Origin of the sequence: Actinoplanes siamensis (assembly GCF_016862395.1) — a bacterium.
Taxonomy (GTDB): Bacteria; Actinomycetota; Actinomycetes; order Mycobacteriales; family Micromonosporaceae; genus Actinoplanes; species Actinoplanes siamensis.
In genome coordinates, this window is the sequence record NZ_BOMW01000053.1 from 57,243 (window position 1) to 98,567 (window position 41,325).

40 protein-coding genes (1 of these 40 cut by a window edge) are annotated in these 41,325 nt (G+C 70.8%); 27 read left to right on the top strand and 13 right to left on the bottom strand.

What is annotated here, in order from left to right:
• From dacB to folE, 6 genes are all read left to right on the top strand, one after another.
• On the top strand, nt 1-155 hold the 3' end of the coding sequence (gene dacB / locus Asi03nite_RS26300; protein WP_203683135.1) for a D-alanyl-D-alanine carboxypeptidase/D-alanyl-D-alanine endopeptidase. Its footprint begins 1,711 nt before the window's first position; 155 of the gene's 1,866 nt are visible here — the last part of the coding sequence; the start codon falls outside the window, past its left edge; it ends in the stop codon at nt 153-155.
• 90 nt (nt 156-245) lie between these two features.
• Nucleotides 246-1,304 (top strand): Rv3626c family coenzyme F420 biosynthesis-associated protein, encoded by a 1,059-nt coding sequence (locus Asi03nite_RS26305; RefSeq protein ID WP_203683136.1) that lies wholly within the window; start codon nt 246-248, stop codon nt 1,302-1,304.
• 2 nt (nt 1,305-1,306) lie between these two features.
• Entirely contained in the window at nt 1,307-2,284 is a 978-nt protein-coding gene (gene tilS / locus Asi03nite_RS26310) for a tRNA lysidine(34) synthetase TilS (protein WP_203683137.1), read from the top strand.
• A 64-nt stretch (nt 2,285-2,348) separates the two neighbouring features.
• Nucleotides 2,349-2,924, top strand: coding sequence for a hypoxanthine phosphoribosyltransferase (gene hpt, locus Asi03nite_RS26315; protein ID WP_203683138.1), 576 nt, complete (start codon nt 2,349-2,351; stop codon nt 2,922-2,924).
• Nucleotides 2,925-3,220: 296 nt separating this feature from the next.
• Nucleotides 3,221-5,233 (top strand): ATP-dependent zinc metalloprotease FtsH, encoded by a 2,013-nt coding sequence (gene ftsH / locus Asi03nite_RS26320; RefSeq protein ID WP_203683139.1) that lies wholly within the window; start codon nt 3,221-3,223, stop codon nt 5,231-5,233.
• The gene (gene folE / locus Asi03nite_RS26325) at nt 5,230-5,877 is read left to right on the top strand and encodes a GTP cyclohydrolase I FolE (protein WP_203683177.1); all 648 of its coding nucleotides are present in this window, start codon (nt 5,230-5,232) and stop codon (nt 5,875-5,877) included. The genes ftsH and folE overlap by 4 nt, the downstream gene beginning before the upstream one ends.
• Nucleotides 5,878-6,192: 315 nt before the next feature.
• On the opposite strand, the gene Asi03nite_RS26330 is transcribed toward folE, so the two are convergent.
• The 3 genes from Asi03nite_RS26330 to Asi03nite_RS26340 are packed head-to-tail and all read right to left on the bottom strand — an operon-like array spanning nt 6,193 to nt 9,766.
• Complete coding sequence (locus tag Asi03nite_RS26330; RefSeq protein ID WP_239102928.1) at nt 6,193-6,444, bottom strand: hypothetical protein; 252 nt, start codon at nt 6,442-6,444, stop codon at nt 6,193-6,195.
• A 29-nt stretch (nt 6,445-6,473) separates the two neighbouring features.
• A complete protein-coding gene (locus tag Asi03nite_RS26335; RefSeq protein ID WP_203683141.1) occupies nt 6,474-7,175 on the bottom strand; it encodes a hypothetical protein in 702 nt (233 codons plus the stop codon).
• Nucleotides 7,172-9,766, bottom strand: a complete 2,595-nt coding sequence (locus tag Asi03nite_RS26340) for an FtsK/SpoIIIE domain-containing protein (RefSeq protein WP_203683142.1) — start codon at nt 9,764-9,766, stop codon at nt 7,172-7,174. Before Asi03nite_RS26340 ends, Asi03nite_RS26335 begins: the two co-directional genes overlap by 4 nt.
• Nucleotides 9,767-10,271: 505 nt before the next feature.
• Between Asi03nite_RS26340 and Asi03nite_RS26345 the strand changes: the two genes are divergently transcribed.
• On the top strand, nt 10,272-10,703 hold the full coding sequence (locus Asi03nite_RS26345; RefSeq protein WP_239102929.1) for a hypothetical protein: 432 nt from the start codon (nt 10,272-10,274) through the stop codon (nt 10,701-10,703).
• A 4-nt stretch (nt 10,704-10,707) separates the two neighbouring features.
• Here the strand turns inward: Asi03nite_RS26345 and Asi03nite_RS38050 are convergent, their stop codons facing one another.
• The 7 genes from Asi03nite_RS38050 to Asi03nite_RS26375 form a co-directional block, all read right to left on the bottom strand.
• Nucleotides 10,708-11,310, bottom strand: coding sequence for a hypothetical protein (locus Asi03nite_RS38050; protein WP_239102930.1), 603 nt, complete (start codon nt 11,308-11,310; stop codon nt 10,708-10,710).
• Complete coding sequence (locus tag Asi03nite_RS26350) at nt 11,310-12,431, bottom strand: M23 family metallopeptidase (RefSeq protein ID WP_203683143.1); 1,122 nt, start codon at nt 12,429-12,431, stop codon at nt 11,310-11,312. Before Asi03nite_RS26350 ends, Asi03nite_RS38050 begins: the two co-directional genes overlap by 1 nt.
• The gene (locus Asi03nite_RS26355) at nt 12,428-12,910 is read right to left on the bottom strand and encodes a hypothetical protein (protein WP_239102931.1); all 483 of its coding nucleotides are present in this window, start codon (nt 12,908-12,910) and stop codon (nt 12,428-12,430) included. Before Asi03nite_RS26355 ends, Asi03nite_RS26350 begins: the two co-directional genes overlap by 4 nt.
• 64 nt (nt 12,911-12,974) lie before the next feature.
• Entirely contained in the window at nt 12,975-14,984 is a 2,010-nt protein-coding gene (locus Asi03nite_RS26360) for an MFS transporter (RefSeq protein ID WP_203683145.1), read from the bottom strand.
• Nucleotide 14,985: 1 nt separating this feature from the next.
• Nucleotides 14,986-18,267: an ATP-binding protein gene (locus Asi03nite_RS26365; RefSeq protein WP_203683146.1), complete on the bottom strand. Its 3,282-nt coding sequence runs from the start codon at nt 18,265-18,267 to the stop codon at nt 14,986-14,988.
• A gap of 31 nt (nt 18,268-18,298) precedes the next feature.
• The gene (locus tag Asi03nite_RS26370; protein ID WP_203683147.1) at nt 18,299-18,661 is read right to left on the bottom strand and encodes a hypothetical protein; all 363 of its coding nucleotides are present in this window, start codon (nt 18,659-18,661) and stop codon (nt 18,299-18,301) included.
• A gap of 1 nt (nt 18,662) precedes the next feature.
• Complete coding sequence (locus Asi03nite_RS26375) at nt 18,663-18,959, bottom strand: hypothetical protein (protein WP_203683148.1); 297 nt, start codon at nt 18,957-18,959, stop codon at nt 18,663-18,665.
• A gap of 364 nt (nt 18,960-19,323) precedes the next feature.
• Between Asi03nite_RS26375 and folP the strand changes: the two genes are divergently transcribed.
• From folP to Asi03nite_RS26405, 6 genes are all read left to right on the top strand, one after another.
• The gene (gene folP / locus Asi03nite_RS26380) at nt 19,324-20,133 is read left to right on the top strand and encodes a dihydropteroate synthase (protein ID WP_203683179.1); all 810 of its coding nucleotides are present in this window, start codon (nt 19,324-19,326) and stop codon (nt 20,131-20,133) included.
• Nucleotides 20,134-20,200: 67 nt separating this feature from the next.
• The gene (gene folB / locus Asi03nite_RS26385; protein ID WP_203683149.1) at nt 20,201-20,566 is read left to right on the top strand and encodes a dihydroneopterin aldolase; all 366 of its coding nucleotides are present in this window, start codon (nt 20,201-20,203) and stop codon (nt 20,564-20,566) included.
• A gap of 76 nt (nt 20,567-20,642) precedes the next feature.
• Nucleotides 20,643-21,170, top strand: coding sequence for a 2-amino-4-hydroxy-6-hydroxymethyldihydropteridine diphosphokinase (folK, locus tag Asi03nite_RS26390; protein WP_203683150.1), 528 nt, complete (start codon nt 20,643-20,645; stop codon nt 21,168-21,170).
• Nucleotides 21,167-21,700 (top strand): DUF3180 domain-containing protein, encoded by a 534-nt coding sequence (locus tag Asi03nite_RS26395; protein ID WP_203683151.1) that lies wholly within the window; start codon nt 21,167-21,169, stop codon nt 21,698-21,700. Before folK ends, Asi03nite_RS26395 begins: the two co-directional genes overlap by 4 nt.
• A 126-nt stretch (nt 21,701-21,826) precedes the next feature.
• Nucleotides 21,827-23,056, top strand: coding sequence for an ABC transporter permease (locus tag Asi03nite_RS26400; protein WP_203683152.1), 1,230 nt, complete (start codon nt 21,827-21,829; stop codon nt 23,054-23,056).
• Between the two features lie 15 nt (nt 23,057-23,071).
• Nucleotides 23,072-23,350, top strand: coding sequence for a hypothetical protein (locus tag Asi03nite_RS26405; RefSeq protein WP_203683153.1), 279 nt, complete (start codon nt 23,072-23,074; stop codon nt 23,348-23,350).
• Between the two features lie 146 nt (nt 23,351-23,496).
• Here the strand turns inward: Asi03nite_RS26405 and Asi03nite_RS26410 are convergent, their stop codons facing one another.
• Nucleotides 23,497-24,498: an ABC transporter ATP-binding protein gene (locus tag Asi03nite_RS26410; RefSeq protein ID WP_203683154.1), complete on the bottom strand. Its 1,002-nt coding sequence runs from the start codon at nt 24,496-24,498 to the stop codon at nt 23,497-23,499.
• Here Asi03nite_RS26410 and Asi03nite_RS26415 point away from each other — a divergent pair.
• From Asi03nite_RS26415 to Asi03nite_RS26430, 4 genes are all read left to right on the top strand, one after another.
• Nucleotides 24,471-25,193, top strand: coding sequence for an ABC transporter permease (locus Asi03nite_RS26415; protein ID WP_203683155.1), 723 nt, complete (start codon nt 24,471-24,473; stop codon nt 25,191-25,193). The two genes, Asi03nite_RS26410 and Asi03nite_RS26415, sit on opposite strands and share 28 nt — an antisense overlap.
• A complete protein-coding gene (locus tag Asi03nite_RS26420; RefSeq protein ID WP_203683156.1) occupies nt 25,190-25,906 on the top strand; it encodes an ABC transporter permease in 717 nt (238 codons plus the stop codon). Before Asi03nite_RS26415 ends, Asi03nite_RS26420 begins: the two co-directional genes overlap by 4 nt.
• Before the next feature lie 141 nt (nt 25,907-26,047).
• Nucleotides 26,048-27,049, top strand: coding sequence for a glycine betaine ABC transporter substrate-binding protein (locus tag Asi03nite_RS26425; protein WP_203683157.1), 1,002 nt, complete (start codon nt 26,048-26,050; stop codon nt 27,047-27,049).
• Between the two features lie 108 nt (nt 27,050-27,157).
• A complete protein-coding gene (locus Asi03nite_RS26430; protein WP_203683158.1) occupies nt 27,158-29,353 on the top strand; it encodes a collagen-like domain-containing protein in 2,196 nt (731 codons plus the stop codon).
• A gap of 52 nt (nt 29,354-29,405) precedes the next feature.
• Here the strand turns inward: Asi03nite_RS26430 and Asi03nite_RS26435 are convergent, their stop codons facing one another.
• Nucleotides 29,406-30,530: an NADH-quinone oxidoreductase subunit D gene (locus Asi03nite_RS26435; RefSeq protein ID WP_373872168.1), complete on the bottom strand. Its 1,125-nt coding sequence runs from the start codon at nt 30,528-30,530 to the stop codon at nt 29,406-29,408.
• A 225-nt stretch (nt 30,531-30,755) separates the two neighbouring features.
• The gene (locus Asi03nite_RS26440) at nt 30,756-31,751 is read right to left on the bottom strand and encodes an SAM-dependent methyltransferase (RefSeq protein WP_239102936.1); all 996 of its coding nucleotides are present in this window, start codon (nt 31,749-31,751) and stop codon (nt 30,756-30,758) included.
• 310 nt (nt 31,752-32,061) lie between these two features.
• On the opposite strand from Asi03nite_RS26440, the gene Asi03nite_RS26445 reads away from it, so the two are divergent.
• The 10 genes from Asi03nite_RS26445 to Asi03nite_RS26490 all read left to right on the top strand — a co-directional run.
• Complete coding sequence (locus Asi03nite_RS26445) at nt 32,062-32,919, top strand: Rossmann-like and DUF2520 domain-containing protein (protein ID WP_203683160.1); 858 nt, start codon at nt 32,062-32,064, stop codon at nt 32,917-32,919.
• The gene (gene panC, locus Asi03nite_RS26450) at nt 32,916-33,749 is read left to right on the top strand and encodes a pantoate--beta-alanine ligase (protein WP_203683161.1); all 834 of its coding nucleotides are present in this window, start codon (nt 32,916-32,918) and stop codon (nt 33,747-33,749) included. The genes Asi03nite_RS26445 and panC overlap by 4 nt, the downstream gene beginning before the upstream one ends.
• A complete protein-coding gene (gene panD, locus Asi03nite_RS26455; RefSeq protein ID WP_203683162.1) occupies nt 33,749-34,174 on the top strand; it encodes an aspartate 1-decarboxylase in 426 nt (141 codons plus the stop codon). Before panC ends, panD begins: the two co-directional genes overlap by 1 nt.
• A 198-nt stretch (nt 34,175-34,372) precedes the next feature.
• Entirely contained in the window at nt 34,373-35,308 is a 936-nt protein-coding gene (locus Asi03nite_RS26460; protein ID WP_203683163.1) for a septum formation family protein, read from the top strand.
• Between the two features lie 61 nt (nt 35,309-35,369).
• The gene (locus Asi03nite_RS26465) at nt 35,370-37,016 is read left to right on the top strand and encodes an L-aspartate oxidase (RefSeq protein WP_203683164.1); all 1,647 of its coding nucleotides are present in this window, start codon (nt 35,370-35,372) and stop codon (nt 37,014-37,016) included.
• A 55-nt stretch (nt 37,017-37,071) separates the two neighbouring features.
• Nucleotides 37,072-37,929, top strand: a complete 858-nt coding sequence (nadC, locus tag Asi03nite_RS26470) for a carboxylating nicotinate-nucleotide diphosphorylase (protein ID WP_203683165.1) — start codon at nt 37,072-37,074, stop codon at nt 37,927-37,929.
• A 54-nt stretch (nt 37,930-37,983) separates the two neighbouring features.
• Nucleotides 37,984-38,742, top strand: coding sequence for a type III pantothenate kinase (locus Asi03nite_RS26475; RefSeq protein WP_203683166.1), 759 nt, complete (start codon nt 37,984-37,986; stop codon nt 38,740-38,742).
• Nucleotides 38,743-38,802: 60 nt separating this feature from the next.
• Nucleotides 38,803-40,311 (top strand): lysine--tRNA ligase, encoded by a 1,509-nt coding sequence (lysS, locus tag Asi03nite_RS26480; protein WP_203683167.1) that lies wholly within the window; start codon nt 38,803-38,805, stop codon nt 40,309-40,311.
• Between the two features lie 104 nt (nt 40,312-40,415).
• Nucleotides 40,416-40,772, top strand: a complete 357-nt coding sequence (locus tag Asi03nite_RS26485; protein WP_203683168.1) for a histone-like nucleoid-structuring protein Lsr2 — start codon at nt 40,416-40,418, stop codon at nt 40,770-40,772.
• A gap of 335 nt (nt 40,773-41,107) precedes the next feature.
• On the top strand, nt 41,108-41,325 hold a 218-nt coding region (locus Asi03nite_RS26490; protein WP_203683169.1), incomplete at its 3' end, for a Clp protease N-terminal domain-containing protein.

Consider the following 41,325-nt stretch of genomic DNA (forward strand, 5'->3'; position numbering starts at 1 on the left):
TGAGCGGCGTCAACACCCTGGCCGGGGTGCTGGTCACCAAGGACGGGCGGGTGCTGGCCTTCGCGATCATGGCGAGCGGCGGCTCGAACGCGACCACCGCGAAGGCGGCGCTCGACAAGGTCGCGGCCAAGCTGGTCGCCTGCGGCTGCTCGTGAGGAGCCGGGGGCGGGCTCGCCGGGACGCGGAGCGTGACCCAGGGGATTCACCGGAGTGCGCTCTGGAGCCGCGCGGGTACTGTCGGCTGCATGGCGCAGTTCGTTGACTGGGACCTGGCCGCCGCGACCGCGGGCGCGCTGTCCAAATCAGGCCCCGCGGTCTCCTACGACGAGGCCGCACAGGTGGTGTCCGAGCTGCGGGAGCTGACCGAGGAGGCGGCCGGTCACGTGGCGGCTTACACCGGGCTCAGCTCGCAGGTCGAGGTGCCGCCGGTGCGGGTGGTCGACCGCCGCGACTGGGCGAAGGTGAACATCGCCGGCCTGCGGGAGGTGATCAACCCGCTGGTCGCCAAGCTCTCCGGGGACAAGCAGCCGGGCGCGTTCGCCGAGGCGATCGGCACCCGGGTGACCGGCGTGCAGGCCGGCACGATCCTGGCCTACCTTTCCGGCCGCGTCCTCGGGCAGTACGAGGTCTTCTCCGGCGAGCCCGGCCAACTCCTGCTGAACGCGCCGAACATCGTCGAGGTGGAGCGCCGGATCGGCGCCGACCCGCGGGACTTCCGGCTCTGGGTCTGCCTGCACGAGGTGACCCACCGCACCCAGTTCACAGCGGTCCCCTGGATGCGTGGTTACTTCCTCGGCCAGGTGCAGGCGTTCGTCGACGCCTCCCAGGGCGGCGAGCACATGCTGGAGCGCCTGCGCCGCGGGGTGGCCACGCTCTCCGACGCGCTGCGCGACTCGGAGAGCCGGGTCTCGGTGCTCGACATCGTGCAGACCCCCGGGCAGAAGGCCGTGCTGGACCGGCTGACCGCGCTGATGACGCTGCTGGAGGGGCACGCCGAGTTCGTGATGGACGGCGTCGGCCCCGAGGTGATCCCGAGCGTCGAGTCGATCCGGGCCAAGTTCAACCGGCGCCGCGAGGGCGGCAACCCGCTGGACAAGGCGGTCCGCAGGCTGCTCGGCATCGACGTCAAGATGCGGCAGTACGCGGAGGGCCACAAGTTCGTGCACGGCGTCGTCGAGCGTGTCGGCATGGACGGCTTCAACAAGATCTTCGAGTCCCCGCTCACCCTGCCCTGGCTGGACGAGCTGGGCGATCCGGACGCGTGGGTGTCGCGGGTGCACGACGCGCGCCCGGCGCTCGACTGACCGTGGCCCGGATCCCGGCGCCGGTCGCCGCGGTCCGGACGGCGGTCCGTCGCGGCCTGGCCGACCTGCCGTCCGACTCGCTCGTGCTGGTCGCCTGCTCGGGCGGCGCGGACTCGCTGGCGCTGGCGGCCGCGACGCGCTTCGTCGCCGGCCGGCGGGTCGGCCTGGTGACCGTGGACCACGGCCTGCAGGAGGGCTCGGACCGGCGGGCCCGGTCGGTGGCGGCGTGGGCCCGGGATGCCGGCTTCGACCCGGTCCGGGTGTCCACGGTCACTGTCGCCGGCCTGTCCGGTGGCCCCGAGGCGGCCGCCCGGACGGCGCGGTACGCGGCACTCGAGGCCGCCGCCGGGGAGCTGGGAGCGACCGCGGTGCTGCTCGGGCACACCCGGGACGACCAGGCCGAGACCGTTCTGCTGGCGCTGGCCCGGGGCGCCGGGCCGCGCGGGCTGGCCGGGATGCCGCCGCGGCGCGGGGTGTTCCGCCGCCCGCTGCTGGACGTGGCCCGCTCGGACACCCGGAAGGCGTGTGCCGCCCTGGGGCTGGCGCCCTGGGAGGACCCGCACAACACCGATCCGGCGTACGCCCGGTCGCGTGTCCGGGGCGCCGCCCTGCCCGCCCTGGTGGCCGAGCTGGGCACGGCGGTGGTGGGCAACCTGGCCCGTACCGCGGCGCTGCTGGCGACGGACAACGAGGCGCTGGACGAGTTGGCCGCCGCCGCCCTGGAGCAGGCCCGCTCCGGCGCCGGGCTGTCGGTGCCGGCGCTGGCCGGGCTGTCCGCCGCGATCCGGGGCCGGGTGCTGCACCGGTGGGCGCGGGAGCTCGGCGCGCCCGGGGGCGCGCTGGCCTACGGGCACGTGACCGCTCTCGACGCCCTGGTGACCGACTGGCACGGTCAGGGCCCGGCCTTCCTGCCCGCCGGGATCGCCGTCGAGCGGCGGGATAGTGACCTCGTTCGGGTGGTTCCGGCCCTTACCAAGTGAACGATCCGGAGCGGAATCCGGCCCCGTTTCGCGGTCGGTAACCTCCATGCGTCAGGCTAGGCACATGGCTGATGGCTCTTGGTACGACTCTGACATCGACCACGTGATCATCTCGGAGGAGCAGATCCGCGAGAAGATCGACGAACTGGCGAAGCAGGTCTCCGCGGACCACGCCGAAGCCGCCGACGGCATCCTCCTGGTCTGCGTGCTGAAGGGCGCGGTCATGTTCATGGCCGATTTCGCCCGCTCGCTGGGACGGCACGGGCCGTCCACCGAGATGGAGTTCATGGCGGTCTCGTCGTACGGGCAGGGGACGACCTCGTCCGGCGTGGTGCGCATCCTGAAGGACCTGGACCGGGACATCGCCGGCCGGCACGTGCTGGTCGTCGAGGACATCGTGGATTCCGGGCTGACCCTGTCCTGGCTGATGAAGTACCTGGAGTCGCGGCAGCCGGCCAGCGTCGAGGTGGTCGCCCTGTTCCGCAAGCCGGACGCGGTGAAGGTGCAGGTTCCGGTCCGCTACGTGGGCTTCGACATCCCGAACGAGTTCGTGGTCGGTTACGGACTCGACTTCGCGGAGCGTTACCGGGAGCTGCCGTACGTGGGCGTGCTCAAGCCCGAGGTCTACGCCCGTAGCTGAACCGTTTTCTCAGCGTGTTCTCAGTAATGGTGGTTATGTGCTGTTTTATTGCTGAAACGCGCTGGATTGCGGGGGGTTACGTGGAGTTCGCCCTATGGCCTCACGGGTTCGCAATCGGTGCCTACGGTGTACGGTCGAGTGACCGATGGCGTGGTGTCACGAGCGCCGGAGGGGCCGGGAGTGATTCGCCGCCACCACGGAGGGGAATTGATCCCGGCGGCCGCCGGTGGGCGGCGACGTTGAGGTGACCAGGACGCCGATCAGGAGGGTCCGGGCGCTTGGCGCCCGACAACAGTATGGAACGTACGCGTTTCTTCCGCCGCCCGGTGGTCTGGATCATTCTGGTGATCATCGGCGTAGTCGCGCTGAGCTCGATCTTCACCAGTGGTCCCAGCTACCAGCGGGTAGATACTTCGGTCGCTCTTGAGCGTCTGAACCAGCCAGGCATCGAGAAGGTCGTCCAGAAGGACAAGGAGCAGACGCTCCAGATCGACCTGAAGAGCCCCGAGCAGTTCAACGGCAAGACCACGGACAAGATCGAAACCCAGTATCCGTACGAGGTCACCAGCGCGATCTGGGACGACGTCGAGCAGGCCAAGTCGGCCGGGCGGATCACCGGGACGATCAACACCACCGTCTCCGGCGACAACATTCTCCTCAGTCTGCTGATCAACCTGCTGCCGATCGCCATTCTGGTGGTCCTGCTGCTGCTGTTCATGTCGCAGATGCAGGGTGGCGGCTCCCGGGTGCTCAACTTCGGCAAGTCCAAGGCGAAGATGATCACCAAGGACACCCCGAAGACGACGTTCGCCGACGTGGCGGGCGCCGACGAGGCGGTCGAGGAGCTCCAGGAGATCAAGGACTTCCTGCAGAACCCGGCGAAGTACCAGGCGCTCGGCGCCAAGATCCCGAAGGGCGTGCTGCTCTTCGGCCAGCCGGGTACCGGTAAGACGCTGCTGGCCCGCGCGGTCGCCGGCGAGGCCGGGGTGCCGTTCTACTCCATCTCCGGCTCGGACTTCGTGGAGATGTTCGTCGGTGTCGGCGCGAGCCGGGTCCGCGACCTCTTCGAGCAGGCCAAGTCGAACGCGCCGGCGATCGTCTTCGTGGACGAGATCGACGCTGTCGGCCGGCACCGCGGCGCCGGCATGGGCGGCGGCCACGACGAGCGCGAGCAGACGCTCAACCAGCTGCTCGTCGAGATGGACGGCTTCGACACCAAGGGCGGCGTGATCCTGATCGCCGCCACCAACCGGCCGGACATCCTCGACCCGGCGCTGCTGCGCCCGGGCCGTTTCGACAGGCAGATCCCGGTGGACAACCCGGACATGGAGGGCCGCAAGGCGATCCTCCGGGTGCACGCCAAGGGCAAGCCGTTCACGCCGGACGTCGACCTCGACTCGGTGGCCCGCCGCACGCCCGGTTTCTCCGGCGCCGACCTGGCCAACGTGATCAACGAGGCCGCGCTGCTGACCGCGCGCAACGAGAAGCGCGCCATCTCGAACGAGTTCCTCGAGGAGGCGATCGACCGGGTCATCGCCGGCCCGGAGCGCCGCACCCGGGCGATGAGCGACAACGAGAAGAAGATCACGGCGTACCACGAGGGTGGGCACGCGCTGGTCGCCTACGCCCTGCCGCACTCCGCGCCGGTGCACAAGGTGACGATCCTGCCGCGTGGCCGCTCCCTGGGGCACACCCTGGTCCTGCCGACCGAGGACAAGTACACGCAGACCCGCGCCGAGATGATCGACACCCTGGCGTACGCGCTGGGTGGCCGGGCCGCCGAGGAGCTCGTCTTCCACGAGCCCACCACCGGCGCCGGCAACGACATCGAGAAGGCGACCGGCCTGGCCCGCGCCATGGTCACCCAGTACGGCATGAGCTCCAAGCTGGGCGCCGTGAAGTACGGCACCAGCAACGACGAGCCGTTCCTGGGCCGCAACATGGGCCACGAGCGGGACTACTCGGACTCGGTCGCCGCCGACATCGACGCCGAGGTGCGCGCGCTCATCGAGCTGGCGCACGACGAGGCCTGGGAGATCCTGGTGGAGTACCGGGACGTTCTCGACGACATGGTCCTCGAGCTGATCGAGAAGGAGACGATCACCCGCGAGGACATGGACCGGATCTGCGCCCGGGTGCAGAAGCGCCCGCCGATGTCGCCGTTCAACGGCTTCGGCAAGCGTCTGCCGTCCGAGGCCCCGCCGGTGCTCACCCCCGCCGAGCGGGAGAAGCTGAAGGCGCAGGCCGAGTCGGACGGTCAGCTGGCCGTCGGGCCGAACGCGAACGGCACCGTGGAAGGCAGCAACTGATCAGCGCGCACGACGAACTCGATTACCTCGCCGCCCGTCTGGTCGACGGCAAGCTCACCGGGGCCCCGGTCGAGCAGGCCGTCGACCTCGGGCGGATCGAGAAAGCGGTCCGGGAGATCCTCATCGCGATCGGTGAGGACCCGGACCGGGACGGCCTGGAGCGGACCCCCGCCCGGGTCGCCCGCGCGTATGCTGAGCTCTTCGCCGGCCTGCGGGTGGATCCGGCCAAGGTTCTCACCACCACCTTCGAGGCGGACCACGAGGAACTGGTCCTGGTCCGCGACATCGAGGTGCAGAGCATGTGCGAGCACCATCTGCTGCCGTTCAAAGGCCTCGCGCACATCGGCTACATCCCCGGCCCCGACGGCCGGATCACCGGCCTGTCGAAACTGGCCCGCCTGGTCGAGGTCTTCGCCCGCCGGCCGCAGGTCCAGGAGCGCCTCACCTCGCAGATAGCGGATCTGCTGATGCAGAGACTGGGCGCGCGCGGCGCGATAGTGGTCCTGGAGTGCGAGCACCTGTGCATGGAGATGCGCGGCATCCGCAAGGCCGGCGCCCGCACGGTCACGTCCGCGGTCCGCGGGGCCTTCCAGACCGACGGCAAGGTCCGCGCCGAGGCGATGGCGTTGATAAACGCCCGCTGACCCCGCCGCCCCGACCCATCCGAGGCGCCAGCCGATCGAATCGGCTGGCGCTTTTCGTCTGTCCGGGCCGCGACATGGTCCGCGAACCGCCCCGCTGGCGCTTTCGCCGCGACCTGGAGCCGTGGGCCGTCCCGCGCCGGCGTTCATCGGCCGGCGGGCGGGGGCCGATGACCCCGTGGTCCCCCGCGCCGGCGTTCGTCGACCCGCAGGCGGGCGCGGCAACGCGAACCGTGGACCACTGCGCGCACGCGCTCCTCGGCCGGAGCAGCGGCCCCGGCGTACGACCGGAAGCTCCTGAATTCGATCTCGAATGGTTCAGATCATGCTGCGGAACTGGTTCGCCGAGTCCATGGCGGCGCGGGTCAGCTGGACCGCCTCGTCAAGCCGGGTGCGGGCCTGCTCCAGGTGCGCGATGGCGGCCGCGGCAGCCGGATGGAACGAGCCGATCGAGGTCAGGCGGAGCAGCGCCAGCGACTGGTCGAGCTGATCGGTGACCACCTGGATGCCGACGATCGCGCGGTCCGCGCCGTCCACCGAGGCGGCGATGTTGACCTTCACTTCTTCCACGTTCGCCAATGCGGCGGTCCTCTCGTGAGTCAGCCCAGCAGCTGCTGCAGCCCGACACCCATGCAGGTGAGCAACACCGGGGTGAGGCAGGTGACGATGCCCAGCACCGGCGTGCGGTCTACAGGCGGGGCGCCCGGCTCGTTCTCAGCGCCCCAGACGAAGCCGATGGTGGCCCAACCCAGGCCGAAGGCCAGCAGCGGCATGCTGAGGCCGCACAGCAGGGTGTACGTGGGCAGCGAGCCGCTCGGGGCCACCAGGTAGAGGATGATCTGGACGAAGAGCACGGCGGCCGCGAACGGGCCGTACACCAGCAGGTTGCGCGCCCACGGACGGCCGGAACCGGCCGGAGCCGGACCGACGAACGCGTGGTCGGCGGCGTCCGCGGTCGCCCGCGCCTGCCGCAACGCGGAAAGAACGGCGGCCGGTCCGCCGGTCACCGCGGCCAGAGCGGCGGCCCGTTCGCCCTCCAGGGGCATCAGATCCACCTCCGGTACGCGGAAGTCGCGCACCAGCCTCGCCCGCTGCGGAGCGAGTCGCGCCCGCACCGAGGCCAGCTCCTGGCGGGCGGTGGTGATCGTCGCCGCCTGCTCGCCGGCCACCGTGCTGGCGGCCCGGCGCACCGCGTCCAGCTCACGCGCCGCGGCCAGATAGGCGGCCCACGGACCGTCGGGCGGCGGACCGGCCTGGGCCGGCACGAGACCGCTCTGCTGCGCCTGCTCCGGCCCGGTCATGAGTTGTCGCCCTCCGGCTGCACGAACGGGACCACGGTGACCGTGCGGTCGGTGTGCCTGTCGTGCAGCAGCGCCCGGTTCGGCCTCGGCTGCCAGTCCACCGGCCGGCCCAGCATCAGCGTGACCTCCGACTGCGGAACGTTCAGGAAGAGCAGGCCGGCCACGTCCTCCCGGCCCATGCTGCCGCCGGTCTCCTCGGTGAACCGGCGCACGCCGCGCCACCAGGACAGCAGATGCCCACCGCGGCCCGGCCCGGACCGCAGCAGCTGCCGCAGGCCGCTCAGGCCACCCGGCGGGGCGGCGTCCATCCCGAACACCACCCGGTACCCCGGCTGGTCGGAGGCGAGCTCGGCATCCAGCCCGGCGGCGTCCACCACGACCACCTCCTGCCGGTGGGCGATCTCCGCGGCCAGCGCCGCGGCCAGCGCGTCACCCTCGGCGACCAGCGAGGCGATGACGAAGCGGGCGGTGCGCGGCGCCAGGCAGGCCGCCACGCTGCGCGCCGCGGCGTCCAGCACCTCCGCCCCGGCCGCCTGCGAACCCAGGATGGCCAGGTGCCGGCCCGGCGACGAGTCCAGCGGGAACGCGGCGGTCGACAGGCTCACGTCGATCATCCGCCCGACCAGGGCGGTCGGTCGGCTGGCCCGGCCGGCCAGCGCCGCCCGGTACGTCGGGTCGTCGGCCAAGTGCTGGTGCGCGTAGCCGGCGAAGATCCGCGGCGGGATCGCCTCCGGATCCCGGGCGCCCCACAATTTGTGACGCAGATCGCTGAGCAGTCTCTGATCGGCATGCGGATCCGGGAAGCGAACCACCCGTTCGTGTCCACGCGTGGCGCCCCGGGGGCCGCCCAGACCACCCGCCGTGTTCACCACCGCGCTGCCCAGGGGCAGCCCGGCCGCCGAGTCGTTGGTCGGCTCCAACACGTCCCCGCCGCCCGGCAGCGCGATCCGCACCGGGAACTGGCCGAAGATCGAGTCCCGCTTGGCGTAGAGGGCTTCCACGCCGAGCACCGTCTGACTCGCCAGGACCAGATGGATCCCGTACGACCGGCCCTTGCGCGCCAGCGACTCGAGCAGGCCCACGGCCTCGGCCGCCGTCGGATCGTTGCCCGCCAGCAGCACCTGGAACTCGTCGACGACACAGAGGACCCGCGGCAGCGGGCGGCCACGGCCCTCCTCGGCCGCGACCGCGCGCAAGTCGGCGAAGCGCGACACGCCGGCCCGCTTGTACGCCATCGAGCGGCGGCCCATCTCGGCGTCCAGCTCGCGGAGAACGGCCAGGCCGTACTCCCGGTCGGACTCGACGCCGACCGCCCGGGCATGCGGCAGCCAGGTGCGGTCACGGCGGGTCGGGACGAACTCGGCGAAGGACACGCCCTCCTTGAAATCGAGCAGGTAGAGGGCCAGCTCATCGGGGGAGTAGCGGGCGCCCAGCCCGTACAGCACATTGATCAGGAAGGCGGTCTTGCCGGCGCCGGAGCGGCCGCCGACCATCCAGTGCGGGGTCAGGTCGTTGAACCTCAGCACCAGCGGCACGTCGCCGTGATGCCCCACCACGGTCTCCACCCCGCCGGACGCGTCCGCCGACCACAGCTCCTCGGCCGCCTCCGGCAGCAGGTCGGCCAGCGTCACCCGGGAGGTCGCCGCGGTGTGCGCGGCCAACTCCTGACACACCCCGTCCACCAGGTGCGGCGGCGGCTCCTCGTCCAGGAAGACCGGCGCGTTCAGCCAGGGCGCCTCCGGCGTCGACCCGAACGAGCCACCGGGCGGGTCGCCGACCACCGCGAACGGGTTCCGCACCGAGATCGCCGTGGTCCGCGGGAGCGGCGCCTGAGTCGTCTCCGCGGTGAGCGGCGGAGGCGGCCAGCCGGCCACGATCAGGTACAGCCCGGAATCCGGCCCCTGCTGCGCGAGCGCCGCGATCCGGCGCAGCTCCTCACCCTCGGTCATCTCCGGCAGGCTGGCGATCACCACCAGCAGCATGCGGTCCCGCCCGGGGCGCCGCTTCACCCCGCGGGCCGGGCGCAGCCACTTCTCCGCCTCGGCCAGCACATCCCGCAGCCCCCGCCGGTCGGTGGCCGGGGGTGACATCAGCCCGGCGTCGAAAAGCTCCTCGAACGGCTGGAACACCAGGCCGCCGCCCACCCCGTCCACGGTGCGCACCAGCAGCGACCCGGCCGGCGCGGCCGCGAGCATCCGCAGCAGCAGCGACCGGATCAGCCCGAACACCCGAGGATCGGTGGCACTCGCGTCCACCGTGAGGTGACCCACCCCGAGCAGCGGGACGATCGCCGGGAAGCGCACGTCGTCGAGCGGCTGCGCCACCCCGATCCGCACGAACTGCGGGGTCTGCCCGTCACCGAGCGGCGCCTGGCGGGTCAGGGCGTCCAGAGGCGCCCCGAGCCAGCCCGGCGCCACCTGCGCCGCGGCCACCCGCAGCCGCTCGGCCAGCCGGTGCTGCTCCCGGGAGTCGCCGGCGCCCGGGGCATAGGTTTCCAGCGCGGCGGAGGCCGCGTCCGCTGTCGCCACCGCCTGCCGGTGCAAAGCAGCGGCCTGCCGGACCCGCAGAGCCGAATCCGCCACTGCTGTCACCTCCTGTCGCGCGCATAAAACCTATCCCAGACCAGCGAGGGTCCACACAATGCGGTCCCGTTGGCCCGGTCCCGTGGTGCCCGCCGGTGTGTCCTATCAGGAGCGGGTGATCTTTGGTACGGGTGGAGGGCTTGCGGGGTTCGGGAGATTTGGTGCTCGCCCTGCCGTGATGGTCCGGGGAAGACGAATTAGTGTCGTATGTATGCAGCCGCGTGAGCCGGAGCCCGAAGTCGGATCAACGTCGTCGGGGATACCCATGGGGCCTGGCGAATCGGCGTGGCCGCAGGTGCCCTCCGCGGGCTCGGGTGCGCCTCAAGGGCCTCAGCCGGTCGGTAATCCGCAAGCGCCTCCGCTGGCTGGCGTGCCGGCGGGTTCGACGCTGGACTCTGATGTCTCAGGGGCGCCGACAGTTCACGGGCAAGGTGCGATCGCTTCCGGGCTGGCAGGTATGGGATCTGGTGTACCGCCACGGCGTGGTGGTCGTCTGCGGAGTCGGCGAGCTCGTTTGTGGCTGGCACTGGCAGGCGGGGTTCTGGCAGTCCTTTGCTTAGGCGGCGTCGGCGTGCTCGTCTCTCTTTACGACGACGCCACCGAAATAAAGCGAACTGACCCGAATATAGTGTTGGTGGAATTTCTGGGCGCCTATCTGACCGATCGCGATGATCAAGAAGCTGAACTGTATTCCTGTAAGGCTGGCGTTGAATTTAGCCAGTTAAGGGAATTTCGCGATGAGGTCAAGCGGGTCGAAGTGAATTATTCTGTCGGTATTGTGGTGGCATGGAAAAATCTTAGTATTCAGGTTCTTGGCAATCGCGCCACCGCCAGAGTGGACATTGTGCGGACGATATCTGGCGGCGGTGAAGAGACATTTGATCCATGGAAGTTTGAGATGTCCGATGAAGATGGATGGAGGGTCTGCTCCGCTGATCCGGCTTAATGGATCATTCCATCCATAGTAGAGCAGCGGCGACCTCCAGTGTTTGCGGGACTCTCCCGCTCCAAGCCCATCGGTACCAGTCGAGTTCGATGCAAACTCGGGCGCAAATGTCACCCTTCTCGCTGGTATATAGCTCAGTCGTTGCACGTAGGTCCCGCTGCTCGCCGCCGTCGTCAAGCAACCTGACCGCGCGTCGGCCTGTTATGGACCCTGCTTGTTCCGCTGGCCTTGCTGGCCGTCGAGGCGGTTCATCGAGCGAGACTAACTCAATTTCAGGTGAGACGGCTGATCCTCGTGGAACTGGGACGCCAAGGTCTTCCACCCAGACTCGATCGACTGGAACAAGGGCGGCAAAAACTTCAGTTTGCTCGGACTCCGCTCGATACCATTCTGATTCTGGCATCACTGGTACGTACGTCCGGCTTCCTTGGATAACTTTTTCGTCGGCGCGAAGGTCACCCCGCCAGCCGAGGCCGGGGAGTCCTATAAGGATGCGGCGGCCGCGTAGATTGCCGGTCATAGTAGCCGGAACGGGCAGGATTGGACGGGGCGGATCGAGCTTCCAATAATCCTGTCCTTTGAATGGATCATCGAAAGGTTCGCTCATCATCCTGCTTGGCCCAATGGTGCGCCTTGTTTTTGCATGAATGAGATTGGGTTCGTTGCACCGGCTTTTGACCGATCGTTGTTGTAATGAACTTCGAAGTGCAAGTGTGGGCCCGAGGAGTTACCGCTCGTGCCGACCCGGCCGATAACCTGACCGGCCGTCACCTTCTGGTTTACCTTGACGAAGGGGCGCTGCACCATGTGACAGTACCGGGTCATAACGTTCCCGGCGTGCTGGATCTCCACCATCCAGCCACATCCGCCCTTGCCCGGATACCCGTCGACATCGCAGGTCTTCCGGCCCCTGAAGTCCTCGTCGCACTTCACCACCGAGACGATGCCGCTCGCTGCCGCGACGATCGGCGCGTATCGCGCGACCATCAGGTCCACGCCCTGGTGGTTGGGTCGTTCCGGGCTGCGGAAACCGCTTCCGACTTCGGCCTTCACCGGGTTCGTCCAGCCGGATGCGGCGACCTGGCCAGCTCGGGCGCAGGTCATCGACACCGAGTTCCCGACCGCGTTCGCCGCTCCGTGAGCCAGCATGTTCACGATTTGCGTGGCTGCCGGCTCATGTTTGGCGTACGCGTCCGGATAGGCGCTGATCTGGACCGCCTGCGCCGCCCGGGTCAACGACATGTTCTCCCAGCCGCGGATCGTCTTGAGCTTCTTGTAGAACTTCGTGGCGGCGTACTCCGGATCCTGCACCTGTTTCGGCGTCCCCCAACCGGAGCTGGGCCGCTGCTGGAAGAGCCCGAGCGAGTCGTGGTCGTTGCGGGAACCAAGGTTGCCGAGATTGACGAGTCGGGACTCCTGCATCGAGGTGGCCACCGCGATGACCCAGGCGCGGGGCGGCATCTTCATCTTCGCGCCGACATTGATGATGATGGCCGCGTTCTGCATCTGCTGGGCGCCGTACTGCCGGACTTTGGGAAGTTTGGCATTTGCGGCGACCGGCCCGCGCTCGCCGCAGCCGTAGGCGGCGGCGTTCATATCGGTTCGATCCGCTTTGTTGCTGAGCTCACCGAAGAGGAGCACCGCGACGCTGCCGCCGCAGCAGATCAGGGCGAGTGTCGTGACCAGCGCGACCAGGAGAACAGCCTTGCGGGGCCGCCGGAGAGTCACGCCGCCTCCCAGTCGATGCCGTCGACCAGCCAGTGGCCGTCCGGCGCGATCAGCCGGAGGCTGAGTCTGCCGGTGTTCATCGTGACAATCGCGTTGACCTGGGTGTCATTGACGACATCAAGAGCAGGACGGCCGATCACCTGGTCGGCGGGGACACCGGCCGGGTCCACCCCGCGAAGCTGATCCGCGAGGTCGGTGGTGGCGTTCGGTAGCAGGCGATCGAGCCACTTCTTCGAGGTGACACCGGTGTGGCTCACCCAGGCGGAGGCGAACGCGTAGGCCACCTGCTCCGGCTCGGCCCGCCCAGGGCTGGTCTTCGGGCTCGGCGGCGGCTCCGAGGAGACGATGCTGTCGTCCTCCGACGGGTCGATGCTGATTGCCGGCGCGGGCGACCCCAACCCGACCGGCGATTCCGATCTGCCGTCCGACAGCAGCCGCCCGATACCGACGATGGCCAGCACGATGGCGACCAAGACCAAGGCAACGCCCCATCGCGTACGGAAGAGAGCGTTGAGCCCACGCGTGACTATCCCGGCCATGCGATCACCTCGCCTCGGAACGCACCCGAGGGGTGACCGGCTCCTGGGTGGTGGCACCCGTCTCCGGCCGGTAGATCGTGTACGACGTCGGCTGCTCGGCTACGTCCGGCTCGGTCCAGTCGGTACGCCGGGTCCGGGGTCGGGCCTGAGCCGGCCGTCCACCGCCGCCGCTGTTGCCACGGCCGCCGGTGTCGCCGGGCGAATCCGCCGCCGGCCTCTCGTCCCGGACCGACTCGTTGCCGTCCGGGCGGGTGGGCACCGGCAGCCTGGAATCCTTGTGGGAGGTTCCGGTGCCGTGAGTGGAGTCACCGCGAGAGGCGGCCGAGTGCGCCGGATCCTCCAGCCGGGCCTCGGGCCGCATGTTCCGCGGCTCGACGAAGACCGTCCGGCCGTCCTTGCCGAACGTCGGCTCACGAGTCCCACCGCCGTCGGCGATCTCCAGCTTCGCGGCCTCACGCATGTCGCGGAAGAACCGTCGGTGCCACGAGCCTCCGGAGGCGATCTCAGCAGCGCCATCCTTACCGCCCAGCTGAGTGATGCGGCGATACGGCCGAAGCAGCAACCAGCCAACCACACCACACAGCCAAACCAGAACCACCTGCAGCCACCCAGGAAGGGTCGCCGTGTTCATGATCAGATCGACAGCGAAAAGATAAATAGCTGCACCGGTGCCAAAGATGGCGATATTGAAGATCGCTGCAATGACAGCGTTTCCGAGACGGCGAATTCCTGCACTGGCCGGGCGTAGAAGGCCGACTGTTCCTAGAATCGGGACAGCGATTACGGCCCATCGAAATATTAGGAAACCTAGCAGCACCAGGAGGGAAGCAGTGAGGTCGAACATTGCAAACATAAGTGCAGCGAGCGCGGCAATGAATCCGGACCCGATTCGTTCCATGCCGTTGGTTCCTTGCAGGTACTGGTACGCCTCGGGATCCTCGGTGTTAATTTGTGCTGCAATAACTTTCCATTGATTCTTCTTGCGTTCGATCAGGGCTTCCCGGATGGCGGGATTTTTCCGGATTTCCTCGGCTTCGTCCCATCGAAGTGAATGGGCGCTGTAAAGGGCGAACCCGTACTTCTGTGCCGTTTCGCTGTCCGCCGATCCAAGAACGCCCCGAAGCCAGTTCCGGTAGAGCATCGTCTCGGTCGCCGTGTCACTGGCTCGTACCGCTGGGGGTCGCTTGTCTGTACACGCGTCTGCTTTGCCGAGTTTGCAATCAGTCCCCGAGTTTGCGCTCTGAGGTTGAGGGCCAATTGCGCCGTGTATCACGCTTAGGGATGTAACAAGACTCTGGTCCGCCAGGTTGGCTGAACGCACAGGCCAAGCCGCTATAGCTGTAACGCCGACCATAACGAGGACCGCCCAACCGGCAGTTGTTGTAGCTGCCCCCATGTCCGCTTGCCGGGAACGCCAGAGTAGGTACATGCCCACGACCGCGAGAGTGACCACCCCGAAGACTGTAAAAACCTTCTCATAAACAGCCTTGGTGGCCTGCTCTACAAGTGTGTCTGCCCATCCCCAGAGCGACTGCGGATCCCAGGCTCGTTCACGGAGTGCATTCGATGCGCCAATAATTGCAGTTGCAACCATGAACTCGCCATCAGCGATGGTTGATTCGGCTCGTGAGTCAGCCTCGGTGACAATAGCGGCGCATCCGCCATCCTGATCGTAGCTCGGGAAGCTGTATCCGGCGTATCCGTATAGTGTGTACATGCCCTTCGGGCCCGGTTCGCTCGATGCTGCTGGCCTCTCCGCGAACCAGCCTGCTAGGCCTGAATCAGGGGTACTGGGGGTGGGTGCCTTTTCGCATTTTGCCTTGTCGCCAACGGCCGTCGTGAGCCGGTTGACGCACTGATTGACATCCGCTTTCCACTCTTCCAAGCTGCAGGGTCCTGCTGGTGCTTTGGCAGGCGTTGCGTAGGCGCCTGTCGGTGCCGCCACTGCCCAGGCGATTGACGCCACCACCATCATGACCAGGGCCGAAAACAGTGCCACCCCCCGCCGCACCATCTCAAACCTCCAGGTCGGACGGAAGCGGCACCACCGAAGGCGCCGCAGCTCCAGGCGTAGTGTCCAGGTGCTCCAGCAACCCGTCGACATACGAGACGTCGACGCGGACCTTCTGGACCCGCCCGTCCACGTCCCGCATCACGAATTCCCGGAAGCCCAAGCGGTTCTGGGACGACGTGTCGACCTGGGACAGGGAGGCCAGCGTCGCCTCGTAGCCGTCGTGGACCGGGACCCGTAGCAGGCGCAGGGCCTCGGAGGCGATCTCCTGGTCCTCCGCGATCCGGCCGACGAACACCGTGGAGACCAGGTTCTGCACGTCGAGGCCGAGGATGTCGCGCGGGTTCTGGGAGGCGACCAGCGCCGCGAGGTTCCACTTCCGGGAGTCCCGGGCGAGCCGGACCAGGAACGAGCGGCCGGAGCGCCAGCCTTCCATGAAGTGTGCCTCGTCGAGGCCGACCATCTTGCGGGACGACATGGAGCCGCCGTAGCAGCGCCGCACCGCGAGCCGGTGCGCGGTGTGCAGCATCGGCAGGGCCAGGGACTCCTCGGCCGACCAGTATTCCCGCTCGATTTTGAGGTCGGGAAGGCGCAGACCGGCCATGGTGATCACGGTGAGGGCGGCGTCGGCGCCGAGCAGGTGCTGCGGCGGGCGGCCGAAGAAGAGCAGCGCGAGCGGCATTTCCGCGGTGTCCAGCAGGAGGTTGGCCAGTTCCCGGCCCTCGTCGTCGTCCAAGCCTTGCAGGGTGGCGACCACGTCGTCGAGCGTGGATGTCTCCTCGGCCGGCACCTGGCGCACCGCGTGGCGCAGCAGCGTCGCGGTGGACGCCTCCTTGGCCACCTGGGGTGGCACCAGCATCGAGCAGATGTCCTGGACCAGCATGCGGCGCTCGGCGCGGGCGTTGGAGACGGCGATCTCGAACTCCCGGTCGCCGCCGGGGCCGGTGGAGAACTCGGAGCGGACCGGGGTGGGGATCAGCGCGTAGGGGGCCAGGGTGCCCTGTTCGGAACCGGTCAGGTTCAGCACCCGGCTGTACGGCCGCAGCTCCGGCATCTGGCACAGCCGGGCGAGCGGCCCGGACGGGTCGAGCAGGGTGACCTGGACGCCGCGTCGGGCGTTCAGGTATCCGAGCGCGCCCATCAGCGTCGACTTGCCACCGCCCGGCTCGGCCACGAAGACGCCGAGCCCGGAGCGTTCCCGTACCTCCATCGGGAAGTGCAGGTCGAGGAAGACGGGCCGGCGGCAGGTGCCGGCGGTGCGCCCGATCAGGTCACCGCGCCGGTCGCCGACCGTGGAGGCGGCCTGCGGGAGGGCGGCGGCGAGCAGTTTGACCGGCATCCGGCGGACGTAGCCGGTGTTGGCGATCGGCTCGCCCGGGATGAACTCGCGGGCCAGCTGGTCCTGATTCTTCGGGTGCTGCAGGGAGATCCGCAGTTCCCGGGAGTAGAGCTGGATCAGCCGGCGGGCGCGCTCGAGGCACTCGTCCCGGTTAGCGCCGCTGACCGCGATCCGGTGCCAGCCGTGTGCCCGTGCCGAGTCGGTGGGCAGGCCGGTGGTCATCTCGTCGCCGATCACCAGCGCGCGCTTGGCCAGCCGCTCCAGTTCCGGCGGGGCGTCGATGCCGTGCTCGGCGTAATCCAGTTGCTGCGAGCGGATCATCCGGAGCCGGTGCTCGAGGTTCTTGAACGAGCTGTTCGAGCCGAGGATGTCGATCCGTGAGGAGAGCTCCATGGGCCACGGCAGCCGCTCGTGGAAGTGCATCCACGGCTCGTGCCGCTCGGGAATCTCCAGCGGCTCCATCCGGCCCACCGAGAGCACCGCGACGTGGCGTTCCTCGCCGGTCATCCGGTTGACCAGCTTGACCGTGGAACCGTACGGCGTCCGGTAGCGCTCCACCTGTTCGGTGAGGGCGAGCAGGTCACCGGTCTCCCAGTGGCCGTTGGAGACCGGGGAGAGCAGGCCGGGCGGCGCCATGCCGAGCGCCACCGAGCGGAACAACAGCCACTCCAGCTCCTGCGGGGTGACCCGCCGGCCGCGCATGCCGAACGCGTTGAGCACCTCGTCGAACTGCTCGACGGTGCGGCCCAGCTTGCGCCGCTCGTTCTCCGAGGTGCCGCGGCCGAACGCGCGCAGGATCCGCTCGGCGAACGTGTCGCCGAGCGAGCGCCGGGCGAACGTCACGCCGAGGTACGTCTGGCCCTCCGCGTGGTTCACCGAGAGCAGGTGCCGCTGCGCCGCGACCAGGTGGTCCGACCAGGACGTCGCGTTCTGCACGTCGGGCAGCGGCTTGGTGGTGAACGAGTCGACCGTGCGGGCCCATTCGTCGGCCGGGAACGGCCGGGTGGTGCGCCGCAGGTGCAGGCGGAACCCGGCCAGCCCGGCGTACTGCTCGGAGATCGCGCTGAGCAGCGCCTCGCGCTCCGCGTCGGGCCGGAACGCCCAGCGCACCTCGGGCAGGTAGTACCACGCCGTCACGGTGCTCTGGGTGAACGTCAGGTGCCCGGCGATCTCGCTGATCGCCAGCTCGATCGACGGGTCGCGATCGCTGAACTTGAGCTTCTGCGGACGCAGCGGCGCCGCCTTCGGAGCCTTCGGCTCCTTGCCGCGCCGCTTCGCGGGGGATTTCTCGGTACGCCGGGCCGGCGCCTTCTCCGGCACGGGCACCGGGAGCGGAGCCGGGGCCGGCGGCAGGCTGGGAGCCGGCGCCTGGCGCGGGGGCGCGACCGGGGCGGGTTGTGGCGGCAGGCCGGGGGCCGGCGCCTGGTGCGGCGGCGCGACCGGAGCGGGTTGCGGCGGCCACTCGTCGTACTGCGACCAGTCGTCCTCGTCCACGGCCCCAGCGGGGTGGAAATCAGTGCTTGTCCCGGCCGATTCCGGGTAGAAGTCAGCTTCCGGCCCGACCGGCGCCCGGGTGAATCCCGAGGGCGACGGGGCGGCGGGCAGCGGCGCCGGCCCGGAGCCGTTGGCACGACGGCCGTTGGCGGGCGCCGGTTCCGCCGGTGGATCACTCGGACGGGTGGCTGCCGGGCTGCCGGTGCCGCCGAACAGGTCGAGGAACGGGGAGTCGATGTCCAGTGTGGTGTCGACAGGCGTGCCGGTGTGCGACCGGGGCGTGTGGGGCGCCTGGAACACGCCGACGCCGCCGTGTCCGGGCGCGGCGACCAGCTCCTCGGCTTCGTCAAGGGATCCCGCCGAGGAGTAGCTGTCCGAACGCACACCGTTACTCTGCCTGCCCGGCATGGGCGCACCCGCGCGGGGATGCCCGGGCGGAGGGGTCGTGGTCATGCGTGAACACCGCCGAGGATGGCCGAACCGGTCATACCAACTCCTCCCGAACCCGGATGCGAGTGGCGACAAGTCTGGGGTCGCGGCGCTCCACGGCGGGCTCGCGGGTGCGGCGCCAGTCGGTCAGCGCGGTGCGGATGACGACCCGGGCCGGCCGGTCCGGGTCGACGTGGCGGAACACGTACGACGTCGTCACCATGGCCAGCGAGATCTCCCAGGCCGGGAACGGGTCGAAGTCGAGCGTGATCAGGTAGTGCAGGACCATGAACACTGGCACCAGCACGACGAACATGCCGTACTGCGCGTACGGCAGGTGGATGGGCAGCGTGTACCCGGGCGGGCCTAGGTAGACCAGGCGAGCCCGGTAGATGTCGTCGTCGGTCCGGAGCCGCATCTCAGTTGAAGATCAGCTTGATCAGGTAGTCGCCGACGAAGAAGAGCGTCGCCGCCCCCGCGATGAACGCCAGGCCGACGATGGCGATCGCCGAACTGGTGAGCACTTTGGAGACCTCGCCGCGGCTGGCCCGGCCGATGAAGATCACGCCGAGCACCGCGAGCAGGATCGGTGCGATGTTCTTCGCGAAGAAGGTGACGATGCCCGAGGTGTTGATGCCGGTGGGCTCCGCCGCGGCGGCGAGCACAGTGCTCTGGAGCGCCGTCGCGACCTGACCGGCGAGCTCAGTGGCGATCATCGGTAAACCTCCCCGTGTCCGGTATGGGGGGTACGGACACGCTGCAGTTGTGAAGCCGTTCGGCAACGCCCATATCGTGCTGCCTGTAGCTCACCACGTCGAGTGAGCCGTTCGGGCACTGCCATGCTCGTCTGCTCTCTTCGGTCACTTCATGATGCCCAGTTCCGAAGAGTACGGCTCGTACTTGCGGGCAACAAGCGTCCGTTTCGTTACCCAAGGTGAAGGAGTGGATGAATGAGAGTGATCACGCCATCGTACACCTGTTCGAACCACCCTGGCCCCGTACCCTCGACGGGTGCGCACTCCGCCGACAGAAGCCCAGGTCACCGCCGCTGACCTGCTGAACCGGGATCACCCGGTCGTGATGGGGGTCCTGAACGTCACCCCCGACTCCTTCTCCGACGGCGGCCGTCACACCGGGCTCGACGCCGCCGTCGAACATGGCATTTCTCTGTTCCGGCAGGGCGCGGACATCGTCGATGTCGGTGGCGAGTCGACCCGCCCCGGCGCGGAACGTGTCGACGCGGCCACGGAGACCGCCCGGGTCGTCCCGGTCATCGAGGGCCTGGCCGCCGCCGGCGTGCCGCTGAGCGTCGACACCACCCGGGCCGCGGTGGCCGAGGCCGCCCTGGCGGCCGGCGCCATGGTGGTCAACGACGTCTCCGGTGGCCTGGCCGATCCCGGCATGGCGGCGGTCGCCGCGGCCGCCGGCTGCCCGTGGATCCTGATGCACTGGCGCGGGCACTCCCGCGACATGCAGCGCCTGGCCACCTATCAGGACGTGGTCACCGAGGTCCGCGACGAGCTGCGGGGCCGGGCCGACGCCGCGATCGCGGCCGGCGTCGACCCCGGGCGGATCATCCTCGACCCGGGCCTCGGCTTCGCCAAGAACGCCGAGCACAACTGGGCCCTCAGCGCGCGCCTCGACGTCCTGATCGAGCTCGGCTTCCCGGTGCTCTTCGCCGCCAGCCGCAAGACCTACCTGGGCCGGCTGCTGGCCGGCCCGGACGGCACGCCGCGCCCGGTCGGCGGCCGCGAGGCGGCCACCCTGGCCACCTCCCTGCTGGCGGCCGCCGCCGGCGCCTGGGGCGTCCGGGTCCACGAGGTCCGGGAGACCGTCGACGCGCTGGCCGTCTGGCGCGCCACCGGCTCGCCCCGGCTCGCCCGGATGTGAAGATCGAAGACCGATCGGTGGTACGGCGGCGGAGCCGGCCCGGCTACGAACGGACAGGAGGATCCGGGTGACCGGACGGATCACGCTGACCGGGCTGCGCGCCCACGGCCGGCACGGCGTCTACGGCTTCGAACGCGAGCAGGGCCAGGACTTCGTCGTCGACGTCCGCCTCGACCTGGACCTGAGCCGTGCCGCCGGCAGCGACGACGTCGCCGACACGGTGCACTACGGCGAGCTGGCCACCGCGCTGGTCGGCGTGCTCACCGGCGAGCCGGTGAACCTGCTGGAGCGGCTCGCCGACCGGCTGCTCGACGTCTGCCTGGCCGATCCGCGGGTGTCCGCCGCCGAGGTCACCGTGCACAAGCCGCAGGCGCCGATCCCGCACGAGTTCGCCGACGTCGCGGTCACCCTGCGCCGGGAGCGGACGGCGTGACCCGACGGTGGCCACGGGTGGCGGACGGCGGCGACCCGGACTTGGCCCGGGCGAGCGTACGGAAGGCGGGCGCCGCATGAGCCGCGCGGTTCTTTCCATCGGCAGCAATCTGGGTGACCGGCTGGCCCACCTGCGGGCCGCGGTGACGCTGCTCGGCGGCAGCGCCCGGCAGGTCTCCGGCGTCTACGAGACGCCTCCGTGGGGCGATCCGGACCAACCGGCGTACCTCAATGCCGTGGTCATCGCCCAGGACCCCGCCGCCACCGCCCACGACTGGCTGGAGCGCGCCCGGGCCTGCGAGACGGCCGAAGGCCGCGAGCGGGACCCGGCGCGCCGGTTCGGCCCACGCACCCTGGACGTCGACGTGATCACCGTGTGGGACGCCGACGGTCGGCCGGTGTTCCGCGACGACCCCGAGCTGACCCTGCCGCATCCGCGCGCCCACCTGCGCGCCTTCGTGCTGCGCCCCTGGCTCGACCTGCGGCCGGACGGCGCCCTGCCGGGGCACGGCCCGCTGGCCGCGCTGCTCGCCGCGCCCGGACTCGCCGCGGATGTCGCAGCGATGACGTCGCGTCCCGATCTGTCGCTAGAGTCGATGGGGTGAGCGCCAACCCCGACGGTTCCCCGAACGGGCGCCGGACCGACCCGTCACTCCAGCCGACGAGCGTCTCGGCTCTGGTGCTCGCCGCGCTGGTCGGCGCCGCCCTGGGCTGGCTGCTGCTCGGCTACAACGAGCTGTTCTACCGGCTCACCCCGCTGCCCTGGACGGCGGCGGTCGTGCTGTTCGTGCTGGCCCTGGCCGAGGCCTTCCTGGCGCAGAACACCAGCGCCCGGATCCAGCGCAAGCCCGGCGCGCCGCCGGTCGAGCCGCTCGCGGTGGCCCGCTACGTGGCGCTCGCCAAGGCGTCCTCGCTGGTCGGCTCGCTGACCGCTGGCTTCTCCGCGGGGATCCTGATCTGGCTGGTGATGGAACCGACCGAGTCGGCCCGGTCGGACCTGCCGACGGTGGCGACCACGCTGGTCGCGGCGGTCGCGCTGATCGGCACGGCGCTCTGGCTCGAGCGGGCCTGCCGGGTGCCGGACCGGCCCGACCGGGAGGACGACGACGACCTCCGGCGACCCGGCCGGCGTTGACGTCCGTCAAAGCCATTCGCGCTCTGAACTGAGGCCATGTCGTATCCGTATCCTGGGCGGCGGGTGACCTGACCCGGAGTAGCGTGCGCCTCGAACCGCTGTTGGGGGCGTAAGGAGGCGCGGAGCATGGCGTACGACGACACGACGTTCCGCCGGCCCGGCGAGAGCAGCGGCGAGACCGATCCGGCAGCGTATCGTCGTCGCGTCCAGCTCGACGACACCGCCGGCGACAGCACCCTGGACCAGTCGCTGACCGCCCCGGTGGGCGCCGCGGCCGAGGAGGACGGGCCGGACCGGCTCGGCGTGCACCTGGGCTGGGAGGTCGTCCTGCTGGTCGGCGCCGCGGTGCTCGGCTTCCTGCTCTGGCGGGAGAGCCCGGCCGCCGTGCAGCGTCCCGCGCTCGACGGCCTGCTGGTCACCGGCGCCGCGATCGGCCTGATCACGCTCGGCGCCGGGCTGTCCCTGCGGGCCGGCGTGCCCAACCTGGCGATCGGCCCGATCGTGCTGGCCGCCGAGTTCCAGTTCGCCGAGAACGGGGACAAGGGCATCCTGCCGGCGCTGGTCCCGGCGCTGATCGTGGCGGCGGCCGGCGGCCTGGTGGTCGGCCTGCTGATCCTGGTGCTGCACGTGCCCGCCTGGGCGGCCACGCTGGCCGCCGCGCTCGGCGTGGTCACCTTCGACCAGCTGCGGGTCGACGCGGTAGCGGTGCAGGGCGACTGGGAGCCCACCGACCGCGCGTTCCTGCTCTTCGGCGGCTTCGCGGCGCTGGCCGTGCTCGGGGCCGTGCTCGGCGCGGTCGGCCCGGTGCGCCGCTTCTTCGGCCGGATGCGCCCGGTCGGCGACCCGGCTGGCCGGCGTGGCGCCGCGGTGGTGCTGCCGGTGCTGGTCGCCCTGATCGGCTCGTCGGTCTTCGCGGCCGGCGCCGGGGTGATCCTGGCCGCCCAGACGACCGACCCGATCCGCCCCGGCACCGGCCTGGAGTGGACCGGCATCGGCCTGGGTCTGGCGCTGCTCGGCGGCACCAGCGCCTACGGGCGCCGCGGCGGCATCTTCGGCACCCTCTTCGCGGTCATCGCGCTCACCCTGTTCCTGGACTACCAGGACCGCACGGATCTGCGGATCTCGCTGTTCGCGATCGCCGGGGCCATCTTCGCCGGCGGCCTGATCGCCACCCGGATCGTCGAGTCGTACGGCCGGCTGGCGAGCGCCGCTGGCCCGCAGGAGTGGAACGCCGCCCCCTCCGGCGGCCTGGACAGCGCCAATTGGTCGCCGACCCGCCCGGAGACCTGGAACGCACCGGCCCAGCCGGCCCGCAGCGACCGCTGGGACGACGGCCCGTGGGGGGCCACCCGCTGAACGTATGATTTCCGCATGACCACGCCCGGCTTCGCCGAACTGGACGCCCTGCCCACCGAAGCGCTGCGGGAACGCGCCTTCGCCAAGGCCCGGGAGAAGCGCGACGTCCGCTTCTTCTGGTCGGTGCTGCGGCACCTGCCGGACGCGGACGAGGCCGCCACGCTCGACGGCGCGCCCAACTCGATCGGCCCGACGGTGGACGAGGCGGTCGCGCTCTTCCGCGAGCTGGAGGGACGTGATCTCGGCGAGCACGAGCCGTTGCTGCGGGCGGCCTTCATCGACTACTTGATCTGATTGCCCTAGCTGATCGCCTCGCTTCGCTCGGCGGCATTTCGCCCCTCGGGGTCGGTGAGGAGAGCACCAAAAAAGACCACGCTTCGCTTGTCGTTCCGGCGCTGTCGTCACCGACGGGCGAAACGCGTGATGGCGCGGTCAAGGCATCAGATCCTCGTTTCGGGTACGGGGGTGTCGAAGACCGCCGTTCGGGTTACCTGGCCGATCGGGTGGCCGTCCTCTGTGACCAGGACCGTGGTGGCGTCCGAGGTGAGCATCACGGCGAGCGCGTCGTGCAGCGTCGCGACGGCGTCCACGGTTGGCAGACCGTCGGCCGGGCCGGTGTACGGGGACATCACGTCCCGCACCGGGGTCACCGCGAGCCGGCGGATCCCGCGGTCGGCGCCGATGAAGTCGCGCACCTCCGCGGACGCCGGCCGGCTCAGCAGTTCGGCGGGCGTCGCGTACTGCAGCAGGCGGCCGCCCTCGGCCAGCACCGCGATCCGGTCGCCCATCCGGACCGCCTCGTCGATGTCGTGCGTGACCAGCACGATGGTCTTGCGTACGGTGGCCTGCAGGCGCAGGAACTCCTCCTGCAGCCGGGCCCGCACGATCGGGTCGACCGCCGAGAACGGCTCGTCCATCAGCAGCACCAGCGGGTCCGCGGCAAGTGCCCGGGCCACCCCGACCCGCTGCCGTTGACCGCCGGAGAGCTCGTGCGGGTACCGCTTGCCGTACCGTGCCGGGTCCAGCCCGACGATGTCCAGCAGCTCGTCGGCGCGCTGGTTGATCCGTTTGCGGTCCCAGCCGAGCAGGCGGGCCACCGTGCCGACGTTCGCCCGGACCGTCTGGTGCGGGAACAGCCCGACGTTCTGGATCACGTAGCCGATCTGCCGGCGCAGCTGCACCGGGTCCTGCTTCAGGACGTCCCGCCCGTCGATGGTGATCGTCCCGCGGGTCGGCTCGATCAGCCGGTTGATCATGCGGAGGATGGTCGACTTGCCGGAGCCGGAGGCGCCGATCAGCACGGCCAGCTCGCCCGCGCGCACCTCGAGGCTGAAATCGTCCACGGCGACCGTGCCGTCCGGATACACCTTGCCGACGTCCGCCAGGGTGATCGATGCCGCGGTAGCGTCCACGTATGTCTCTCCTGTCCTGGGGACCGGCATCGCTGACGCCGGTGGCCGCACCCGCCGATGACGGCCCGGGGAATCCGTGGTTCTCCTGGCGGTACGTCCACGAGAACGCCGACGCCATCGGCCTGGCCCTGCGCTTCCACGCCGGGCTCACCGCGAAGACCGTGCTGCTCGCGCTGGTCGTCGCCGTGCCACTGGCGGTCGTCGCCTACTGGATCAAACCGCTGACCGCGCCGATTCTCGCACTCTCCGGCATTCTCTACACGATCCCTTCGCTGGCGCTGCTCTCCCTGCTGGCCCCGCTGGTCGGCACGACGAGCACCACCTCGGTGCTGATCGCCCTGGTGATGTACGCGCTGCTGGTGCTGGTGCGGAACTCGCTGGCCGGACTCACCCAGGTGCCACCCGAGGTCATCGACGCCGCCACCGGCATGGGGTACGGCCGTCTCGGGCGTCTCCTGCGGGTCGAGCTGCCCCTCGCCCTCCCCGGCATCCTGACCGGACTGCGCCTGGCCACCGTCTCCACTGTGGCGCTCGTCACGGTGGGCTCCCTGATCGGGCAAGGCGGCCTGGGTGATCTCATCCTGGGCGGTTTCCGGAACAACTTCTACAAAGCGGAGATCCTCACCGGTACGGTCCTCTGCGTCGGGCTCGCCCTGGTGCTCGATCTGCTGCTGGCCGGGCTGGGCCGGGTGCTCACCCCGTGGACCCGGGGGCGGGCGGCATGAGCTACTTCCAGGAGGGCATCACCTGGCTCAACGACCCGCTGAACTGGACGAATCCCGGCGGCCTGATGGACCGGCTGATCGAGCACCTGGTGATCAGCTTCTGGGCGGTGCTGCTCGGCTGCGCGGTCGGCTGGCCGATCGGCATCTGGCTGGGGCACCGCGGCCGGGGCGGCGGCGCGGTCGTCACCGTCGCCAACCTCACGCTGGCCATCCCGACCCTGGCGCTGCTCACCATCCTGCCGCTCACCCCGCTCGGTTTCGGCAAGCCGCCGGTGGTGGTCGCGCTCGCCGTATTCGCGGTGCCGCCACTGCTGGCCAACGCGTACACCGGGCTGCGCTCGGTGGACCCGGAGACCCGGGATGCGGCACGCGGCATGGGCCTGTCCGGCGGCCAGCTGCTGCGCCAGGTCGAGCTGCCGCTCGCGGTGCCGTACCTGGCGGCCGGCCTGCGCACCGCGGCGGTCCAGGTGGTCGCCACCGCGGCACTCGCCGCCCTGGTCAACGGCGGTGGACTGGGCCAGATCATCAGCGCCGGCTTCGGAATCGGGATGAGCAACGGCGGTGGAGGCCAGATCGTCGCCGGCGGATTCGCTGTGGCGCTGCTCGCACTGCTGGTCGAGGGCCTGCTGGCGCTTTTCCAGCGTCTGGTCACACCCCCTGCGCTGCGGGCTCGTAAGCGCCGGCGGAACGCTGTGACGGTGACCACCGGATAACGCTCCGGCATCAAAATGTGATCTTGTCATACCCGCACGGTAGGAAAGACGTGAGCATTGCACGGGCAATCGCACTTGGGCTGCCCGTCGGACACGCGGCACCGCCATCCGGGCGGCGCCGGGACACAGAAGGCGGCAGTAATGGCTCAGAGTCTTTTCCGTACGGCCGGAGTTCTCGCCGCGGCCGTCGTCGTCCTTGCCGGCTGTGGCGAAGCCGGCTCCTCGGGCACCGAGGCGCCCCCGTCGGCGGCTGCCGGCGCCGGCGCCGGCTGTGCCCCGGTCCCCGGTGACAAGCTGGTCGTCCTGACCGACGACAAGAAGCTGCAGAACACCGACAACGTCATACCGGCCATCAACAAGAAGGCGTCCAGCCCTGAGTTGATCGCCGCGCTCGACAAGGTGTCGGCGGCACTCGACACGGCCAAACTGATCGAGCTCAACAAGGCTGTCGACATCGACCGCAAGTCGTCCAAGGCGGCCGCGCAGGACTTCGCCACGGCGAACAACCTGACCGCCGGCCTGACCAAGGGCAAGGGCGGCAACGTCACGGTCGGCGCGGCGAACTTCAGCGAGAACGCCACGCTCGGCGAGCTGTACGGGATCGTGCTGACCGCTGCCGGCTACACCGTCAAGGTGCAGCAGATCGGCAACCGCGAGTTGTACGAGCCGGCCCTGGAGAAGGGCGAGATCACCGTCGTCCCGGAGTACGCCGCCACCCTCGCGACGTTCCTCTCCGGCAAGGTGGACAAGAACGCCAAGGACCCGTCCTCGTCCGACCTGGACACCACGGTGACCAACCTCAAGGCGCTCGGTGACGAGCGCGGCCTGACCTTCGGCCAGCCCAGCCAGGCGCAGGACCAGAACGCGTTCGCCGTCACCACCGCCTTCGCCCAGAAGTACGCGCTGACCACGCTCTCCGACCTGGCGTCGAAGTGCTCCGGCGCGGCCACCGTGCTGGGCGGCCCGGCCGAGTGCCCGCAGCGGCCCAAGTGCCAGCAGGGCCTGGTGGAGACGTACAGCTTCCAGGCCGGCCGGTTCGACACCCTGGACGCGGGCGGCCCGCTCACCAAGAACGCTCTGAAGCAGGGCACCATCTCGGTTGGCCTGGTCTTGAGCTCGGACGGCGCGCTCGCCGCGGGCTGAGACGGCGGGGGAGACCCTGTCGACTGACGGTCCGAATGCCGGGTCGGTATGTGCCACTCGGCATTCGGCCGTTTCGTCCCGGGCGCACTCTCGGTAACATCAGCGCCCATGCCGGAACGCGACTCCCAAGCGGGACACAGCGCACGCCTGCTCCGTGGTCTCCTCTGGGCGGGGGTGATCCTCGCCCCACTGGCAGCCGCGCTGGTGCTGATCGGCGGGAGCCCGGGCTCGGTGCGGTTCGCGGTGCTGCTGATCGCGGTCAGTGTCGTGCTGATCGGTGCGTCGGTGCTGATCCGTAGCGATCCGGTGCTGCTCCGGATGGATGTCGAGGACCGCGTCGCGGAGGAGATCGACCGCCTTCGCAACGACCTCACCGCCGAGATCTCGGCACAGTCGGCGGCCGCCATGGCCGCCGGCCCGGGTTCGCACCGTCCACCGTTGAACCCGCGCCAGCCCGGCGGCGGACGCGCCCGGGTCGCGGTCGGCGCGGCAGCGCCCGGCGGTTACGGTCCGCAGTCAGGGCGAGGCGCTGAGCAAGGCGCCGACTTCGGTGAGGCGGACGGCTTCGGCCCGGACAGCGGCTTCGTCCCGGAGGGTGATTTCGGCCCGGGTCCGAACGGCTTCGCCGTGGACAACGCTTTCGGCCCGGACAACGCTTTCGGCCCGGACGGCGACCCCAACGGCTTCGGTCCCGACGACGACCCTCAGGGGTTCGGTCCGGACGGTGGTCCGGACGGCTTCGCGCCGGACGATCCGAACGGCTTCGCTCCCGGCGCGGGGGCCGGCGACTTCGGCGCAGGCCCGGCAGGACGCCCGGGTGGAGGGCACGGCGCCACCTTCGGGCCGTCCGGACGGGTGCCGCGGGGCGGCTTCATCGAGCAGCCCGGCTACGATGACCAGCCGGCCTTCGACGACCCGCAGGGCTTCGACGGCCAGCCCGGCTACGACGGCGACCAGCCCTTCGGCGACCCGCCGTTCAACGGCCGGCGGGGGATGAACGGCCGGCCGGGCTTCCACGGACCCGCCGGGATGAACGGTCAGCCCGCTTTCGACGAGCCCACCACCTACGGCCCAGGCCCGGACGGCTTCGACGCCGACGGCTACGACGACCAGCACAGCGACTTCTTCGACGGCTACGCCGAGGAGAACGAGCAGAACACGCGGACCGCTCCGGCCCGCGCCAGCGGTGGACGCGCAGCCGTCGCCGGCAGCGCCCGCCCGATGTCACCCGGCGGTCCCGCCGGTCGCGCCGGCCAGGCGGGCGCCGGTCGCGCGTCAGCGGCGGTCCCGACCGGCCCCGCCTCGGTCGGCGCCGTCCCGGTCGGATCGGCTTCCGTCAACGCCGTCCCGGTGGGTTCTGCTCCGGCCGGCGGCCCGGTGGGCTCCGCTTCGGTCGGCACCGGCCCGGTGGGATCCGCTTCGGTCGGCGCTCCGGTTGGCGGCCCGGCGGTTCCTCCGCCACCGCCCCCCGGCACCGGCCCGGTGCCCCGCCAGCGGGGAGCTGCCCCGGCCCCGGTCGCCGGCCCGGCCCGCGCCTCGGTGACCCCGCCCGCTCCCGCCGGCATGCCCGCGCAACCCGGCATCCCCGGGCAAGGCGGTGTCTACGGATCCGGCGGCCAGCCCGTCCAGCGGCCCTCGCGAGCCGCCGGAGCCGCCCGTCCCGGTCCCGCGGCTGCCGGCCCCGGCAACGCCGCCGCTGCTCCCGGGAACACGGCTGCCGGTCCCGGGAACGGGGCTGCCACTGTCCCCGGCGGAGCCCGCTCCGGGCCCGGCGGTGCTCGCCCGGGGGCGGCGGCCGTTCGTCCGGGCGCCGGCACCGCTCGTCCGGGCTCGGGCGCTGCCCGTCCGGGAGCCGGCGCCGCCGGCACCGGAGGCGCCGCGCCGGTCCGTCCCGGGTCCGCGGCCGTCGCGTCCGTCCGCCCTGGATCCGCCGCGGCAGCGCGCCCCGTCCCCGATGCCGCTGTCCGCCCCGGCGCCGCCTACGGACGCCCGGAAGCCCCCGACGGCGACTTCGGCGCCTCCAACGGCTACGCGGGCGGGAACGAGCCGATCGACGACTACGCCGCCGACGACGGATACGGCCCCGGCAACGGCTACGGCCCCGACAACGGTGGCTACGCCCCGGACAACGGCTATCCCGGCCCGGACGGCGGCTACGACTCCGCGAACGGCAACGGCCAGGGTGACTCGGGCCAGTACAAGGCCCGCCGCCACCGCCCCTCGGCCAACGACACGAACGTCGGCTCCCTGGCCGATTTCGCCAACATGCCCGGCTACCGCGACGACGCCCAGGCCAACTGGTGACCGCACCGGCCGGCCGCTGACCGTGCCGGCCGGCCGTGTCAGGGGCGGCCGGCTACTTGTCGATGTCTCCGACCACGAAGAACATCGAGCCGAGGATGGCGATCAGATCCGGCACCAGGCATCCCGGAATGAGCGTCGCGAGCGCCTGCACGTTGGCGTAGGAGGCGGTCCGCAGCTTGAGCCGCCACGGCGTCTTCTCCCCCCGGGAGACCAGGTAGTACCCGTTCACCCCGAGCGGATTCTCGGTCCACGCGTACGTGTGTCCCTCCGGCGCCTTCACCACCTTGGGCAGCCGCACGTTCACCGGCCCGCCGATCCGGTCCACCCGGTCCAGGCACTGGTCGACCAGGTCGAGCGAGACGAACACCTGCTCCAGCAGCACCTGGAAGCGGGCGTGACAGTCACCGGCGGTGCGCGTCACCACGGGGACGGTGAGCTGGTCGTACGCCAAGTAGGGCTCGTCCCGCCGGATGTCGAAATCCAGACCGCTGGCCCGGCCCACCGGCCCGGACGCGCCGTAGGCGGCGGCGTCGGCCGCCGACAGGACGCCGACCCCGACCGTCCGGGCCAGGAAGATCTCGTTCTGGTGGATGATCTTGTCCAGATCCGGCATGCGCCGCCGGACCGCGCCGACCGCCTGCCGCGCGCGTTTCGTCCACCCGGCCGGAACCTCCTCCTTGAGGCCGCCGACCCGGTTGAACATGTAGTGGATCCGCCCGCCGGACACTTCCTCCATCACCGCCTGCAGCGTCTCCCGCTCGCGGAAGGCGTAGAACATCGGCGTGATCGCGCCGATCTCCAGCGGGTAGGAGCCGAGGAACATCAGGTGGTTAAGCACCCGGTTCAGCTCGGCGAGCGCCATCCGCAGCCAGACCGCCCGCTCCGGCACCTCGATGCCCATCAGCCGTTCGACCGCGAGCACCACGCCCAGCTCGTTGGAGAACGCGGAGAGCCAGTCGTGCCGGTTGGCCAGCATGATGATCTGCCGGTAGTCGCGCACCTCGAAGAGCTTCTCCGCGCCGCGATGCATGTATCCGACGATCGGCTCGCAGGCGAGCACACGTTCGCCGTCCAGCGTCAGCCTCAGCCGCAGCACGCCGTGCGTCGACGGGTGCTGCGGCCCGATGTTGAGGACCATGTCGGCCGTTTCCAGCCCGGCCCCGGTCCCGACTGTCATCTCCCGCAGCGCGTCCGTCACACCAGGCATCGTCGCACGGCCGCCGCTTTCCGGTCCGGGCCGCTTTCCCGCAAAACGCGATTCGGCGGTACGACCGGGGCAGCCCCCGGCCGGCGACCGCGGCCGCGCAGCCCGGCCGGGGGACAGTGACCGTCCGGGCCGCCGGTCCGGGGCGGCCCCGGCCGGTGGACGGTCATCGCCCAGGCAGCCCGGCCGCGGTGGAGGTCACGACGGGGAAGCGGCTCCCGGCTGGGCCAGTGACACGTCGACGCCGATCGGATGCCAGAGCCACCAGTGCCCACCGAGACCGGCCGGCGCGGTCAGCTCGGCGGCCTCCCCGGCACCGGCGAGCGCCCGCAGATAACCCGCCGGATCGCTACCGGCCAGCGCGAGCGGCGGCCGGGCCCCGCTGACCCCCAGCCGCCGCAGCGCCTCCCGCTGGCGGACCAGCTGGTACGGCCGGCCGGTGGCCCGGGCGGCGGAGTCCATCGCGACGTGCGCGGTGACGTCGCAGCTCCCGTCCGGCGCCGGCGGCACCTGGCGGCCGTCCCGGTACCCGGTCAGCGTCCCGAGCACCGGCCGCTCGTCCTTGCGATGGCCGTAGTCGACGCACAGCGCCGCCCCGCGCCGTACCCGCTCGACCGCATCGGCCCAGGCCGCGTCCCGGCTGGCGCCGATCTCGGCGCGGCCCGCCCCGGGCCACCACCGGGCGGTCCAGAAGATCTCGGCCGGGTCCGCCGCCGCACCCAGCGTCTCCGTCCCGGTCCGCCGGTCCACCAGGACCTTGCGCAGGCGGCCGGACCCGTCGCGCTCGACCACGTCCAGCGGCACGTTGTCCAGCCACTCGGTCGCGATCAGCAGCCCGGTCACGGATTCCGGCAGCTCCCGCGTCCACCGGATGCGCGGGTCGAGCCCGTCGGGCCGCCCGGCCAACTCCACGGCGACCGGCCGCACCCGGTCCGCGAGGTCCCCGGGCAGCAGCACGTGCAGCGCGGTGAGCAGCTCCCCGCGTCCGGCGCCGACGTCCACCAGGTCGAACCGGGCCGGCCGCCCGAGTGCCAGGTCGACCTGTTCGACGAGCCGGGCCAGCGCGCCGGCGAACAGCGGTGAGGCATGCACACTCGTCCGGAAGTGATCGGCGGGTCCGGTCCCCGTCCGGACGAAGAACCCGTCGTCGCCGTAGAGCGCGGCCCGCATGGCCAGCCGCCAGCCGATCCCCACCACGTGCCCACCCTAGGGCGGCATCGAGATGAGCCGGGAAACGGGCCTCGGAAACGAACCTCCGGCGGGGCCGAATATGGGTGATCGCCGGATGAAGGTCACGGAAGTGGCGAAAAGGCTGGGTACCGGGCTACGACGACGCCCGCCGGGAATCGGGTCCGGGGAATACGCGCGAGGGCGCTCAGTGGACCGTCGCGCCGGCCGAACGGGGAACGAGCGGCGGTGCGCTTCTTCACACGCGGTTGCTACGGGCGTGCCGGGACGGCGCATACTGGCGCTCGACCGGTACCCGATCACGAGGACTGGATCCATGAACGCATTGACCATCGGCGTCGTCGGCGCCGGGCGGGTCGGGGCGGTGCTGGGCGCGGCGCTGAACGCCGCCGGGCATCGCGTCGTCGCCGCGGCCGCCGTCTCCGGGGCTTCCCGGGAGCGGGCCGCGCGCCTGCTGCCCACGGCCGCCGTGCTGCCGGCCGACGAGGTCGCCCGCGCCGCCACCGATCTGCTGCTGATCGCCGTCCCCGACGATCACCTGGCGGGTGTGGTCGCCGGGCTGCACCGCACCGGGGCGCTCCGCCCGGATCAGATCGTCGCGCACACCTCCGGGGCGCACGGGCTGGACGTCTTCGGCGGGGTGCCCGGCCTGGCCCTGCACCCCGCGATGACGTTCACCGGGGCGGACTCCGACCTGGAACGGCTGGCCGGCATCGCCTGGGGGGTGACCACCCGGGACCGGGCGTTCGCCACCCGGCTGGTCGCCGACCTGGGCGGCGTGCCCGAGTGGATCGCCGAGGACGCCCGGCCGGTCTATCACGCGGCTCTCGCGCACGGGGCGAACCACCTGGTCACCCTGGTCAACGAGGCGGCCGACACGCTGCGCGCGGCGGGTGTGGGCGAGCCCGCGCGGGTGCTCACGCCGCTGCTGACCGCGGCGCTGGACAACGCGCTGCGGCTGGGCGACGCCGCGCTGACCGGGCCGGTCTCCCGTGGGGACGCCGGCACGGTGGCCAAGCATCTGGACCGGTTGCCCGCACCGGCCGTACCGGCTTATCTGGCTCTGGCCCGGCGCTCCGCGGACCGCGCCCTCGCGGCCGGACGCCTGCGCCCGCGGGACGCCGCCGCCCTTCTCGAGATCCTGTCGCCGGAGAAGGTGGGTAGCCCGGTATGACCCAGGTGGCGCACACCCGCGACGAGCTGGTCGCCGCGCTGGACGGGGCGGGCGGCGAGGTCGCGGTCGTGATGACGATGGGTGCGCTGCACGAGGGGCACGGGAGGCTGATCCGGACGGCCCGCCAGCGGTCCCCCTTCGTGGTCGTGACGATCTTCGTCAATCCGCTGCAGTTCGGGCCGGGCGAGGACTTCGAGAAGTATCCGCGGACGCTGGAGGCGGACCTCGGGGCGTGCCGCGCCGAGGGCGCCGCTGTGGTCTTCGCGCCGGGCCGGGACGACGTCTATCCGGGCGGGGCGCCGTCGATCACGATGAACCCCGGGCCGCTCGGCGCGATCCTGGAGGGCGCGAGCCGGCCGGGGCACTTCTCCGGCATGCTCACCGTCGTCGAGAAACTGCTGCGGCTGACCCGCGCCGACGTCGCCTACTTCGGCGAGAAGGACTTCCAGCAGCTGGCGCTGATCCGCCGGATGGTGCTCGACCTGGAACTCGGCGTGGAGATCGTGGGCGTCCCGACCGTACGGGAAAGTGATGGTCTGGCCCTCTCCAGCCGCAACCGCTATCTCTCGGAGCAGGAGCGGAAGTCCGCGCTGGCGCTCTCTCGCGCTCTGCGCGAGGGCGCCGGGCACAGCGATCCGGCCGCCGTGCTGGCCACCGCCGGCAAGATCCTGGCGGAGGAGCCGGGGGTACGCCTGGACTACCTCGAACTCACCGGCGCCGACCTGGGCGACGTGCCGGACGAGGGTCCGGCCCGCCTGCTGGTGGCCGCCCGGGTGGGCGCCACCCGCCTGATCGACAACGTTCCGATCGTTCTCCGGAAGGAAGCCTGATGCTCCGCACCATGCTGAAGTCGAAGATCCACCGGGCCACCGTGACGCAGGCCGACCTGCACTACGTCGGCTCGGTGACCGTGGACCTCGACCTGCTGGAGGCGGCCGACCTGCTGCCCGGCGAGCAGGTGGCGATCGTCGACGTGACGAACGGCGCGCGGCTGGAGACCTACGTGATCCCGGGTGAGCGGGGCAGCGGCGTGATCGGCATCAACGGCGCCGCCGCGCACCTGGTCCACCCCGGCGACCTGGTCATCCTGATCTCCTACGGGCAGATGGACGACGCCGAGGCGCGCGCCTACCAGCCGCGGGTGGTGCACGTGGACGCCGACAACAAGGTGATCGAGCTGGGCGCCGACCCGGCCGAGGCGGTCGCCGGGATGGCCGACGGGCTGATCCGCGGGGACCTGACGCTGACCCGGTAGCGATCGTCTTGTCCATGCGGGCCGCCGGGATCCCGGCGGCCCGCATGGTCGTGCGTCCCGCCCGCGGGTCCGCGGGGTGGTCCGTTCGGATACGCCCGGTGGCGCGGCGAACCAGCGATTATCCGGATCAGAGCCCGGCACCCCGTCAAAAATCCTATAGTGGGCGAATCGGATACGGGTGTGGGAGAGGCTTGTCTCATGCGACGCTGGCGTGCCCGATCAGGCCCCGGCCTCGGCTTCGATCTGGCCGCCACGCTGGGCGTGCTGCTGCTGGTCGCCGCCGGGTGCGGAAACCCCGGCAACGTCGACGGAGACCTCACCAACGACTGGGGCGCGATGGCCCCGGCTACCGGGTTCGAGCCGATGGCCGACACCTGCCACCTCGCCAACTTCGCGGCGACCGGGCCGCGGGCGACCTACGAAGAGGTCGACTGCTCGGTGCGGCACCGGACCGAGACGACCTTCGTGGGTACGTACACCGGGGAGGCCACGGACGCCGACCAGCCGCCGCCGGAGTCCTCGGCGGCGGCCCGCGCGGCTTACCGCACCTGCGACCAGAAGACGAGCACGTACGTGGGCGCGCCGTGGCGTACCGGCCGGCTCTGGATCGGCGTGACGCACCCGTCGCCGGCCGCCTGGAGCGGCGGCGCCCGCTGGTTCCGCTGCGACGTGGTGGAACTCGACTCGATCGAGGACGACGGCGCCCTGGTCGAACGGCAGGGCAGCCTGCGCGGCGCGCTGGACGACGGCTCCGGCCTGAAGCTCGGCTGCTACGCCGTCAAGCTGGGCAGCGGCGGCGCCATCGACAGCATGCCGGCGGCCCCGTGCACCGCCAGGCACAACGCCGAGTTCACCGGGGTCTGGGACGCTCCGGCTGACGCGGCGTACCCGAAGGGGAAGGCGGCCTGGGAGAAGTTCCACGACGGCTGCCGGACCGTGGTGGCCGCCTACACCGGTGTGCCCGACGACAAGGACCTGGAGTTCCGCACCGGGGTGATCTCGCTGCCCGGCAACGCGGACGTGTGGATCCAGGGCGACCGCGGGGTGCGTTGCTACCTGTGGCTGGACGGCGCCCAGCTGACCACCTCGCTGCGCGGCAAGGGGACCAAGGCGCTGCCGGTGCAGTACAAGTAACGGCGGCCACTGACGGCGCCCCCGCCGTGATGGGTGCCCGGGGGCGGAGTGTACTGACCACATGTCACCTCTCGCGGATCTACCGGCCCTGCCGCGGCGGCTCGCCGCCGCCGAGCCCGGCTGGAACGAGACCACGGACGTCGTCGTGGTCGGTTCCGGCATCGCCGGCCTGACCGCCGCGCTGCACCTGCGCGAGCGGGGCCTGCACGTCACGGTGGTCACGAAGGTCAACATCGACGACGGTTCCACGCGCTGGGCGCAGGGCGGGATCGCCGCCGTCCTGGACCCGCTGGACACCCCGCGGGCGCACGCCTACGACACCGAGATCGCCGGTGTCGGGCTGTGCGATCCGGAGGCCGTGCGGGTGCTGGTCGAGGAGGGGCCGGCGCGGATCCGGGAGCTGATCCGCCGGGGCGCCGAGTTCGACAGGCACCCGGACGGCTCGCTGATGCTGACCCGCGAGGGCGGTCACCGGGCGGACCGGATCGTGCACGCCGGCGGCGACGCGACAGGCGCCGAGGTGCAGCGCGCGCTGCACGCCGCGGTCCGCCGCGACCCGTGGATCCGGCTCGTCGAGCACGCTCTGGTGCTGGACCTGCTGCGGGCCGCGGACGGCCGGGCCTGTGGGATCACCCTGCACGTGCTGGGCGAGGGCTCGGAGGACGGCGTCGGCGCCATCCTGGCCCGCGCGGTGGTGCTGGCCACCGGCGGGATGGGACAGATCTACGCGTCCACCACGAACCCGTCGGTCTCCACCGGGGACGGCGTGGCGCTCGCGCTGCGGGCCGGCGCCGCGGTCACCGACGTGGAGTTCGTCCAGTTCCACCCGACCTCGTTCGTCACGTCCGGGCTGAACTCGGTGCAGCGGCCGCTGATCTCCGAGGCGCTGCGCGGCGAGGGCGCGCACCTGGTCGACGAGAACGGCACGCGGTTCATGGTGGGCCAGCACGAGCAGGCCGAGCTGGCCCCGCGCGACGTGGTCGCCAAGGGCATCTACCGGGTGCTCCGGGCCACCGGGGCGGACCACGTCTTCCTGGACGCGCGGCACCTCGGCAAGGAGTTCCTGGAGGGTCGCTTCCCGACGATCATGGGATCCACCCGGGCGGCCGGCGTGGACCCGGCGACCGAGCTGATCCCGGTCGCCCCGGCCGCGCACTACGCCTCCGGCGGGGTCCGCACCGACCTGCGCGGCCGGACCAGCATCCCCGGGCTGTACGCCTGCGGCGAGGTGGCCTGCACCGGCGTGCACGGCGCCAACCGGCTGGCCAGCAACTCACTGCTGGAGGGCCTGGTCTTCGCCAAGCGGATCGCCGACGACATCGGCGCGGACCTGCCCGCACAGGCCGAGCCGGCGCGGACCGATCCGGCCCCGGCCTGGGTGGCCGACCCGGCCGTCCGCACCGAGCTGCAGCGGGTGATGACCCGCGGCGCCGGGGTGCTGCGCTCGGCCGACTCGCTGGACACCGCGGCCAAGGAGCTGGCCCGGCTGGCCGAGTCCCGCGCCACGCCGAACACCGCGGCCTGGGAGGCGACGAACCTGCTCACCGTGGCGGCGGCGCTGGTGGCCTCGGCACGCACCCGGCGGGAGACCCGCGGCTGTCACTGGCGCGAGGACTACCCGACCGCCGCCGACGAGTGGCGCGGCCATCTGCTGGACTCGATCGACCGCGACGGCGGCCTGACCCAGACGTTCCAGGAGATGGCGTGATCGACCGCACCGCAGCGAAGCAACGACCGGCAGGGCACGCTCAGAAAGGCACAGTGTGATCGACTTTGGATTGGACTTCGCGGAGGTCCAGCGGATCGTGCTCACCGCGCTCGCCGAGGATCTCGGTACCCCGCCGCGCGACGTGACCAGCGAGGCCACCATCCCGGCCGGCCAGGTGGACACCGCCGAGCTGGTGGCCCGGGCCGACGGCGTGGTGGCCGGTCTGCCGGTGGCCGCAGAGGTCTTCGCGGTCACCTCGCAGGGGCGCGCCGAGTTCCAGCAGATCGCCGGCGAGGGCGACCGGGTCGGGCGTGGTGACGTGCTGGCAGTGGTGACCGGGCCGACCCGGGCTCTGCTCACCGCCGAGCGCACCGCGCTGAACCTGATCAGCCGGCTGTCCGGGGTGGCCACCCACACCCGTCGCTGGGCCGACCAGCTGGCGGGCAGCAAGGCGACGGTGCTGGACACCCGCAAGACCACCCCGGGGCTGCGGTCGCTGGAGAAGTACGCGGTGCGCGTCGGCGGCGGCACGAACAAGCGGATGGGCCTGTACGACGTCGCGATGATCAAGGACAACCACAAGCTGGCCGCGGGCGGCATCACCGCCGCGTACCGGCTGGTCCGGGAGACGTTCCCGGAGGTGGCGGTGCAGGTCGAGGTGACCACGCTGGCCGAGGCGCGGGAGGCGGTGGCGGCCGGCGCCACGTTCCTGCTCTGCGACAACATGACGCCGGAGCTGCTGGCCGAGGTGGTGGCCGCGATCGGCGGGCGGGCCGAGCTGGAGGCCACCGGGAACCTGACCCTGGCGACCGCGGCGGCGTACGCGGCGACCGGGGTGGACTTCCTGTCCGTGGGCGGGCTGACGCACTCCTCGCCGATCCTGGACATCGCGCTGGACCTGCGTGCGCGGTGACCGGGCTCAGCCCGTACACAATGGGGGTCTTGATTTTGACTCTTAGGGGCATCCGTGCTGCTTTGCATTGACATCGGTAACACGAACACCGTGCTCGCCACGTTCGACGGTGACAAGCTGGTGCACAACTGGCGGATCAAGACCGACGCCAACTCGACGGCCGACGAGCTGGGCCTGATGTTCCGCGGGCTGCTGGCCGGCGACGCGGTGGAGATCACCGGGGTGGCCGCCTGCTCCACGGTGCCGGCCGCGCTGCGGAACCTGCGCACGATGCTGAAGCGGTACTACGGCGACGTGCCCAGTGTGATCGTCGAACCGGGCGTCAAGACCGGCGTGCAGCTGGCCATCGACAACCCCAAGGAGGTGGGCGCCGACCGGGTGGTCAACACGCTGGCGGCGCACGCCCTCTACGGCGGACCGTCGATCGTGGTGGATTTCGGCACCACCACGAACTTCGACCTGATCAGTGCGAAGGGCGAGTTCCTCGGCGGCGCGTTCGCCCCGGGCATCGAGATCTCCTTCGACGCGCTCGCCGCCCGCGCCGCCCAGCTGCGCAAGGTCGAGCCCACCAAACCGCGCTCGGTGATCGGCAAGAACACCGTGGAGTGCCTGCAGTCCGGGCTCTACTACGGTTTCGGCGGTCAGGTGGACCGGATCGTGGAGCGGATGGTCGAGGAGATCGGCCCGGTCCGCGCGGTGATCGCCACCGGCGGGCTGGCCTGGCTGGTGAAGGACGAGTGCCGCACGCTGACCGCGCACGAGCCGATGATCACGTTGATCGGCCTGCGGATGGTATACGAGCGGAACGTCTGAGCCGGGCTGAGTACGCTTTCCTGGTCCTTGTTCCAGCCCACATCCACAGGAAGACGTGCCGTGACCGAGCAGAACGCGCCAGTGACCGACCCCGCCGAGGACCTACCCGAGCAGATGAAGGTCCGCCGGGCGAAGCGGGACCGGATGCTGGCCGACGGCGTCGCGCCCTACCCGGTCACCGTCCCGCGGACCGTCACCCTCGGCGAGATCCGTACGCGGTACGCGGAGCTGCCCACCGACACCGCCACCGGTGACCAGGTGAGCGTCACCGGCCGGGTGATCTTCGTCCGGAACGGCGGCAAGCTCTGCTTCGCGACCCTCCGCGAGGGCGACGGCACCGAGCTGCAGGCGATGCTCTCGCTGGACCGGGTCGGCGCCGAGCGGCTGGACGACTGGAAGCGCCTGGTCGACCTGGGCGACCTGGTCGCCGTCACCGGTGAGGTGATCACCAGCCGGCGCGGCGAGCTCTCCGTTCTGGCCGATTCGTGGTCGATGACCGCCAAGGCGCTGCGTCCGTTGCCGGTCGCGCACAAGCCGCTCTCCGAGGAGACCCGGGTGCGGCAGCGTTATGTGGATCTCATCGTCCGGCCGCAGGCCAGGGACACGGTGCGTACTCGGGCAACCGTGGTGCGTAGTCTTCGCGAGTCGCTGTTCCACCGCAATTATCTCGAGGTGGAAACGCCGATGTTGCAGTTGCTGCACGGTGGCGCCACCGCCCGCCCGTTTGTGACGCACAGCAACGCGCTGGATACCGATCTTTATCTTCGGATCGCCCCGGAACTGTTTTTGAAGCGGGCCGTGGTCGGCGGCATCGACCGGGTCTTCGAGATCAACCGGAACTTCCGTAATGAGGGTATGGACTCCACCCACTCCCCGGAGTTCGCCATGCTCGAGGCGTATCAGGCGTATGCCGACTACAACGTGATGCAGGCGCAGGTGCGGGAGTGGATTCAGGAGGCCGCGCAGGCGGTCTCCGGCTCGCACGTGGTCACCCACTACGACGGCACCGAGCTCGATCTGGGCGGCGAGTGGAACCAGATCACGCTGTTCGGCGCGATCTCCGAGGCGCTCGGCGAGGAGGTCACCATCGGGACCGACCTGGCCCAGCTCCAGCGGTACGCGGAGAAGGTCCAGCTCGGCGTCGACCCGAAGTGGAGCGCCGGGAAGCTGGCCGAGGAGCTCTTCGAGCATCTGGTGCAGCACACCCTGCAGCAGCCCACGTTCGTCCGGGACTACCCGGAGGAGACGGCGCCGCTGACCGCGCCGCACCGGGAGACGCCCGGCCTCACCGAGAAGTGGGATCTCTACGTGGCCGGCTTCGAGCTCGCCACCGCGTATTCCGAACTCGTCGACCCGGTGGTCCAGCGGGAACGGCTGCACGCGCAGTCGCTGCTGGCGGCCGGCGGCGACGCCGAGGCGATGCAGCTGGACGAGGATTTCCTCCGTGCCATGGAGTACGGAATGCCGCCCACCGGCGGCATGGGAATGGGAATCGACCGGCTCTTGATGGCGCTCACCGGCCTGGGCATTCGGGAAACGATCCTGTTCCCGTTGGTCCGCCCGGAGTAGCCGCTCGTCAATTATCGCCCCCGCCATTGACGGGCGATGTCCCCCTGGCGTTATTGTTCTCCCATTGCGTGGGAGAGAACCTGTGTTCGGGAGGATAACGGCGCGTGGCCAAGCAGATCATTCACAAGCTGGTCGATGACATCGACGGCGGCGACGCCGACGAGACGGTGAAGTTCGCGCTCGACGGTATTCAGTACGAGATCGACCTCTCGGAGAAGAACGCCGCGGAATTGCGGGAGGTCTTCGCTCAGTACGTCAGCGCAGGCACCAAGGTGGCCCGGGGCGGTGTGGTCGTCGGCGGCCGCGCGGCTCGTGGCCGCGGTGGGGCGGCGGCCGACCGGGAGCAGAACAAGGCGATCCGGGAGTGGGCCAAGAAGGCCGGCTACGACATCTCTGACCGCGGGCGCATCCCGCAGGAGATCGTCGACGAGTACCACGCGAAGGGCCCCGGCCGGGCCTGAGCTCGCGACGGAGAGGGCGTACCGATGATCGGTACGCCCTCTCCGTGCTTCCGGCCCGGCGACGAGCCGGCTTCAGTACGGTTATCCACAGGGAGGGCAGTGTTGTCCACAGGCTGTGGATCGGCGCGATTTCGCTGTACGCGTACACGTTCGGGTGGGGGAAGAGCCGCTGAGCGTGCGAAGTTGGCTAAATCAACGTCGCGGATCGTTCCGAGGGGCTGCGAGGGCCCAGCGGATGCTCCCGGCGGCGATAGAGTTACAGCACGGGCATCACCGATGCCCGTGCGCTGGCCCCGCCAGTTCATTGGCGCACGGCACGTGAGGAGCACGAGGGCATGTTCGAGCGGTTCACCGACCGAGCGCGACGGGTTGTCGTCCTGGCCCAAGAAGAGGCCCGGATGCTCAACCACAACTACATCGGCACGGAGCACATCCTGCTGGGTCTGATCCACGAGGGCGAGGGCGTCGCCGCCAAGGCTCTGGAGAGCCTGGGCATCTCCCTCGAGGGGGTCCGGCAGCAGGTCGAGGAGATCATCGGCCAGGGTCAGCAGGC

What these genes read in the sequence shown, in the direction of transcription:
- Asi03nite_RS26420 (WP_203683156.1), top strand. Translation starts at nt 25,190, where the DNA reads ATGAGCTACTTCCAGGAGGGCATCACCTGGCTCAACGACCCGCTGAAC.
- Asi03nite_RS26445 (WP_203683160.1), top strand. Translation starts at nt 32,062, where the DNA reads ATGAACGCATTGACCATCGGCGTCGTCGGCGCCGGGCGGGTCGGGGCG.
- Asi03nite_RS26305 (WP_203683136.1), top strand. Translation starts at nt 246, where the DNA reads ATGGCGCAGTTCGTTGACTGGGACCTGGCCGCCGCGACCGCGGGCGCG.
- Asi03nite_RS26400 (WP_203683152.1), top strand. Translation starts at nt 21,827, where the DNA reads ATGGCGTACGACGACACGACGTTCCGCCGGCCCGGCGAGAGCAGCGGC.
- Asi03nite_RS26410 (WP_203683154.1), bottom strand. Translation starts at nt 24,498, where the DNA reads ATGCCGGTCCCCAGGACAGGAGAGACATACGTGGACGCTACCGCGGCA.
- panD (WP_203683162.1), top strand. Translation starts at nt 33,749, where the DNA reads ATGCTCCGCACCATGCTGAAGTCGAAGATCCACCGGGCCACCGTGACG.
- folP (WP_203683179.1), top strand. Translation starts at nt 19,324, where the DNA reads ATGGGGGTCCTGAACGTCACCCCCGACTCCTTCTCCGACGGCGGCCGT.
- Asi03nite_RS26465 (WP_203683164.1), top strand. Translation starts at nt 35,370, where the DNA reads ATGTCACCTCTCGCGGATCTACCGGCCCTGCCGCGGCGGCTCGCCGCC.
- Asi03nite_RS26370 (WP_203683147.1), bottom strand. Translation starts at nt 18,661, where the DNA reads ATGCGGCTCCGGACCGACGACGACATCTACCGGGCTCGCCTGGTCTAC.
- Asi03nite_RS26435 (WP_373872168.1), bottom strand. Translation starts at nt 30,530, where the DNA reads ATGACAGTCGGGACCGGGGCCGGGCTGGAAACGGCCGACATGGTCCTC.
- hpt (WP_203683138.1), top strand. Translation starts at nt 2,349, where the DNA reads ATGGCTGATGGCTCTTGGTACGACTCTGACATCGACCACGTGATCATC.
- Asi03nite_RS26460 (WP_203683163.1), top strand. Translation starts at nt 34,373, where the DNA reads ATGCGACGCTGGCGTGCCCGATCAGGCCCCGGCCTCGGCTTCGATCTG.
- Asi03nite_RS26430 (WP_203683158.1), top strand. Translation starts at nt 27,158, where the DNA reads ATGCCGGAACGCGACTCCCAAGCGGGACACAGCGCACGCCTGCTCCGT.
- panC (WP_203683161.1), top strand. Translation starts at nt 32,916, where the DNA reads ATGACCCAGGTGGCGCACACCCGCGACGAGCTGGTCGCCGCGCTGGAC.
- Asi03nite_RS26405 (WP_203683153.1), top strand. Translation starts at nt 23,072, where the DNA reads ATGACCACGCCCGGCTTCGCCGAACTGGACGCCCTGCCCACCGAAGCG.
- Asi03nite_RS26415 (WP_203683155.1), top strand. Translation starts at nt 24,471, where the DNA reads ATGTCTCTCCTGTCCTGGGGACCGGCATCGCTGACGCCGGTGGCCGCA.
- Asi03nite_RS26335 (WP_203683141.1), bottom strand. Translation starts at nt 7,175, where the DNA reads ATGACCGGGCCGGAGCAGGCGCAGCAGAGCGGTCTCGTGCCGGCCCAG.
- Asi03nite_RS26365 (WP_203683146.1), bottom strand. Translation starts at nt 18,267, where the DNA reads ATGACCACGACCCCTCCGCCCGGGCATCCCCGCGCGGGTGCGCCCATG.
- Asi03nite_RS26360 (WP_203683145.1), bottom strand. Translation starts at nt 14,984, where the DNA reads ATGGTGCGGCGGGGGGTGGCACTGTTTTCGGCCCTGGTCATGATGGTG.
- Asi03nite_RS26375 (WP_203683148.1), bottom strand. Translation starts at nt 18,959, where the DNA reads ATGATCGCCACTGAGCTCGCCGGTCAGGTCGCGACGGCGCTCCAGAGC.
- folK (WP_203683150.1), top strand. Translation starts at nt 20,643, where the DNA reads ATGAGCCGCGCGGTTCTTTCCATCGGCAGCAATCTGGGTGACCGGCTG.
- ftsH (WP_203683139.1), top strand. Translation starts at nt 3,221, where the DNA reads ATGGAACGTACGCGTTTCTTCCGCCGCCCGGTGGTCTGGATCATTCTG.
- Asi03nite_RS26425 (WP_203683157.1), top strand. Translation starts at nt 26,048, where the DNA reads ATGGCTCAGAGTCTTTTCCGTACGGCCGGAGTTCTCGCCGCGGCCGTC.
- Asi03nite_RS38050 (WP_239102930.1), bottom strand. Translation starts at nt 11,310, where the DNA reads ATGAGCGAACCTTTCGATGATCCATTCAAAGGACAGGATTATTGGAAG.